A 55,516-nucleotide genomic window follows, 5' to 3' on the forward strand; every position below is an offset into this window, starting at 1 on the left:
GCGTCGGCCGCACGCTTCGAGGCATCGGCGGTCGCGGACGCTGCACGCTTGGTGGCGTCGGCGGTGGCGTCCGCGGTGCGCTTGGTCACGTCGGCGGTCGCCGCGGCAGCGCGCTTCGTCGCGTCCGCCGTGGTCTCGGCGGCCTGCTTGACCGCGTCGCCGGTGGTCTCGGCCGCCTGCTTGACGGCGTCGGTCGCGGCCTCGGTCGCGCGGCCCAGCGGTGACTGCTCGTCGTCGAAGGGACCGTGCACGTCGAGGACGCGGACGTCCACGCTCGTCGGGAGCTCGGAAACCTGCCGCGTCGCGGCTGTCACCTGCTTCCGCACCTCGTCGGCGACGTGGAGCACGGGCTCCGGGTAGCTGACGACGATGGAGACCTGCACGCCGAGCGCGCCGTCGTCCTCGTCGACCTGCACGCCGGCGGTGCCGGCGCTCCGGCCGAGCTGCTTGCGGAACTGGTCGGCTGCACGGGCGGCGATCCCGCCGAGGTGGTGCACACCGGGCACGCCGAGTGCGGTCTCCGCTGCCGTCCGGGCGACGATCGTGACGGTGCTCGCGTCGTCGGGCAACGGCTCCGTGAGCTCCGCGGGCAGTGCCACCTCGGTGACCTGCGTGTGCGCGTTCGGGTCGTGCTGCATGGTTCTCTCCTCGTTCGGGTTCCGCCGGAACGCATCGGGGCACTCGACTGCGCGAGTGCCCCGACACGGTTCGTGCGACCTACTTCTTGAAGACGTCCTTGACGTCCTCGCCGGTCTGCTTGGCGCTCGCGGCGGCCTGGTCCTTCTTGCCCTCGGCGACCTTGGAGTCGTCGTTGGTGGCGTTGCCGAGCGCTTCCTTCGCCTTGCCGGCGAGGTCCTGTGCAGCGTTCTTGATCTTGTCGTCGAGTCCCATGACGGGTCCTTTCTTCGGCGGGCGTGCGCCCGGTGGGTGTGCTGGATGGGCCGGGAGGCCCGTGGTGCGTCGTGCCGACGGGTGTCAGCGGACGCGGGTCGGCTTCGCGAGCGCGGAGCGGGTGCCGCCGGTGAGGTGCACGAGCACCGGTACCTGGCGGCCGAGCGTGCGGTCCAGGACCGCGACCGCCCGGTCGACGGCGTCGAGCACGGTGACCGCGTCGCCGCCGCGGCGGACGGCGACCCGGATCCGAGCAGCACGCTGCCGGCGGACGAGGTAGGTGTCGACCCGCGAGCCGACGACGTCACGGACGCCGGAGAGCTCGTGGTCGAGGACGTCGCGGACGAGCGCCACGTTGACGGTCACCGCGTCGTCGCCGGAGCGTTCCCGGACGGCGACCGAGGTACCGCCACCGCCACGCGTGAACACCCACACGAGGGCGAGCACGATGACGAGGGCGCATGCACCGGCGATGATCCACAGCGAGGACGCGGGTACGTCGAGGCTGCGGGGGAGGTCGACGTAGGGGGCGGTCGCGTCGCGGACGGCGGGCAGGACGCCCGCGCCGATGACGAGTCCGACGACGACGGCGACCAGGCCGAGCACGAGGAGGATGATCCGGTTGAGGGTCCGGTTGCTCTTGGTCATGCGAGGGTTCCCTTCTCCTCGACCCGGACGCGGACGCTCCGGCCGAATCGTTCGTCGAGACCGCTGAGCCGGTCGCGGACGGCGTCGCGGACGACGCCCTCGTCGACGGGCATCCCGGTGACGGGGACCACGCGGACCTCGGTCCGGCGACCACGTGCGGTCGCCGAGGCGTTGCCCTCGGGCACGCCCGCGGCGGTGCCGGCCGCGTTCGCCGCGGTCGAGGCCAGGATGCGGCTATCGATGATGACGGCACCGCGCTCGTGTTCGACGACGGAGCGGTGCTGCCGGCCGGGCTTGAGCGCGAGGACGATCAGCACGACCCCGAGGACGATCAGCACGACGGCGACGACCTCGGCGATCGTCAGGAACGCCGCGTCGGGCCGGAGTGCCGCGTCGACCGCGGACTGCGGGTCGGCGAGGAGCGGAGGTCGGCCGATCGCCCGGAGGACGGACTCAGTGCCGATCCACGCCGCGACGAGGACGAGCACGACGAGGGCGACGGCCACGGCGGTCGAGCGGGAGCGGTGGACGCTCCGGCGACGGATGCGCCGTTCCACGGAACCGTTGCTCATGATGGCCTCCTAGACGGTCCGGGTCTCGCGCTCGCGCACGATCCCGGTGAGTTCGATGTGGGCACTGCCGACGCGACGGCCGGTGAGGTCACCCACGCGGCCCTTGACCTCCTCGGCGACCCGGGCGGAGCGGCCGACGATGTCGTCGCCCGCCGAGATCGGGCCGGTGATGTCGAGGGAGAGTGCGCCGGACGCGTCGCCGAGTCCGACCCGCACCCGCTTGGCGGGGGCGCCGAGCCGTTCGGCTGCGACGGCCCGCGCCAGCGAGGTCAGTGCGCGAGCGGTGATCTCGACGCGGCCCGCGACAGCAGTAGACGAGACGCCGTCCGGGCCGGGGGTCATCGTGAGCTCCGGCGCCCGGTCAGCACGTCGGCGAGGGCACCGCGGTCGATGCGGCCGGTCACGAGCGCGGCCACGAGGGCCCCGACCGCTCCGAACACGACCACGAGCACGAAGCCCCAGAAGCCGAACTGCAGTGCCACGACGGCGAGGACGGCGCCGATGAGGGCGCCCATCAGTGTGTTGCTCATGCGACTCGCGCTTCCTTCTTCTCGTCGTCCTTGTCGTCGTCGTCACCCGGGATGAAGACGTCCTGCACGGTCACGTTGACCTCGGCGACCTCCATGCCCACGATCTGCTCGAGCGCACGGGCGACGCCGGCACGGACGCCGTCGGCGACCTGCTGGAGCGCGACCGGGTACTCGGCGACGATCACGATGTCCGCGGCGACCTGCTTCTCGCCGACCTCGACCTTGACGCCCTGGCCGAAGTCGCGCTGGCCGATGGCGTCGCGGAGGGCGCCGATCGCACGGGCGGCGCCGTTGCCGAGGGAGTGGACGCCGTTGACCTCGCGGGCGGCGATGCCGGCGACCTTCGACACGACGGTGTCGTCGATGACGGTCTTGCCCGTGACGCCGTTCGCGCCGGAGTGGGTGCCGGTGTTGCGCGTGGCGGCCGTGCTGGTGGTCGTGGGGGTGAGGGTGGTGTCAGCCATTGTCGTTCCTTCCGATCGTCCCGCCGGGCGTTCCCAGCGGTTGCTGTTCACGGATGAGACGGGGCTCACCAGAGGTTCGTCACACCCGGGTCATCGGTTTCAGCCGATTTCCAGAGAATCGGCCAGATCCCAGTGGTGGCGTACCCCGAGGGGTGGTCGGGTCAGTCGGCCGCGCGGATTCCGGCCGCGCCGCTGCGTTCCGTCGCACCGCGGATCGAACGGACAGCCGCCATCGGGGACTCGCCCCGTTCCTCCTGGAAGAGCTGCTGGAGCCGTCGCGGACGCACCCCGGCCGCATCGGCGATGTCCTGCACCGTCAGGTCCTCGTCGAGGTGCTGCTCGATGAAGGCGAGTGCGCGCCGGAGGCGCCACGACGCCCGTCCGGCGTCGGGGCGGGCGGCCAGTGAGGCGCGCATCGTCGTGCCCGGGTCCTCGCCGAAGCGCTCGCGGTACGCGGCGGCGAAGCGGCCCGCGTTCGTGAACCCCCAGCGCCCACCGACGGACGCCACGCCCTCGGAGCCGTCGCCGCGCAGGAGCTCCTGCCGGACGCGGTCGAGGCGGTGGTCGCGGAGGAACCGGTGCGGGGTCGAGTCGAGCGTGCGGGCGAAGACGTCCTGCAGGCCGCGCTGACTGAGGCCGCACGCTGCGGCGATGTCGGGCACCGACGGCCGATCGGACGCGTTCGCCTCGATGAACCGGATCGCGTCCCGCAGCCGGTTCGCCACCGGTACGTCGGTCCCGCGGTTCCGGATCGGGAACGTGTCGAGGACCACGACGGCGAGACGGCGGTTCAACTCGGTCCGCATCGCGCCGAGCACCCGGTCGTCGACGAGCATCGGACCGATCTCGTGGATGAGGTGGCGGAGTGGTTCGCGCCGTGCGACCACCTCGTCCTGCTGGTCGAAGAGCAGCGGACCGGCCGGCAGCCGGAACCCGAGGTCCTTCCCGACCTCGCGGAGGAACCGGTCGGCGACGTGGACCCCGTTGTAGACGGTTCCGGAGGACTCGAACCGGTAGGCCTCGGGGGCCGACGCGATGTAGGGGCTGCCCGGTTCGACGACCCGGGAACGGTCGGCGAAGTGCATCTCCAGCCGGCCCTTCGTCAGCCAGAACACCACGTGGTCGTCCCGCGCGCCGATCACGCCTCCGCGCTTGCCGCCCTCGGCGCGCATCGTCCGGAGGGTCAGGTCGTCGTCGCCCACGACGGTGTACTCGTACCGGGCGTCCTCGGTCGCGAAGGTGCCCGACGCGAAGTCCGAGCCGTGGTACTCGGCCTCGAAGATGGCGGAGTAGTCGGAGCCGTCGCCGTCGGTGAACCGCAGTCTGCGGAAGCCGTTCGGCGACGAGGCGGTCATGCGCGCATCTTGCCACGGTTGCGCCGACACGTCGAAGGAATACCCTAGGGGGGTACCGTATTGAGTCGGGTGGAGGACACGATGTACGAACACGTCGGGTACATCGGCGACAAGGACGACCTGCTGAAGCGGCTCCGTCGCGCCGAGGGTCAGGTGCGCGGGATCGCCCGCATGGTCGAGGACGAGACCTACTGCATCGACGTCCTCACCCAGATCTCCGCGGCGAACCGGGCGCTCGAACGCGTCGCCCTGTCGCTGCTCGAGGACCACCTGTCCCACTGCGTCGCCGAGGCGGTCGCTGAGGGCGGGGACGCCGCGAACGCCAAGGTGCGCGAGGCGAGCGAGGCCATCGCCCGACTCGTCCGCTCCTGAACACCGGAAGGAACACCGTGAACGACACCGTGAACACCGAACTCCTGCTCGTCGAGGGCATGACCTGCGAGCACTGCGTGATGAGCGTGACCGAGGAACTCACCGAACTCGACGGGGTGTCGGACGTCGCCGTCCAGCTCGTGCCGGGCGGTCGGTCCGAGGTCACCGTCACGTCGGACGGTCCGGTCACGACGGAGGCGCTGCGCGACGCGGTCGCCGAGGCGGGGTACGAGGTCGTGCGCTCGTGACGGACGGCGTCGTCGACCGTGTGGTCGAACTCGACATCACCGGGATGACGTGCGCCTCGTGCGCCAGCCGCATCGAGCGGAAGCTCGGCAAGCTCCCCGGCGTCACCGCGACCGTGAACTACGCGACCGAGAAGGCGCAGGTGCAGGTCGACGGCCCGGACTCCGCCGATCCAACAGTGCTGATCGCCGCGGTCGAGGCCGCCGGGTACGGCGCCTCGGTCCCGGCGCCGCCCGTCTCCCCGGACGACGACACCGCCGACACCGCCGGGTCCGATCCCTCCGCGCCCCTCCGGCAGCGGCTCGTGGTCTCGGCGGTCCTCGCGCTGCCCGTGGTCGTGCTGTCGATGGTCCCCCTGCTGCAGTTCCCGAACTGGCAGTGGCTGGCACTGGCCCTCGCCGCGCCCGTCGCGGTCTGGGGAGCGCTGCCGTTCCACCGCGCCGCGTGGGTGAACGCCCGGCACGGCGCCGCGACGATGGACACCCTCGTCAGCGTCGGGGTCCTCGCCGCGTTCGGCTGGTCGCTCTACGCGCTGTTCCTCGGTGACGCCGGCACGACCGGCATGCACATGACCTTCTCGTGGTTCGCGACCGACCCCGAGGCGAGCGACCTCTACCTCGAGGTCGCCACCGCCGTCACGGTCTTCATCCTGGCCGGGCGGTACATGGAGGCACGGGCGAAGCAGCAGTCCGGCGCAGCGCTCCGCGCCCTGCTCGAGCTCGGCGCGAAGGACGCGACAGTGCTGCGGGCGGCGACCGAGACCCGTGTGCCGGCTGCCTCGCTCGTCGTCGGTGACGTGGTCGTCGTCCGCCCGGGGGAGCGGATCCCGAGTGACGGCACCGTGCGCGAGGGCTCCTCCGCCGTCGACCTCAGCATGCTCACCGGCGAGTCCGTGCCGGTCGAGGTCCGCCCCGGCGACGCCGTCACGGGTGCCACGATCAACGTCGGCGGACGACTCGTCGTCACGATCACCCGCGTCGGCGCCGACACCGAACTCGCCCGGATGGGTCGACTCATCGAGGACGCCCAGACCGGCAAGGCCGAGGTGCAGCGCCTCGCCGACCGCGTCTCCGGTGTCTTCGTGCCGATCGTCATCGGACTCGCGCTGGTGGCGTTCGTCGGCTGGCTCGTGCTCGGCGGATCCCTGACGGCGGCGTTCACCGCGGCCGTCGCCACCCTCATCATCGCCTGCCCGTGCGCGCTCGGTCTCGCCACCCCCACCGCCCTCTTGGTCGGCACGGGGCGCGGCTCACAGCTCGGCATCCTCATCGGCGGACCCCAGGTGCTCGAACGCACCCGTGCCGTCGACACCATCGTGCTCGACAAGACCGGCACCGTGACGACCGGGGCCATGGCGCTCCGCTCGGTCGCGGCCGCCCCCGACGCCGACGTCGACCCCGACGCGGTGCTGCGACTGGCCGCGGCGGTCGAGGACGGCTCGGAGCACCCGGTCGGCCGCGCGGTGATCGCCGGCGCGCGTGACCGGGGCATCGGCACGGCGGAGGCATCGCAGTTCACCGCGACGCCGGGCGCCGGCGTGCAGGCTGTGGTCGACGGCGACGTGGTGCTGGTCGGCACCGCCCGGTGGCTCGCCGAGTCGTGGTCGATCAGCCTGCCGGAGACGCTCGCCACCGCACTCGCCGAGGCCGAGTCCGACGGCGGGACCGCGGTCGTGGTCGCTCGGAACGGCGCCGCGCTCGGCGTGGTCGTCGTCGGCGACACCGTGAAGCCCGACGCAGCCGACGCCGTCCGTCGGTTCGTCGAGCTCGGACTCCGTCCGGTGCTGCTCACGGGCGACAACGAGGGGGCGGCACACGCCGTCGCCGCGTCCGTGGGGATCGACGAGGTCCACGCGCGCGCCACACCAGCCTCGAAGCTCGAGACCGTCCGCCGGCTGCAGGCCGAGGGGCGGAGCGTGGCGATGGTCGGGGACGGCGTGAACGACGCAGCAGCCCTCGCCGCGGCCGACCTCGGCATAGCGATGGGCGCCGGCACCGACGCGGCGATCGCGGCCAGCGACATCACCGTCGTCAGTGGCCGGCTCACCGTGGTGGCCGATGCGGTCCGGCTCTCCCGTGCCACCCTCCGCACGATCAGGGGGAACCTGTTCTGGGCGTTCGCGTACAACGTGGCGGCGATCCCGCTCGCGATGGCGGGGCTGCTCAACCCCGTGCTGGCGGGTGCGGCCATGGCGTTCTCGTCCGTCTTCGTCGTGACGAACAGCCTGCGCCTCCGTCGCTTCACCCCGCTCGACCGCCCCTGACCCGGCGGCCCGACTGTGCGCACCACCCGCCGGAGCGCACTACGCTCGAACTCGGTCCGCGACGCAGTGCTGCGGTGACCCGCGGGCTTGTACGTCTTGAAGGTGATCCAGGAGGACCCCGTGACCGAATCCGCGCCCGTCGACCCCACATCGACCGAAGGCTGGAAGAAGCTGGACGGCATCGCCGCCGGCTTCACCCCGGACCTGCGAGGGTGGTTCGACAGCGACCCAGGCCGCGCCGAGCGGTACACGTTCCAGGCGGCGGACCTCACCGTCGACCTGTCGAAGGGCCTCGTCGACGACGAGATCCTCGGCGCACTGCTGCAGGTCGCGAAGGACACCGGCGTCGCCGAGCGCTTCCAGGCGATGCTCGCCGGTGAGCACATCAACGCCACCGAGGACCGTGCCGTGCTGCACACCGCGCTCCGCCGGCCGAAGGCGACCGAGGGCCTCGTCCCCGCCGCCCCGCTGACCGTCGACGGCCAGGACGTCGACGCCGACGTGCACGCCACGCTCGACAAGGTCTACGCCTTCGCGACGCAGGTGCGCGACGGCTCGTGGACCGGTGTCACCGGCAAGCGCATCGAGACCGTCGTCAACATCGGCATCGGCGGCTCGGACCTCGGCCCGGTCATGGTCTACGAGGCACTGAAGCCGTACGTGCAGCCCGGCCTCGAGGCCCGCTTCGTCTCGAACATCGACCCGTCGGACATCTACGAGAAGACCGTCGACCTCGACCCGGAGACCACGCTCTTCATCGTCGCGTCGAAGACCTTCGGCACGCTCGAGACCCTGACGAACGCCCGCCTCGCCCGCCAGTGGCTGTGGGAGAAGCTGGGCCTCACGGACGCCTCGGACGACGAGAAGTCGAACGCCGTCGCGAAGCACTTCGTCGCCGTCTCGACCGCGCTCGACAAGGTCGCCGCGTTCGGCATCGACCCGGAGAACGCCTTCGGCTTCTGGGACTGGGTGGGCGGCCGCTACTCGGTCGACTCGGCCATCGGCACGAGCGTCGTCATCGCGATCGGCCCGGAGAACTGGGAGGAGTTCCTCGCCGGCTTCCACGCCATCGACGAGCACGTCCGCACCACGCCGCTCGAGCAGAACGTCCCCGTCCTGATGGGGCTGCTCAACGTCTGGTACTCGAACTTCCTCGGTGCGCAGAGCCACGCGGTCCTGCCGTACACGCAGTACCTGCACCGCTTCGCCGCGTACCTGCAGCAGCTCACGATGGAGTCGAACGGCAAGCGCGTCCGCTGGGACGGTTCGCCCGTCACCACCGAGACCGGCGAGGTCTTCTGGGGCGAGCCGGGCACGAACGGCCAGCACGCGTTCTACCAGCTCATCCACCAGGGCACCCGCCTCATCCCGACGGACTTCATCACCGTCGCGAAGCCGGCCCGTCCGCTGAAGGACGAGTCCGGCGACGGCAAGGCCGTGCAGCCGGGGCAGGACGTCCACGCGCTGTTCCTGGCGAACTTCTTCGCGCAGACGAAGGCGCTCGCGTTCGGCAAGACGGCGGACGAGGTTCGCGCGGAGGGCACCACCGACGAGGCGATCGTCGCAGCGCGCACCTTCACGGGCAACAAGCCGTCGACGTCGATCCTCGCGCCGGAGCTCACCCCGAGCGTGCTCGGCCAGCTCATCGCGCTCTACGAGCACATCGTGTTCACCGAGGGCACCATCTGGGGCATCGACTCGTTCGACCAGTGGGGCGTGGAGCTCGGCAAGCAGCTGGCGCTGCAGATCGCCCCGGCGGTCGACGGCGACCAGGCCGCGCTGGACGCGCAGGACTCCTCGACGAAGGCGCTCATCGCCAAGTACCTGGAGCTGCGCGGCGAGTGACGCGCGCACCTGACGGACGGGAGGCGCGGTGCCAGCTGGCACCGCGCCTCCCGTCCGTCCGCCGCTCACGCTGGCCGCGGGGCGGACCCGAGGCGCTTTTCGCGCTGAGCGACAGTTCACGCGCGGCGCGGCCCGTGAGGTGTCGCTCACCGCGAAACGTCGCCGGCGCCGTGGCCGCCGGGGTCAGCGGCCGAGCGGGTCGAGGTTGAGCGATGTGCCCTCGTAGAGGTGCTGGTCCTCGCCGAACACCTGCACGCCCTCGTTCAGCCACACCAGGTCGCGCACCGTGATGCCGAAGCGCGCGGCGACGTCGCCGATGAGGTCGTCCGGCGCGACCGTGTAGGTCTTCGGCGCACCGGAGGCCGTGGTCGCCGTGACCGGCCCGTTCGCGTTCGCGCGGGTGCCGGCGTCCTTCGGGTGCACGTTCGTCTGCCGTGCGGGGACCGACCAGCGGACGGTCGTGACGGCGAGGACCTTGTCGGCGGCGATCTCGACGGGGACGTCCTGCCCGGGCGCCGCCGCGGAGTACGTCACGAGCGTCCCGAGGTGCGACGGGTCGACCCCGGACCCGCTGAGCGGCACGTTCGCCGCGATCGCACCGCTGGTCGGGCCGCCGAGGGTGTGGTCGCCGACGCCGTGGTACGTGAGCCCGTCGCCGACCTTCCGCGGCAGGTCGAACAGCCCGACGCCGATCGGCACCGGCAGGGTCGAGGTGATCCCGGAGTACTGCGCGGTGAAGGAGTCGTCACCGTTGGCGACCATCCGGAAGTGGAAGTGGATGCTGCCCTTGGGGGAGGCGACGTCGCCCTGCGCCAGGACGGTGCCGGCCGGGATGGGCGTGAGCGTCGGGGCCGGGGCGGCGGCCTCCGTCGGTTCCGGGGTGGGCGTGCGGGGGTTCGCCGATGCCTCGAGCAGGTCCGACGCGGACTCGCCGTCGGGGGTCGGCGTCGGGGTGGCGCTCGGCGGCGCGGACGTCGCCGGCGGGCTGGACGGCGCGGGCAGCGCTCCGTCGGATCCGCGCAGCAACGAGCACCCGGACAGCGCGACGGTCGCCAGGACGACGGCACCGATCGTCACGAAACGCTTCATGGTTCCCCCCTCGCGACGATGCTAGCGCGGCGTCGCGCCCGGACCGAGGGGCGGTCGCGGGCTGTGTCCTGCGGCACACCGGACCGGTCCGGGGGTGGTGGGACGGTGTCGGTCGGAGCGGCTACCGTCGTGGGTATGGAGCGTTCGGAGATCCTCGCCGCTGCAGCCGCCGCGCACGCCGCCCGCATCGCCGAGGAAGGCGGTGACGACGCTGCCGCGCGGGAACGTGCCGAGAGCGTCCGTCGTCGTGCCGACGGCCTGACCGACCGGTTCGACACCGTCGAGGGGACGAGCGCCGAGTCCGACGCGCGTGACGCCGACCGCCGTCGCGCGGGTGAGGCGGACCGTGCAGCCTCCCGGACCGAGGGGTCCCTGTCGGACTGGCACCGCATGGGCACCCGACGCGGTGTCACTCCGGACGACCAGGTCCGCACGGCCTGGACCGTCACCGGGGTCCCCGAACCGGGCGAGGCGCGGGCGCTCGCGAACGTCCTGCTCTCGACCGCCGGGCACGCCGGTCGGGTCGCCGACGCCGCACGCCGGAACCCCCGGCTCGCCGGAGCCGCCAGCGCTGCCGCGCGCCGGACGGTCCGGCGCTACACCGACCACGGTGCGGACATGTCCTCGCTGGGGGACGTGCTCGCCGAACCGCCCCGCGACGAGGGGTGAGGCACCCTCGCCCCTGATCAGGACTTTCGTGGAGCGATCCAATCCGTCTGATGTCCATATGTGTGATTGACAGGACATGGAAACGGGTTACGATCCTTCCAAGCGATGAAGCGTGATCACTGACGAAGGAGTCACCCGCATGGTCGACATCAAACCGACAGCCCCGAAGACGGCGCTCCCGCCGGTCGGGAAGGGCCCGCACGTCCGCCGCCTCGGCGTCCTCGCCCTCGTCGCCACCTTCGGCGGCCTCCTGTTCGGCTACGACACCGGTGTGATCAACGGCGCGCTGCTGCCGATGAAGCAGGAGCTCGGCCTCACGAACTTCACCGAGGGCGTGGTCACGAGCTCGCTCCTCTTCGGTGCCGCCATCGGTGCCATGCTCGGCGGTCGCATCGCCGACGGCTGGGGTCGTCGGAAGACGATCATCCTGCTCGCCGTGACGTTCTTCGTCGGCACGCTCGTCTGCGTCTTCGCGCCGGCCTTCGGCGTGATGGTCGTCGGTCGCGTGCTGCTCGGGCTGGCGGTCGGTGGTGCCTCCACGGTCGTGCCGGTGTTCCTCGCCGAACTCGCGCCGTACGAGATCCGCGGATCGCTCTCCGGTCGCAACGAGCTGATGATCGTCATCGGACAGCTCGCCGCGTTCGTGGTGAACGCGATCATCGGCAACCTCTGGGGTGAGGGCAACGGGGTCTGGCGCGTCATGCTCGCCGTCTGCGCCCTGCCCGCGATCGCGCTCTTCATCGGGATGCTCCGCGTGCCGGAGTCGCCGCGGTGGCTGGCGTCGAAGGGCCGCAACGACGAGGCGCTCGAGGTCCTCGGGCAGATCCGCTCGAAGGAGCGTGCGTCGGCCGAACTCGAGGACATCAAGCGGACGAACGCCTTCGAGGAGAAGGTCCAGCGCGAGAGCGGCTGGCGCGTCCTGCTCGGAAACAAGTGGCTCATCCGGATCGTGCTCATCGGTGCGGGCATCGGCGTCGCGCAGCAGCTGACCGGCATCAACTCGATCATGTACTACGGCCAGACCGTCCTGATCGAGTCGGGCTTCCAGCAGTCGGCGGCGCTCATCGCGAACATCGCGCCGGGCATCATCGCCGTGGTCGGTGGCTTCATCGCCATCTACAACATGGAGAAGATCAACCGTCGGACGACGCTGATCCTCGGGTACTCGCTGACGACGGTCTGCCACTTCCTGATCGGCATCGCCTCGATGACGCTCGTCGAGGGCAACCCCGCTCGACCCTGGGTCATCCTGTTCCTCGTCGTCGCCTTCGTCGGTTCGATGCAGACCTTCCTCAACATCGCGACCTGGGTGATCCTGTCCGAGATCTTCCCGACGCAGATCCGTGCGCTCGGCATGGGGATCGCGGTCTTCTGCCTCTGGATCGCGAACGCGTTCCTCGGGCTGTACTTCCCGACGATCGTCGCCGCCACGGGCATCACGGGCACGTTCTTCGGCTTCGCGATCGTCGGCGTCCTCGCCCTGCTCTTCATCTGGAAGTTCGTGCCGGAGAGCCGCGGCCGCACCCTGGAAGAGGTCGAAGAGGGCGTCACCACCGGCAACATCTTCACGGTCCCGCCGAAGAAGGCGCGTCGGTGACGGTGGGGCGTCGCTGACGCAGTCCATCGAGGGAGCAGAAGACGTCGGGTCAGCCCATGGCACCCGACGTCTTCTGCTCCCTCGACGGGCGACCGAGTGACGGACGGGAGGCGCGGTGCCAGCTGGCACCGCGCCTCCCGTCCGTCTGCTGGTCGCGCTACGGGCGCAGGAGCACCTTGCCGACGCGGCCGGCGGTGTCGCTCGCGCGCACCGCGTCGCGGACGTCCTCGAAGGCGAACGTCTCGGCGACGGGGAGCGTCAGCGAGCCGTCGAGCACACGGGTGATGAGCTCACCGAAGAGCTGCTGCTTCGTCTCGCCCGGCATGGTGCGGCTGACGACACTGCCCCAGAAGCCCTTGATCGTGACCTGCTTGAAGATCACGGCCCCGGACGGGATCGTCATCGTCGGCGACGCCATGGCGCCGAACACGACGAGGGTCCCGTTCTCGGCGAGCGTCGACACGATGTCCGCGGCGGCCTGTCCACCCACCGACTCGACGCCGGCGATGATCGGCGCACCGCCGGTGATCGCCGTGACCTGGTCCTGCCAGTCGTCGCCGTCGGTCGCGACGATCCGCTCGATGCCCTGCTCGCGGAGTTCGTCGACACCGGCCGCACGCCGGACGAGACCGACGACGTTGATGCCCCGGGCGGCGGCGAGCTGCGCGACCATGCGGCCGACGGCGCCGTTCGCGGCGTTCTGGATCATCCAGTCGCCCTCGTGCAGGTCGAGCGAGTGCAGCAGGCTGATCGCGCTGAACGGCATCGACACGAGCTGGGCGGCGGCCTCGTCGGACATCGCGTCGGGCACCGGGATGAGCCCGGCCGCGTCGGCGACGTAGTACTCGGCCCAGACGCCGAAGGTGCCGCCGGCGACGCGCTGGCCGACCTGCAGGTTCGTGACGCCCTCGCCGAGCGACTCGACGACACCGAGCGCCTCGGTGCCGGACTGGGCGGGCAGCTCGGGCTTGAAGCCGTAGGTGCCGCGCACGGTCCACAGGTCGTGGTTGTGGATGGGGGAGAGCACGGTGCGGACGAGGACCTGCCCGGCGCCGGGCTGGGGGACCGGACGCTCGGCGACGGTCAGGACGTCGGCGGGCTCGGCGAAGGTCTCGTGCACGACGGCGCGCATCGTGGTGGGGGTGGTGGTGTCGGTCATGGACTAGTCCTCCGAGACGGTGATCGTGACGTCGATGTTGCCGCGCGTCGCGTTCGAGTAGGGGCAGACCTGGTGGGCAGCGTCCGCGAGGGCCTGGGCCTGGTCGTGCTCCACGCCGGGGATGACGACCTCGAGCATGACGGCCAGCTGGTAGCCGCCCTGGCCGTTCGGGCCGATCTGCACGCGGCCGCCGACGGACGAGTCGGCGATCTTCACCTTCTGGCTGCGGGCGACGCCCTGCAGTGCGGAGTGGAAGCACGCGGCGTAGCCGGCGGCGAAGAGCTGCTCGGGGTTGGTGCCGGCGCCGGAGCCGCCCATCTCCTTCGGGATGGCGAGGTCGAGCGCGAACGAGCCGTCGCTGGTGGCGACGCGGCCGTCACGGCCGGCGCCGGTGGAGAGGGCCTCGGCGGTGTAGAGGGCTTCCATGTGGTGTTCCTTCCTTCGTGGGGTCAGTGTGGTCTTCGTCGTGGTGCGAGCCGTTCCTTCGCGCTGAGCGACAGTTCACGGACTCGGAGACGCGTGAGGTGTCGGTCAGACCGTGACGTCACGCGGGGCGTCGGTGGCGGCCGCGTGCATGGTCGCGGTGAGCCGGTGCAGCGTAGCGATGAGCTCCGTCGCGGCCTGCTCGTCGGACAGTCCCATCCCGGCGGCGATCCGGGCCGGGATGTGCGCGAGCTCCGGACGGAGGGCCGTGCCGCGCTCGCCGATGGTCACCGTGACGACGCGCTCGTCGGCGCTGCGGCGCTCGCGGCGGACGAGTCCGGACTGCTCCATGCGGCGGAGCAGTGGGGAGAGCGTGCCGGAGTCGAGCTGCAGGTGGTCGCCGAGGCCGGAGACGGTCTGGTCGCCCTCGATCCACAGGGTCACGAGCACGAGGTACTGCGGGTAGGTGAGCCCCCACGGTTCGAGCAGCGTCCGGTACGCCTGGGTCGTCGCACGGGAGGCCGCGTAGAGGGAGAAGCACACCATCTCGTCGGTCACGGGCATGGCACAAGCATTGCACGCAACCGAGTTGTGCACAACCGACCACCGGTTCGGTCGGCGAGTCCCCAGCGGACCGGAGGCGCGGGGCGGGCCGGACCCGCGCCTCCCGTCCGTCGGATCCGGGACCGGCGGGCGCTGCGGGTGTGAGCCGGTTAGGCTGACGTGACCCACGATGACCAGCAACGACCTCGACAACCCAGCGACCACTGGAGCCGGCGACACCCGCCGCACCGGTAGGGCGTCGTCCCACGGCAAGACGATCCTGATCGGGGAGCACGCCGTGGTCTACGGCGCCCCCGCTCTCGTGCTGCCGGTCCTCGACGCCCGGGTCGTCGCCACCGTGACACCCATCGAGCCAGCAGCGGCGAGCACCGGCACCGGCACGACCGCCCTCGGCCACCACCTCGAGTCCGCCGTGCACACCGGCCCGCTCGACCTCGCCCCCGCCGCCGTGATGCCGACCGTCACCGCCGTCACCGCGACCCTCCGCCACTTCGGCAGCACCGACCAGCAGTTCCACGTCCGCGTCGACAGCGAGGTCCCGACCGCACGCGGCATGGGGTCCAGCGCCGCGGTCGCCGCCGCCGTGACCGCCGCCGTCGCCGACGCCCTGGGCGAGACGCTCGACGTGGAGACCCACCACGAGCTCATCCAGCAGTGCGAACGGGTCGCCCACGGTCGTCCCTCCGGACTCGACGCCCGCGGGGTCGTCGCCGACGCCCCCGTCTGGTTCGAGGGCGGCCGCATCGAGCCGGTCGAACTCGGGGCCCGCTTCACCTTCGTCGTCGCCGACACCGGGGTCCCCGGGCACACCCGCGAAGCCGTCGCGGCCGTCCGCGCTCGCCACGACGCCGACCCGGCCGCCGTCGACGAGGTGGTCGACCGCATCGGCGAACTCGCCCGTCGCGCACGGGGGACACTCGTGGACGGCGACGCACAGGCGCTCGGTGCCACGATGGACGCCGCGCACGGACTCCTCACCGCACTCGACGTGTCGAGCGACGACCTGGACCGGCTCGTCGACGCCGCACGTTCCGCGGACGCCCTCGGCGCGAAGCTCACCGGCGGTGGGCGCGGCGGATGCGTCCTCGCCCTCGCCTCGGACGGCGAACACGCGGAGCGCATCGCCGCCGCACTGCGCGGCGCAGGTGCCGCAGCCACCTGGACCACCACGATCGGAGACCGCGCTTGATGACCGCCACCGCCGTCGCGCACCCCAACATCGCCCTCGTCAAGTACTGGGGCAAGGCGGACGCGACGCTCGCGCTGCCCGCCACGGGCAGCGTCTCGATGGGGCTCGACGTGTTCCCGACGACGACGACCGTCACCGTGGACGGTGGGTCGCGGGTCGGCCTGGAGGCACGTGACGCGTTCACCCTGAACGGTCGCGTCGTCGAGGACGGCGCCCTGGTACGGGTGCAGCAGTTCCTCGACCTCGTGCGCGAGCTCGCCGGCAGCGACGCGCGCGCCAGCGTCGTCTCCGAGAACACCGTGCCGACCGGCGCCGGTCTGGCCTCGAGCGCCTCCGGCTTCGCCGCCCTGGCCACCGCTGCGTCGGCGGCCTACGGGCTGGACCTCTCCCCCCGCGACCTGTCCCGGCTCGCTCGGCGCGGATCGGGCTCGGCGACCCGGTCGATCCCCGGTGGCGTGGCGGTCTGGCACGCCGGTGACGACCGGGGCTCCTACGCCGAGCCGATCCCCGCGCCGCCGATGGCCATGGTCGTCGTGACGATCGACGCGGGTCCGAAGCCGATCGGCTCGCGCGAGGCCATGCGCCGCACCATCGCGACCTCGCCGTTCTACCCGGCCTGGGTGACCTCGACGACCGAGACGGTGGGGGACATGCTCACCGCGTGTGCCGCCGGCGACTTCACCCGGATCGGCGAGCTCACCGAGAGCAACGCGCTCCGCATGCACGCCACCATCGAGGGTGCGTTCCCCCCGATCCGCTACCTCAACGCCCGCAGCGTCGCCGTGTTCGACGCGGTCGCTGAACTGCGCGCATCCGGGGTCGAGGCGTACGCCACGGCCGACGCCGGACCCAACGTCGTCGTCCTGACGAAGCCCGAGGACCGGTCCGCCGTCGCGTCCGCGCTGTCCGGCTTCGGCGACGTCATCGAGTCCGGCACCGGACCCGCCGCGTGCGTGGTCCGCTCCGAAGGAACGGGGACGCCCGGAGCGGGCGCCGCCCCCGACCAGGAGGAGCGCACCGAGTGATCGAGTTCCGTGCCCACGGCAAGCTGTTCGTCGCGGGCGAGTACGCCGTCGTCGAGCCGGGCCAGCCGTCCGTGCTCATCGCGCTCGACCGCGCCATCACGGCACGGGTGACCGAGGGCCACGGCGCCGGCAGCGTGCACTCCGAGGAGTACGGGCACCTGCCGCTCACCTGGACCCGCGCCGAGGACGGCATCGCGCTCGACACCGAGCACCACCCCTACGACTACGTGATGGCGACGATCGACCTGGTCGAGAAGCTCCGCGGCGAGCAGGCCATCGCGCCTCGTTTCCACGACCTGCGGATCCACAGCCAGCTCGACGACGCCAGCGGCCGGAAGTTCGGCCTCGGGTCGTCCGCGGCGGTCACCGTCGCGACGGTCGGTGCCCTCGACCGCTTCTACGGCCTCGGGCTCTCGCAGCGGAAGCGGTTCCAGGTCGCCCTGCTCGCGACGATCCGGGTGAACCCGCGCGCATCCGGCGGGGACCTCGCGGCGAGCACCTTCGGCGGCTGGCTCCGCTACAGCGCGCCGGACCGGGAGCGCCTGGCCGCGCAGCTCGACCGTCGCAGCGTGACCGAGATCCTCGGCGACGCCGAGGCCTGGGAGGGGTTCGACGTCCAGCGCCTCCCGGCGCCGGAGAACCTCGAGCTCCTCGTCGGGTGGACCGGTTCGCCGGCGTCCACCACGAAGCTCGTCGGCGTCGTCCGCCGGCACCGCAACGGCGGGTACCAGGCGTTCCTCGACGAGAGCCGGGCCTGCGTCGACGACCTGACCACGGGCCTCCAGACCGGCGACGCGGACCGCACGCTCGGCGCGCTCCGCCGGGCACGCGGCCTGCTGCAGCGCCTCGGCGCGTCCGTCGGGTCGCAGATCGAGACCGAACGCCTCGCCACCCTGTGCGACGTCGTCGAGGCCGCGGGCGGGGCGGCGAAGCCGTCCGGTGCCGGCGGCGGCGACTGCGGCATCGCGCTCGTCCCGGCGGAGACCGACCTCGCCGGCATCCACCGCGCCTGGGAGGCGCACGACATCAGACACCTCAGCGTCGCGGTGCAAGCGCCCGAAGGGAGCGTCGATGACTGACCTGCTGACCCCGATCCCCACGAAGTGGGTGGGGCCGATCCGCATCAGCGGCAACGCCGTGGAGGGCGAGCACGAGGTGCCGCTCGCCACGTACGAGTCGCCGCTCTGGCCGTCGGTCGGCCGTGGCGCCCGCGTCTCGCGCATGGTCGAGGGCGGCATCGTCTCGACCGTCGTCGACGAGCGCATGACCCGCTCGGTCGTGGTCCGTGCCGACAGCGCGGCCGCCGCGCACCTGGCGACCGGACGCATCCTCGCCCGGCAGGACGAGCTCGAGCAGATCGTCGCCGGGCAGAGCCGGTTCGCGAAGCTCATCGAGGTGCACCCGGAGATCGTCGGGGACCTGCTGTTCCTGCGCTTCGCGTTCACGACGGGCGACGCGTCCGGGCACAACATGGTGACCCAGGCGGCGGACAAGCTGCTGCCAGCGATCCTCGCGTGGGAGCCGGGCCTGCGGTACGTCTCCGTCTCCGGGAACTTCTGCACCGACAAGAAGGCCACCGCCGTGAACGGCATCCGTGGCCGCGGCCGGAACACGATCGCCGAGATCGTCATCCCCGGTGAGATCGTCGAGAAGCGCCTGCGGTCGTCGGCCGCGCGGATCGCCGAGCTCAACGTCGCGAAGAACCTCGTCGGGTCGACCATCGCCGGGGCCATCCGCTCCGCGAACGCGCACTACGCGAACATGCTGCTCGGGTTCTACCTGGCCACCGGGCAGGACGCGGCGAACATCGTCGAGGGCTCCCAGGGCATCACGAGCGCCGAGGACCGCGACGGCGACCTGTACTTCGCCACCTCGCTCCCGCACCTCATCGTCGGCACGGTCGGCAACGGCAAGGGCGGCGACCTGCCCGTGGTGGAGGACGCCCTCGTGCGCCTCGGCTGCCGCGAGGACCGGGAGCCCGGTGCGAACGCCCGCCGCCTCGCCGCCCTGTGCGCTGCCACCGTCCTCTGCGGGGAGCTCTCGCTGCTCGCCGCGCAGACCAACCCGGGCGAACTGATGGCCGCGCACGTCGCGATGGAACGCCGGGGCGCGAAGCCGGCCGGGGGTGCAGCATGACCACGCCGCAGCCGCTCTCCGTCGGCATCCACGACATCGCGATCGCGACCGGACACCACGTCCTCGAACTCGACGACCTGGCCGAGCGCCTCGGCGTCGACCCGGCGAAGTACCACGTCGGCATCGGGCAGGACGCGTTCAGCGTGCCGGCCGCCGACGAGGACATCGTCACGATGGGTGCGGCAGCCGCCAAGGAGATCATCGACCGGCACGGCGTCGAGGGCATCCGCACGGTGCTCTTCGCGACCGAGTCCGGCGTCGACCAGTCGAAGGCCGCCGGGGTGTTCGTGCACGGGCTGCTCGGTCTGCCGCAGAACGTCCGTGTCGTCGAGCTGAAGCAGGCCTGCTACGGCGGGACCGCAGCCGTGCAGCTCGCCCTCGGCATCGTCGCGCGCGCGCCGCACGAGCGGGTGCTCGTCATCGCCGCGGACGTCGCCCGGTACGACGTCGACACCGCCGCCGAGCCCACGCAGGGTGCCGGCGCCGCCGCGATCCTCATCGCTGCCGACCCGGACCTCATCGAGCTCGAACCCGCCGCCGGGGTCTTCACCGCGGACGTCGACGACTTCTGGCGCCCGAACGACCGCTCGACCGCCCTGGTCGACGGCCGCCTGTCGGTGAGCGCGTACGTGAACGCCTTCGTTGGCGCGTGGGACGACCTCGCGGCGCAGGGCGGGCCGGCGTACGAGGACATCGTGCGGTTCGTCCACCACCAGCCGTTCACGAAGATGGCGATCAAGGCGCACCGGAAGCTGACGCAGCACGTCGGGGTGCCGTTCGACGAGTCCGAGCTCGCGATCGGCTTCACCTACAACCGGCAGACCGGCAACACCTACACGGCGTCGCTCTGGATCGGGCTGGCGGCGCTGCTCGACCTCGACGACGACCTCGGCGGGGAGCGCGTCGCGCTGTTCAGCTACGGCTCGGGCAGCGTCGGCGAGCTCATCACCGGCATCGTCCGGCCCGACTACCGCGACCACCGCCGCGTGGACCGCGTGCGCGAGCTGCTCGGCGCCCGGGTCCCGCTGACGGTCGACGCCTACCGCGAGCTGCACGCCGGCGGTGCCGCGACGAGCGAGGACGTCGAGCGTCCGCGCGTGACCACCGCCCCGTACCGCTTCGCGGGCGTGCGCGGCGGTGCCCGCCACTACGAGGCGACCGCGCAGGACTGACCGGGCGCCGGGCCGGGCCGTCGGCCGGGCCGGCCCCGACGGTTCGCGAAAGCGACAGATCGCCGCGGAAGTTCCGCGGCGACCTGTCGCCCTCGCGACGTGGACGGTGGTGCGCGGCCGCGATCTGTCGCTTCCGCGCACGAGACGCAACCGGCTGACGGCCTGGAGGCGCGGTGCCAGCTGGCACCGCGCCTCCCGGCCGTCACCACCCACGTCGCGGGCGTGAGATCGCAGTCTGGTCGGTCCTCGCGGCACGGCCGCGTCCCGAAGTGCGATCTCGACCGACCGACCGACCGACCGACCGACCGGCCGACCGGCCGGCGGTCACGCGGCGGCGGTCAGCACCTCGCGCTCGAGCCGCTGGTAGCTCGTCTCCATCCCGTCCGTCATGCCGGTCGCGAGGATCATGTCCCGCTGGGCCTGGTCGGGGTAGCTGATGAGCAGCGTCATGAGGGTGACGCCGTCGGCCTCGGCGAACTGCAGGTCGTTGACGTTGGCGGGGAACGGTGCACCGGTCATGCGTTCGGTGGTGACCATGCGGCGCTCGGGCTCGATGACGAGGTTCTCGCCCTCGAAGCCGAACGCCTCGCCCGCGGTGTCCCCGACCGGTGCCCACGCCTGCCGGAACGATCCACCGACGACCAGGTCGTTCTCGCACGCGGTCATCTCCCACCCGTCCGGGCCGAGCAACCAGCGCCGCATCAGCTCCGGCTCGGTGTGGGCGCGCCAGAGCAGGTGCTGCGGCGCCTCGAACGCGCGGGTGATCCGCACGTGCGTGTCGTCGACGAGCTCGGTGACGGTGCCCTTGCCGAGCGCGTACTCCCGCAGGTCGGCGAGCACCGCGTCGAGCTGGCCGAACGCCTGCGTGTAGCCCTCCTGCATGCCCATCTCGACGAGCTGGTCGAGGTCGGCGGACGACGCGAACGCGGTGACGACGGTGACCCGCGAACCGGTGTCGATCGACTCGAACGACAGGACGGTCTCGCTGCCCGGCATCGACTCGTCGACGTCGCCGTCCTCGGTCGCGAAGAGGTCGCGGAAGACGATCCGCCGGGGTGCGTCCACCTCGCTGATCTGCCACAGCGACAGGAAGCGCTCGTTCTGCGGTGAGGTCATCCGGTAGTGGGCGAGGCCCCCGGGGCGCAGGTCGAACGACGTGAAGGTGGCGGGGAACCCGGGCGGGCCCCAGAAGCGCTCGAGCTGCCGCGGGTCGGCGAAGGCGCCCCAGAGTCGCTCGACGGGCACCGGGAACTCGGCGACGAGCGTCAGGGTGAGTTCCTCGGGATCGGTGTGGACGGACGTGGTCGGCATCATCGGCTCCTGGTGTCTGTGTGGGTGTCTCGATCGGCGTCGGGGTCGTCCCCGAGCAGTGCGTCGAGCCGGTCGATCCGGCCGCGCCACAGGTCCGCGTAGGTGTCGAGCAGACCGCGGACCCGGTCGATCTGGCTCGGTTCGGCCCGCACGATCCGCGTGCGGCCGCGGGGGTGCTTCGTCACGAGTCCCGCTCCTTCGAGGACGGCCACGTGCTTCTGGACGGCGGCGAACGACATGGCGTACGCGTCCGCGAGCTCGCTCACGGACGCCCCGCCGACGAGGGTGCGACGGACGATGTCCCGCCGGGTCGCGTCGGCCAGGGCGTGGAAGACCCGGTCGACCTCGGTGTCGCTCAGTTCGATTCGTACAACCATTTGGTTGCACGTTACGCGCGTCCCGTCGACTGCACAACCCCTCCGGTGTAGAAGGACGCATGGGTCAGCTCATCTACGACGGCGAGGCGCTCGACCTCCGGATCGACGACCGCGCGCTCACGCACCTGCAGATCGTCATCGTGAACATGCTCAGGCGGGAGCACCGGTTCGTGTTCTCGTGGAAGGACGACGTCGTCCACGGCAACGGCCGGAGCAGTATCTGGCTGCACCCGAACGTCAGCCTCCACTTCAAGTTCGGCGGCAGCCGCGTCCCGTCGATCAACCGCAGCTGGCTCGAGGAGCTCTACGCTGCGGCGACCTCGGGTGCCGGTCTCGTCCTGACGCCGGAGCCGGCGGACACCAGCACGGCGGACGACTCGGCGTGGTCGCGCGCCGTGGTGCCGGGCGACGCCGACGACGCGTCCGAGGACCACCAGCGCCCAGGCGGGGACCCGGCCTGATCCCTACCACAGGGGTACACGACGGTCAACGGGTTCCGCCGGGGCGTGCATCGACGTACGGTGCTCCTACCGCGATTGCGGTCCTCGCCGGAACAGGGAACCGGGGTGGACACGTCCGCGGTCGAGGGGGAACCACGTGGTGGGAGTCCTGGATCAGGGGCCTCCCGGGCCACGAACGCTCCCTCGCCGCCGCCCCGGCGTGGATTCGGGTTCTGCACCGGGGCGGCGGACAGCGCGCTCCGTCGCGCGCCGCGGGGTCAGTACACGTCGCGGACGTACCGCTTCCCGCGCCGCATGTCGGCGAGGTACGCCTGCGCGTCGTCCTCGCCACGGCCGCGCTGCGAGCCGATGACGGACAGCAGAGCCGACTCGACGTCCTTCGCCATCCGCGAGGCGTCGCCGCACACGTACACGTGCCCGCCGTCCTCGAGCCACCGGTACAGCTCCGCGCCCTGCTCGAGCATCCGGGTCTGCACGTAGACCTTCTCGGCCTGGTCGCGCGAGAACGCCAGGTCGAGGCGGTGCAGCACTCCCTGCTCCTGCAGTGACGTGAGCTCGTCCTGGTAGACGAAGTCGGTGTCGCGGTGCTGGTCACCGAAGAACAGCCAGTTCCTGCCGGTCGCCCCGGAGACCGCCCGCTCGTGCAGGAAGCCGCGGAACGGCGCGATGCCGGTCCCCGGCCCGATCATGATCATCGGCGCGCTGTCGTCCGCCGGCACCCCGAACGCGGCGTTCGGCTGCAGGTACACGTCGACGGTGCCGTCGGGGGAGACCCGGTCGGCGAGGAACGTCGACGCCACGCCGGCGTACATCCGGTGCGGGTCGCCGTACCGGACCGAGGCGATGGTCAGGTGGATGCGGTCCGGGTGCGCCAGCGGGCTCGACGAGATCGAGTACTGCCGCGCCTGCAGCGGCCGCAGGTTCGGCAGCAGCTCGTCGAGTCCGGGCGCGGCCGGGCCGGCGTCGCGGAGCAGGTCGAGGACGTCCCGGCCCCAGAGCCACCGGTCGAGCTCGTGCTTGTCGCCGTGCGAGACGACGGCGGCGAGTTCGCTCGACGGCGCCCGCTGCACGAGGTCCGCGATGAGGTCCTTCGACGGCGTCCGGACCTCGCGGTCGGTCCGGAGGACCTCGGCGATCGGCCGACCGTCGAACGCCTCGTCGCCGGTCGCGCCGACCTGCTCGAGCAGCTGCTCGACGAAGACCTCGTCGTTGACGGGCACCACCGCGAGCGCGTCACCGGCCGCGTACTCGATGCCGGAGTCGCCCAGGTCGAACTCGTAGTGCCGGATCTCCTTCGCGCTGCGCGGCGAGGAGAGCAGCCGGTTCTCGACCAGGCGCGACGGGTACGGGTTGCGCTTGTTCCATTGGGCACCCGGCCTGGAGGCGCGGCTCGCCCCCGGCGCGCCGGCTGCGGTGGTCGACGTGGCCGGTGCGGCGCCCGCCGTCGGCGCGGCTCCGGCCTCCGCAGCGAGTCGGTCGAGGACCGCGGCGGTCCAGAGCGCAGCCTGGTCCTCGAAGTCCACGTCGCAGTCCACGCGGTCGTGGACCCGCGTCGCGCCGAGCTGCTCGAAGCGGGTGTCGAGGAGCTTGCCCGCCTGGCAGAACTCGTCGTAGCTGGTGTCGCCGAGGCCGAGCACCGCGTACTGGAGCCCCTCGAGCCGTGGCACGGTCGTCGCCTGGATCGCGTCCCAGAACAGTCCGGCGTTGTCGGGCATCTCGCCCTCGCCGTAGGTCGAGGTGACCACGAGCACGTGCGACATCCCGGCGAGCTGCTCCGGTGTGACGGCGTCGAGCGCGCTCGCCCGGCCGCCGAGTCCGCGGGCCGTCGCACCCGCGACGAGCTCGTCGGCCAGGAACTCGGCGTTGCCGGTCTGCGTGCCGTAGAGCACGTCGATCGTCGTCGTCGGCGCGGGGGCGGCCGTCTTCTTGCCGGCCGCCGCGATGCCCGCGATGAACCCGGCGAGCCAGGACTCCTGCGCGGCGGAGAACGGGGCGTCGACCGGGATCAGCGAACCGGTGGGGGGCAGGGTGCTCACGCGGTCACCGCCTCGGTCGGGGCCTGCGGTGCACGGCGGGCGATGTCCTCGAGCGCCGCGGTCGCGAGGAGCTCGTCGAAGCGGGCCTCGCGGACGCGGCCGTCGTTCTTGGCGTTCTGGTGCATGATCCACCCGGTGGTGCCGGGCGCGTCCATGCTGCGGTTGTTCCGCTGCGTGAGCGCGCGCTTGTAGTCGTCGAGGCGCTTGATCGCGATGAGGGTCGCGAGCTCGTCGTCCGCGAACCGGTCGAGCGTGCCGCGGAGGTACTTCACGACGCGCTGCTTCACGAAGAAGTCCTCGGTGAGGATGAGGTTCTTGACCGCCTCGGTCACCCGCGGGTCGTTCGGCCCCGCGGCGCCCGGGACGCGCTCGAGCGCCAGGTCCTGCGCAACGCCGAGCACCGTGTACGACGACAGCAGCGAGAACATGTCGTCGCCCTGGTCGCCGAGCGACGGAGCACGGCCACCGAGCACGGCGCGCTGGTCGCGGTAGTCGACCTTGAACGCGCGGAGCTTGTCGGTCGCGATCGAGGTCGCGAGCTCGTCGAGCAGTTCGTTCCGGGTCGCCGCCGCGAGGATCTCGCCGGCGTCCTGGGTGAGCAGGAGCGCGCGGGGCATGCCGACGTAGACGTGCGCGCGGGTGGTCTCCCACTCGGCGAGCAGCCGCTCGGCCAGCGCGGAGCCGGTCGCCTCGAGGTGCCACTCGAGGAGCAGCCGTGCGGCGTCCTCGTGGAAGGCGCCCCTCGCGGTGTCGGTGACGGGGAACACGAGGAGCGAGTCCGTGCTGGCGCGCTCGGCGACCTGACCGGACGGGTCGTACTGGTACAGGAACCCGCCGGACATGCCGTTGCCGAGGCCCTTGCCGAACGACCCGAGGTTGAACACGGCGCCGCCGGTCATGTACTCGCAGCCGAAGTCGCCGACACCCTCGACGACGGCGGTCGCCCCGGAGTTGCGGACGGCGAACCGGTCGCCCGCCTCGCCCTCGACGAAGGTGCGGCCACCGGTGGCGCCGAACAGCGCGAAGTTGCCGACGAGGACGTTGCCGCCCCGCTCGGCGCTGCCGCCGCCCGGCGCACGGACGATGATCCGGCCGCCGCTCTGGCTCTTGCCGACGCCGTCGTTCGCGGTACCGGTGTGGTCGAGCACGACGCCGTCGTTGTTGAACACGCCGTAGGACTGCCCGGCCGACCCCTGCGTGCGGATCGTCACCGCGCCGTCCACCAGGCGACGACGACCACGGTCGTCGGTGGTCACGGCGGGGAGCCCGGCGACGTCGTCCGCGCCGAGCTCGTGGTTCAGCAGGCGCTCCAGGTCGATGCCGAGCTGGCCGCCGACCGACTTGTCCGCGTTGCCGAGCAGCACACCGTGCACGAGCACGTGCTCCTGGGCGTGGTCGACCAGGGCAGTGCGGACCCGCTCGAGCAGCGCGTCGTCGGTGTGGAAGTCCTTCTCGAGGTACTCCGGGTCGACGACGACCTTCTCGGGCACCTGCGCGAGGAGGGCGCGGACGTCGAGCCGTCCGACGCTCGCCGGGTGGTCGAGGAGCTGCAGCAGGTCGGTGCGGCCCCGGGCCTCGCGCAGGGAGCGCAGGCCGAGGCGGGCGAGGATCTGCCGGACGTCGTGGGCGATGTTGAGCAGGTACTGCGCGAGCGCGCGCGGGTCGCCCTCGAACGCCTCGGCGTTCGTGGTGAGGCCCGCCGGGCACTTCACGTTGCAGTTCTTCGCCATCACGCAGCCGAGCATCATCAGCGCGGTGGTGCCGAACTCGAAGCTGTCGCCGCCGAGCAGCGCGCTCGTGACGACGTCGCTGCCGGTCTGGTGCGCGCCGGAGCAGCGGAGCGTGACCTTCTGACGGAGGCCGTTCGCGACGAGGGCCTGGTGGACCTCGGCCACGCCGATCTCCGCCGAACGCCCGGCGTACTTCAGGCTCGTGACCGCAGCGGCCCCGGTCCCGCCGGTGTTGCCCGCGACGTTGATGACGTCCGCGCCGGCCTTCGCGACGCCGACCGCGATGGTGCCGATGCCCTCGGAGGACACCAGCTTCACGATCACCCGGACGCGGGCGGCCTTGCAGTCGTGGATGAGCTGCGCGAGGTCCTCGATCGAGTACGTGTCGTGGTGCGGCGGCGGCGAGATGAGCTCGACGCCGGGCGTGCCACCACGGGCCGCGGCGATGTCCACCGTGACCTTCGGCGCGGGCAGCTGACCGCCCTCGCCGGGCTTCGCGCCCTGGCCGATCTTGATCTCGAGCTCCTCGAGCATCGGGTCGGCGAGGTAGCCGGCCCAGATGCCGAACCGGCCCGAGGCGAACTGCTTGATGCGCGAGCCGCGGATGGTGCCGTAGCGCGAGTGGTGCTCGCCGCCCTCGCCGCTGTTCGACATGCCGCCGACCATGTTCGTGCCGTGCGCCACCGCTTCGTGCGCGGTCGCGACGAGGGCACCGTGGCTCATCGCGCCGGACGCCAGGGTGCGGGTGATCTCGTGGGCCGGCTGGACCTCGTCGAGCACGACGCTCGCCGGGGCGCTCTCGAGCAGGGCGAGCAGGTCGACCGCCGGACCGGTGGCGCGGAGCGTCACCTGGGTCTCGTCGACGGCGTCGACGTCGACCAGGCCCGGGTGCAGCAGCGCGAGCCCGTCTGCCAGGGCCGCGTGGCGCAGTGCACCCGTGGCCCCCGTGGAGGAGAGCTCCAGGCGGAAGCGAGCCGTGCCTCCCGGCAGGTCCTGGTCGTCCGACGGACGCGAGCCGGACAGGCCGCGCACCGTGATGCTGGCGTTGCCGGTGGTGGCGAAGCGACCGAGCTCGCGGGCGAAGTCCTCGGCCTCGTCGATGCCCGTGACGTCCGCGGGCAGCGCGAGCACGTCGCGGAGTGCCGCGGGACGGCGTGAACGCTCGTCGTGCGTGGTCTGCAGGAACGTGACGTAGCCCGGCGTGATCCGGTGCGCGTCGATCTCGGCGTCGCTCAGCCGGTCGTACCCGGTGTTGCGGTACGCGGCGTCGGTGATGCCGAACGAGTCGTCGAGCTGGCCGAGCGTGAGCAGTCGCAGTGCGTCCGAGTCGCCGGAGCGCTCGAAGGCCGGACGCTCCTCGGTCATGCCGCCGAAGCCGCGCACGCTGGCGACGCCGAACGAGTGCCCGGCGCCGTCCGAGCGTTCCTTGAACAGGCCGAGCAGGGGCACCTGGCCCTCGGACTCGACGGTGCGGGCGCGCTCGTGCCAGTCCGTCGCCGCCTGCGCGATGCGGGCGAAACCGACACCGCCGACGGGCGCCTGCATGTGCGGGAAGACCCGAGCGAACAGGTCGTCGCGGGTGTCGAGGTAGTTCGGCTCGAAGAACTCGCCGCCGATGTAGCTCTCCGCCGTGCACAGGCCGACGCGTCCCATCGTCTTCGCGAGGGCCTTCTCGGCCGCCTTCCGGAACTGCTTGAGCGCCAGGTCCGTCGCGGTCAGCTCGCCGGCGGGTGCCGGCGCAGCGGGGTACTTCTCCTCCGCACGCAGACGCGCGGACAGGCTGTACACCGCAGCGGCGCCGAAGCCGAGCGCCGTCGCGACGTGGTGCGACGACGGCAGCTGGCCGGACTCGGCGACGACGGACACGCGCAGGCGCAGGCCGGTCTCGATGAGCCGCTGGTTCACGGCGGCCACGGCGAGGATCACCGGGAGCGGGGCACGGGTGGACGAGACCTCGCGGTCGGTGACCACGGCGATGCCGCCGGTGGCCTTCGCGAACTGCTCGACGGCGTCGCAGAGCGCGTCGACGGCGGCGCGCATCGCGTCCGCGTTGGCCCGTTCGTCGCCGAGCACCGGGGTGTAGAGCATGTCGAAGCGTTCCAGCGGGACGATGTCCTGGTCGCGCAGGCGCACCATGTCGAGGTGCCCGAGGATCGGGGACTGCACGACGAGCTGCCGGGTCGGCGTGCCGGTGCCGCTGCCCGTACCGTCCGGCTTGCTGCCGAGTGTCACGCGCATGCTCATGCCGTCGGCTTCGCGGATCGAGTCGAGCGGCGGGTTCGTCACCTGGGCGAAGCGCTGCGAGAAGTACTTCGCCATGCCGCCCTCGGTGTCGCTGAGGGCGTTGATCGCGTTGCCGTAGCCCATCGCCGAGATCCGCTCCGACCCGTTCTGCAGCATCGGGTCGAGCATGAACCGGAAGCTCTCCTGGTTCAGCGAGTACGCCACGTACCGGCCCTGCAGCGACAGATCGCCGTCGTAGCCGAGCGTGCTCGTCGTGCGGTGGTACTCCGGCGCCGGCAGGTCGTCGAGGTTCACCCGGGCGGCGTCGAGCAGGGTCTTGTAGTCGCGACGGTCGGCGAGCATGCGCAGGACGTCGTCGGTGCGCATGAGCGTGCCTGTGCGGTGGTCGACGACGAGCATGCCGCCGGCCTCGATGCGCCCGCGGTGCACCACCTCGTCGGCGTCGAACTCGACCTGACCGGCCTCGGACGACACCATCAGGTACTCGGCGGTCTGCACCGAGCGCAGCGGTCGGAGGCCCAGGCGGTCGAGTCGGGCACCGACGACGTCGCCGTCGCTGAAGATCACCGCGGCCGGGCCGTCGTTCTTCTCCTCGTACAGCGAGAAGTACTCGAGCATGTCGCGCACGTCGGGCGTCAGCGTGCGGTCGTTCTCCCACGCCGGCGGCATGAGCGAGACCACGGCTTCGACGATCTCGAGGCCGTCGTCGAACACCCGGCTCTGCAGGGTCTGGTCGAGGCGGCTCGAGTCGGACTGCCCGGGCGGACGGACGATGCTCCGGGTGCGGGCACGGGCCAGGGCTTCGTCGGACAGGCGGTTCTTGCGGTCCGTGTTGAGCTCGCCGTTGTGCGCCATCAGGCGGAACGGCTGCGCCATCGTCGGGTGCGGCTCGGTGTTCGTCGAGAAGCGCGTGTGGAAGTACAGCGTCCGCACCGAGTGGCGCGGGTCGCGCAGGTCGGTGAAGTACCCGATGACCTCGCCCGAGTTCAGGCGGCCCTTGAGGATCTGGGTCCGGGCGCTGAGCGACAGCGGGTACAGGGCTGCGTGCTCGGCGCGGTCGGCGGCGGCCTGCCCGTAGGAGACGGCCTCGATCGCGAGCAGGGCGCGGTTCGCGGCGGCGTCGACCTCCGCACGGGCCCATTCGTCGGGCGCGCGGAAGACCCACTGGACGATCGGCAGTTGGTACTGCTCGGCCTCGGGGCGGGCGACGGAGTGGTCCACCGGGACGTCGCGGACGAGGAGGAGCTCGAAGCCCTGCTGCTCGATGGCGTCGGTGACGGTGCGCACGGCTGCGGCCCGTTCGTCCGTGCCGTCCGGGGCTGCGCCGGTCGGCGCTGCGCCGGTGGGCACGAAGCAGTTCGCGACGCCGAAGTGGCCCGCCCGCAGGTGCTCGCCGGTGATCGCGCTGAAGAACTCCACCGACAGGTCGATGCTGACGCCCGCGCCGTCCCCGACACCCTCGGCGGACTTGCCGCCGCGGTGGGGGATCGCGCAGAGCGCTTCGTCGCCCTTGCGGATGACGTCGTGGCTCGGCGTGCCGTCGAGTCGGGTGATGAAACCGACGCCGCAGTCGCTCGATTCGCGGGCAGGGTCGTAGAGACCGAAGGAGGAGGGGTTCACGTGTGCGGGTCCAGTGGGGCGTTGCCGGCAGCGGACGGCCAGGCTGCATCGATGGAGCGCTCGCCGCGGGCAGACCGGTGGTGACAGTCGGGCCCTGTGGGGTGGTGGTGCGGTAGGGCGATGCTACGGCCTGGTATACCGAGCACGCAACACCACAGCGCGCGGGCCGTTCGGCGGGATCGGCAGGCCGCCCGGTGGGGTCAGCGCGGGAGCAGGATCTGGACGACGGCGATGACCGCGAGCACGGCGATCGGGACGCCCGCGATCCAGGCTCCGGCGCGCATCTGGGTCCGGCGGATGGTCGGCGCCGCGTGCGAGCTGCGTGCGAACTCGGTCGCCGCGACGAGCTCCGGCGCGGCAGCGGGCGGTGCGGGCTCCGGCTGGGGGCGGTCGTCCTCGAACGCGGGGACCTCGACGACCAGGTCCTCGGGGCGCGGTCGGCCGGGCAGTCGTGCGAAGTCGTTCGGCATGCGGGCCTCCTCGTCCGGTGTGCTCAGTATGCGCCGTGCGCCGTCGGAAGGGCTGGCCCCGAGTCGCGCCCGCTCCGGTCTTCGCAAGACGCAACCTCGGCGACTCCTCGCAGCGGTGTTCCGCTGCGGGCAACCGCCCGGGTTGCGTTTTGCGGGCGGCCGGGCGGCCGGGCGGCCGGGCGGCCGGGGCGGCGGGCCGGCCGGCGGGGGCCCGGCCAGCGCCCGCGTCAGGTGTAGCGGCGGGCGGCCCGGACGGCGGCGCCGCGGTAGGACCCGCCGAACAGGAACACGTGCAGCAGCAGCGGGGCCAGCTGGTGCAGCTCCACGCGCTCCTGCCAGCCGTCGGCCAACCGGGACTCGGCGTCGTACGCGTCGAGCACGGTCTCGAGCCGGGGGAGCCCGAACAGTGCCAGCAGTGCCAGATCGGTCTCGGCGTGGCCGCCGTGCGGGTTCGCGTCGATGAGCACGGCGCCCGTCGGCTCGGAGTGATCACCGGGCCAGAGGACGTTCCCCGCCCAGAGGTCGCCGTGCAGCCGCGCCGGCCGATCCCCGACGAGCGCGGGCTGCGGCGACCCGAGCGTCCCGTCCTGCACCCGGTCCGCAACCCGGTCGAAGAGCGCGACCTCGTCGGGATCGAAACCGGGGCCGAAGCCGCGGCCCGCCCCGCCGCGGTCGACGATCCGGCGTACGTAGTCGCGGATGCGGTACTCGGCGAAGAACTCGCCCCACGTCGCGGGGGCGTGCGCCGCGGTGACGAACGCCGTCCCCGAGCGACCCATCCGGAGCGGCCCGTCATCGGGGAAGCCCGGGGCCGGCGTTCCCCAGCCGTCCGCGCCCGCAGCGTGGGTGTGCGCCAGCGACCGGCCGAACCGCTCCGCCTGCTGCGCCGTGGGGGAGCCGTCGTCGATCAGCTCGAGGTCGAGGACGGTCGGGCTCGGACGATCGAGGACGCGGGCGATCCGCGTGCCGCCGGCCGCTTCGGCTTCGGCCAGCCAGGCCAGCCCGGCGGCCTCGGCAGTGGCTTCGTGCGGGGTGGTGAAGGTCTTCACGTGCGTCTCGGCCATGTGCCCATCCTGCCGACCGCGTCCGACCGGCGACTCAGTACCCCCGACCTCAGCGCCGGGCGGCGTGCACCACCAGGGCGAGCTGCACCCGGTTCTCGACCCCGAACTTCTCGTAGACGTGCCCGATGTGCGTCTTCACCGTCGCCAGCCCCACGAACAGGTCGGCGGCGATCTGCGCGTTCGACGCTCCGTCCGCCACGGCGAGGGCGACCTCGGTCTCGCGCTCGGTCAGGAGTGCGAGCAGTCGACGCTCCTCGGCACCGTCGGCCTCGCGCGTCGGCCGTGGCTGCGCCGCGAACGCGATGACCCGGTCGAGGACGGACGGCGACAGGATCGAGCGGCCCGCTGCGACCGTCCGGACCGCCTCGACGAGTTCGTGCGGCGGGGTGTCCTTGAGCAGGAACCCCCGTGCACCGGCCTGCAGCGCCCCGAGGACCATGTCGTCGCCCTCGAACGTCGTCAGGACCAGCACCGCGAGGTCCGGGCGGCGACGCAGTTCACGCTCGGTCGCGACCAGCCCGTCGCACCGCGGCATGCGGATGTCCATGAGCACGACGTCGGGTTCCGTCGTCGCGATGACGTGCGCGGCCTCGAGCCCGTCGCCCGCCTCGCCGACCACCTCGACGTCGTCGTCGCCGGTGAGCAGGAGCCGGAGGCCGGCACGCACCAGGTGGTCGTCGTCGACGAGGACGACGCGGATCCGACCCGTCACGCGGTCCACGGCAGCACCACCTCGACGACGTGCACCCGGTCGGTCCCGACCCCGGCGCGGAAGGTGCCGCCCACGAGCCGGGCGCGCTCGGCGAGCCCGCGCAGGCCGTGGCCGGCGGTGTCCGGCGGCGCGGGGCCGTCCGCCACGGTGTTCGACACGACCACCCGGAGCGCGGGGCCGTCGAGGACCTCGACCACCACGTCGACGACACGCCCCGGGGCGTGCCGACGGGCGTTGGTCAGTCCCTCCTGCACGATCCGGTACGCATGACGCCCCACCCCCGTCGGAGCCGACGAGGCGCCTGCGTCGATGTTCGCCCGGACGACCGCACCGCCGGCGCGTGCCTCGTCGAGCAACTCGGGCAGGTCGACCAGGGTCGGCTGTGGCGGCGCGGTAGCGGTGACCTCGTCGCGACCGGTCGAGGTGGGGTCGCGCAGGACTCCGAGCACGTCGCGCAGGTCGGTGAGCGCCGAGTGCGCCTCGGCCCGGACCACGCCGGCCGCCGCAGCGGTCTCGTCGGGGGTGAGTCCGGGGCCGCGGTACTCGAGCGCGCCGGCGTGCAGCGCGACGAGGGAGAGGCGATGGCCGAGCACGTCGTGCATCTCGCGTGCGATGTGGGCGCGTTCCTGTTCGCGGGCGCGGTCCTCGCGCAGCTGCTGCTCCCGTTCGACCAGCGCCGCCCGCTCGCGGAGCGACAGCAGGAGCGCCCGGCGCTGCCCGATCCCGATGCCGATCGCCACGAGCAGCGCGATGCCGCCGGCCCCCACGGCGACGATCTGCCACACCGGCGTGTCCTGGTCCGGCGCGAGGACGACGTCGTAGAGCACGGTGGCGCCGAGCATGACCGCCCCGGCGATCGCGAGCTCGACGGCTCGGCGCCGGGTGGCGAGCGACACGAGGGCGAGCGCAGCGGCGCCCACGGCCAGCGTCGACACCGAGCTGAGGGCGGCGATGACGACGGTGACCAGCAGCGGCGCGCGGTGCCGGAACGGCAGCAGGACGGCGGCGACCAGGCCGGCGGCGAAGTCCCCGAGGACCAGGCCCCCGACGTGCGCGTCGCTCCAGCCCCGGGTGTCCATGGTCGGCCAGACCAGCGCGGCGGTGACGAGGCCGGTCAGGACGGCGACGGCCAGCCGCCACGACTCCGCCCACACCCGGCGCCCCCGGGAGACGTCGGGCAGTGCGGTCGTGGTCATGTGCCGAGCCTAGGGAGCGGGGGACCCCGGCGGATCAACCGAAGGTCGGACACGTCACACCGCGTCGACCAGTGCCCGAGCGAGCGGGTGCCACGCCCGCGAGGACGGTCCGCTCAGCACCAGCGTCCGCTCGAGCCGCCGCGCCATCGGCACCATCACGAGGTCCGGCGGCAGCATCACCCGCCCGAGCGTCGGCACGATGGAGACCCCCTCGCCCCGTTCGATCATGCCGAACATGGTGCTCATCTCACGCACCCGGTGGGCGTAGCGGAAGGGCTGCCCGTCGAGCTCGTGCAGCTTCTGGATCTGGTACTCACACCCACCGCCACCGGCGACCAGGCCGTCCTCGTGCAGGTCGTCGAGCGTCGGGGCGGGCAGGTCCGCGAGCGGGTGGTCGCGGCGGACGACGGCGGCCATCTCGTCCTGCGCGACGACCACGCCCCCGTCGGGCACCGGCGTCGGGTCGACCAGGACGGCGGCGTCGACCGTGCCGGCCTCGAGCCACTCCGGCATCTCGTCGTCGTCGCCCTCGTAGACCTGCACGTCGACGTCGGGCAACGTCACCGCCCACAGTTCGCGGAGCCGCGGCAGCAGGCCCTGGCAGACGGTGGGGACGGCGGCGAGGCGCACGGTGCCGCGGGCCGTGGCGGGCCGGACCACTGCCTCCAGGGCGTCGACGGAGGCGAGCACGCTGCGGGCGTGGGCGAGCAGTCGGTCGCCGAGCGGGGTCGTGGCGGCGGCGCCGCCACGGCGGACGACGGGGCCACCGACCTCGCGCTCGAGACCGGCGACGGCGTGCGAGACCGCGGACTGGCCGACGCCGAGCGCGGTGGCGGCGCCCGTGAACGACCCGGCGTCGACCGTCGCGACGAAGGCGCGGAGCTGGGGGACCGAGACGGTCATGCGTCGTCCTCATGTCGGCATGAACCGCATGTGTTTGCCGCATGCGCTGGAGGTGTCGACACTAGGCGACATGAACGCGGTCCTCTACCTCCTCGTCGCACTCACCTGGGGCTCGAGCTTCCTGTTCGCGAAGATCGGGCTCGACGGCCTCGCGCCGCAGCAGGTCGCGACCGTCCGGACCGTCCTCGGTGCCGTCACGCTCGTGCTGGTCCTGCTCGCGACGCGGCGTCGCTGGCCCCGGGAGCCGAAGGTGTGGGCGCACCTGCTCGTCGTGTCCGTGTTCCTGAACGCCGTGCCGTCGTCGCTCATGGCGTGGGCCGAGCAGACAGTACCGTCCGGACTCGCGAGCATCTACAACGCGACGACGCCGATCATGACGATGGCGGCGCTCGCCGTGCTCGTGCCCTCCGAGAAGCTCCGCGGGCGTCAGGTGGTCGGGATCGTGCTCGGCATCGTCGGCGTGCTCGTCCTGGTCGGCCCGTGGGACGTCATCGGCGACCCGGCGGTGCTGGCGAGCATCCCGGGGCAGGTCGCGCTCCTCGGGATGACGGCGTGCTACGGCATCGGGCTGGCGTACCTGCGTCGCGTCGCCGTGACGAGTTCGTACGACCCGGTGACGCTCGCGACGGTGCAGCTCACACTCGCCTCCGGGCTGCTCCTGCTGGTCGCGCCCGCGATCGCCACCGGTCCGGTGCAGCTGGACTGGAGGATCGTGGCCGCGATGGTCGCACTCGGTTGCGTCGGCACGGGGCTGGCCTACGCGTGGAACACCAGGCTCGTGCAGGCCTGGGGCGCGGGCCGCGCCTCGACCGTGACCTACCTGACACCGGTCGTCGGCGTGGCGCTCGGGGTGCTGGTGCTCGGCGAGCGGGTTCGCTGGAACGAACCGGTCGGGGGACTCGTCGTGCTGGTCGGCATCGCGCTGGCGTCCGGCGTGCTCACCCGTCGTCGTCTGCGACCCGTCGGAGAGGGCGCCCGTACGCTGGCCCGGTGACCCCTCGTCCGCGACGCTCCCTGCCGAGTCTCCTGGTGGCGTCGTCGCACCCGGGACCCACCCTGACCGTGACGGTGCTCGCCGCCGTGATCGCCGCGGCGGTCGGACACCCGGTGTGGTTGGTCGTCCTCGTGGCGCTGACGGTGGTCGCCGGACAGCTGTCCATCGGGCTCGCGAACGACTGGATCGACGCCGACCGCGACCGAGCCGTCGGGCGGTCGGACAAGCCGGTCGCACAGGGCCTCGTCGCCGTCGGCACCGTGCGCACTGCGGCGTTCGTCACGGCCGGCGTCGCGGTCGTCCTGTCGCTCTTCCTCGGACCGGTGGCGGCGCTCGCGCACCTCGTGCTCGTCGCCGCCGGGTGGGCCTACGACGCCGGGCTCAAGCGGACGGTGTGGTCCGTCGTGCCGTTCGTCGTCGCGTTCGGACTGCTGCCCGTGGTGGCGGTGTCGGCCGGCCCCGACGCGCCCTGGCCGGCGTGGTGGGCGCTGGCGACGGGCGCGGTGTTCGGGGTGGCGATCCACTGCACGAACGTGCTGCCCGACCTGGTGGACGACGCGGCGACGGGCGTCCGCGGGTTCCCGCACCGGCTCGGCCTGCGGGGTGCCGGCATCACGGCCTTCGGCTCGCTCGTGGTCGCGGCGCTGCTGGTGCTCGGCGGGCAGGTCCTCGGCGACGACCCGGTGCGCGGCGTCGGGGTCGTGCTGGCCGTGGTCGGCACCGTCGTGGTGGTCGTGCTCGCGGCGGTCGGGATCCGGCTGGTGGTCGTGGGGCGCGCCTCGAGGACCCTGTTCCGGTTGGTGATCGCGTCGTCGCTCGTGCTGGTCGTCGAGCTCGGGCTGGCCGGCGCACGACTCGTGGCCTGAACGCAGCGCCTCGTGACCGGACCCGTCAGGACCAGCGCATGGCGTAGAGCCGGGCCAGGCCGTGCGCGGTCGGCAGGGACAGGGCGGTCCGGAGCAGCGCCTCCCGGCCGACGGCACCCAGCGCACCCAGCGGGCGGCCGAGCGCCATGTTGACCTCGGCCTGTCGTGCCGCGCGACCGGCGGAGGCCTGCCGGCGTCGCGCGTAGCCGGGCCACGGCCCGGGTGATCCGGAGGCGACCGCGTGGGCGAGGAGCGGGGCGAGCTCGGCGGCGTCGAGCCAGCCGAGGTTCATGCCCTGCCCGCCGATGGGGCTGATCTCGTGCGCGGCGTCCCCGGCGAGGACGACCCGTCCGACGCCCACGCGGTCGGCCGCTCGGCGGCGCACGCGGAACCCGCTCGTCATCGAGCAGCTCGCGGGGTCGGGCGCGACGCCGGTCCGTTCGGCGACGAGCGCGGCGAGGCGGACGGCGACCTCGGGTTCCGGTTCGCCGTAGCTCGTGCCGGCGGCGGCGAAGGCCTCGTCGTCGGGGACCAGCACGACGTAGCGGCGTCGGCCGTGGGGGAGCGGGAAGGACTCGACCACCCCGTCCGGCCCGACGTCGACGAGCGCGGCTGACCGGGCGGACGGTTCCTCCGGGTCGGCGAAGTCGCCCATCACGTAGCGGTCCGGGTAGTCCCGACCGGTGGTGCCGATGCCGAGGAGGTCGCGCACGACGCTGCGGGCGCCGTCCGCACCGACGACGAACGCGGCCCGGACGGTCACCGCGGCGTCGTCGGGTCCGGTGCCGGTCACGTCGACGTGGTCGCGGTGGCGCCGGAGCCCGGACAGGGCCGTGCCGGTGCGGAGCGACGTCGGGGCGAGCTCCTCGAGGCGGTCGCGCAGCAGCGTCTCGGTGCGGTGCTGGTCGAGCGTGGCGACGTACGGGTGCGTTGCCGAGGCGCGGTCGAAGGTGAGGGTGCCGAGCGCTCGGCCGCGGCTGCGGGCCACCCCGGTGCGCACCTTGGTGGCCTCGGCGAGCACCGGCCCGTCGAGGCCGATCGTCGCGAAGGCGTCGAGCGACGGCGGGTGGATCCCGATCGCGCGGGAGCCGACCGGGGGCGCCGCACGACGCTCCCACACGGCGACCCGCACGCCGCGGGCGGCGAGGAGCGCAGCCGTGAAGAGGCCGACGGGGCCACCGCCGACGACGAGGACGTCGACGCGCTCCGTGGTCACGGTGCGAGCCTACGGGGCTGGGTGACGTGTCCACCCAGCCCCGCGGGTGGCTCTGGGTTCGCGTGCTGCGCGGGGTCTCGTCGGGGGAGCAGGAATCGTCGGGTCGCCCGGGTGCACCCGACGGTTCGTGCTCCCTCGACCGTCGGACGGTTCGTGCTCCCTCGACCGTCGGACTGGAGGCACAGTGCGGGGCCGCCACGCGCCTCCTGTCGGTCAGGTGGTCGCGTCCGCCGTCTCGCGGCCGGTCCGGTCGGCTGCGACGAGGCGGCGCGCCTCGCGCAGCCGCTTCCGTGCGCGCTCCACCGGCACCTCGACGGCGTACGCGGCGCCGACGGCCACCAGCAGGGCGACCGCGACGAGCCAGACGTCCCCCCACGGCCCGATCGCGAAGGTGCCGAGCAGGGCGATCACGAGCGGGTGCCACAGGTACGCCGAGTAGGAGACGCGTCGCCCGAACCACGACACCGGCGTCCACGCGAGCGCGACGGACACGGGCGAGCGGACGGACACGAGCCCGCCGATCAGGAGCGCCGAGATGAGCCCGGTGACGGGCAGCACGACACCGAACGACCAGGCGTGCTGCGTCCAGTCGTCGTCGATCCAGAACTGCACGCCGACGAGGAGTGCGAGGCCGACCCAGGTGCCGACGTGTCCGGCGATACCGGCTGCCCAGGTGCGGACCCGCTCGTCGTCGAGGAGCAGCGCGAGCAGGCACCCGGTCGCCAGCGGCACGACGCCGAGCACGGGGGAGAAGTACACGTCCGGGGTGGCGCCGCCGTTCGGCGTGCGGTAGCTCGCCCACGACGCCGCCGCCGCCGCGACGATGACGACGCCGAGGCCGGCCATCAGCCAGTGTCGGCGCGACCGAACCGCGAGCAGCAGCACGAGGACGGGCGGCCAGACGAGGTAGAACTGCTCCTCCATCGACAGGCTCCACGTGTGCGCGAAGACGCCCTGCGTGGTGTCCCAGTACGACCGGAACAGGTTGCCGGTGTAGCTCAGGGCGATGAACGCGGCCTCACCCGGGGAGAACGACGCGCCCTTGTAGTCGCCCACCCAGTTCCAGAGCGCGAGCCCGACGACCACGAGTGCGAGCAGCGCCGGGTAGAGGCGGAGGAGCCGCTTCGTCCAGAACGACCCGAGCCGGATGCGTCCGGTGCGGCGACGCTCGCCGAGCAGCAGCGTCGAGATGAGGAAGCCGGAGAGCACGAAGAACACGGTGACGCCGATGAAGCCGCCCTCGAACTGCGGTACGTGCAGGTGGTAGAGGATCACGATCATGATCGCCACCGTGCGGAGGCCGTCGAGTGCCGGGGCGCGGTGCGTCAGCGGCGGCGGCGGGGTCGGCCGTGCCGGGGTGTCGCCGCGCGCGGGTCTGGTCCGCGAGCGCTCCGCCGCGAGTGTGCTCGTCTCCACGTCCCCTCCCTGCGGGGTCGGCCTGCCTGGTCTCCACCAGGGTCCTCTCCGCAGGTAAGAGCGGCCTCAACGACCGGGGTGCACCAGACGGGTCAGGGCGTCGAGCCGCTCGTCGGCGATGGCGGCGAACGGCCGGTCCTCGTCGGCGGCGATCCACTGCGCGAACGACAGGTGGAACACCGTGACGGCCGTCTCGGCTGCCATCGTCGCGGCCGGCTCCGGGACACCGCGCGCGCGGAGGACCTCGCCCAGCCGTGTCTTCAGGGTCGCCAGCTTGCCGAGTTCCCGTTCGCCGAGGGCCGGGTTCGCGTCGATGATCACCTGCCGTTGCCTCGACCAGGGTCGGCGGTCGTCGGGGAAGAACGCGCCGCTGGCGACGAGCGCGAGCCGCACGAGGTCGAACGGCGCGGTGTCGGCTGGGGCGGCCTCGATCGGACCGGTGAACATCGCCAGGAAGTCGTCCTGCCCGGCGAAGAGGACCTCGCGCTTGTCGGCGAAGTGCCGGAAGAACGTGCGCTCGGTGACCTCGGCGGCAGCGGCGATCTCGGCCACCGTCGTCTGGTCGTAGCCGTGAGACGCGAAGAGCTGCAGTGCCGTCGCCTGCAGGCGTTCTCGCGTTCCGGGTTGCCATCGGGCCATGGCCGAAGTCTACTGATGACAGTCGCTGACATCGAGTGCTACGGTGATGTCAGTTCATGACATCACGTTGTGGACACCCGTGAAAGGACTCACCATGCACGTGTTCGTCACCGGGGCCTCCGGATGGATCGGCTCCCACACCGTCGACGACCTCCTCGCAGCCGGCCACACCGTCACCGGCCTCGCACGGTCCGACGCCTCCGCCGCAGGGCTCGAGGCGAAGGGAGTCACCGTCCTCCGCGGCGACCTCGACGACCTCGACGCGATCCGCCGCGGCGCGACCGAGGCCGAGGGCGTCCTGCACCTCGCGAACAAGCACGACTGGGCGAACCCGGCCGCCACGAACGCCAGCGAGCGTGCCGCCGTCGAGACCATCGCCGGGGCCCTCGTCGGCACCGACCGTCCGTTCGTCGTCGCCTCCGGGGTCGCCGGACTCGCACAGGGCCGACCTGCGAACGAGCAGGACCCCAACCCCTTCGTCGGCCCGGACAGCATGCGCGGCGGCAGCGAGAACCGTGCCCTCGACTTCGTCGCCCAGGGCGTCCGGAGCATCGCCGCCCGCTTCAGCCCGACCACGCACGGCACCGGCGACCACGGCTTCATCGCCGCGATCGTCGGCGCCGCGCAGCGCACCGGCGTGTCCGGCTACGTCGGCGAGGGGACGAACACCTGGGCCGCCGTGCACGTCACCGACGCCGCGCGACTCGTCCGGCTCGGACTCGAGCGGGCACCCGCTGGCACGAAGCTGCACGCCGTCGCCGAGACCGCGATCCCGACGCGGGCGATCGCCGAAGCCATCGGCGAGGGACTCGGGCTGCCCGTGACCTCGGTCGACCCGGCCGACGCGGTGTCCCACTTCGGGTTCATCGGGCAGTTCTTCGGCATGGAGATGTCCGCGACGTCCGGCGCCACGCGCGACCTCCTCGGGTGGGAGCCGACCGGACCGGGGCTGCTCGAGGACATCGCCGCAGGCGCCTACTCCGCCGTGCGGGTGGCGTAGCGAGCACGCGCTGGGCTGCGTGGTCCGTCGAGGGAACAGAAATCGTCGGGTGCCATCGAGGGACCCGACGATTGCTGCTCCCCCGACGCCCCGGCGGACGCCCGCGCCCCCCGTGCCGCGCGCGCCCCGAGACCCGCGCCTACTCGGCCTTCTGCATCTGCCAGGGCTCCGGCTCGCGGTCCCCGTTCGGGCGCACCGGCCGGACGTCGCCCACGATCGGGATCGAGCGCTTCCGCATGAACCACAGGTAGCGGACGAAGAAGTGCGACAGGGTCGACAGCCGGTTGCCGTTGCCGAGCAGCGACGCGATGTGCACCGCCACCCAGGCCGCCCACGCGATCGGCCCGACGAGCGTGATGCCACCTCGGAGCTGCGCGACCGCGGCGTTCGTGCCGATCGTCGCCATCGTGCCCTTGTCGAAGTACTTGAAGTGCTCGCTCGGCTTGCCCTCGACGCGCCGCACGATCTGCCGTGCGCAGTGCCGGCCACCCTGCAGCGCGGGCTGTGCGAGCTGGGCGAGGGCGTCGTCCTGTGCGGCGATGTCGCCGGCGGAGAAGATCCGCTCGACGCCCTTCACGCTGAGGTCGTCGTTCACCTGGATGCGTCCGCCGTGGGTCTGCGGCATCCCCCACCCGGCGACCTCCTTGTGGGCGGCGACACCGGTCGCCCAGATGACCTGCGACGCGGGGATGAACTCGCCCTCGGCCGTCATCACGCCGTCGGGCTTGACCTCGGAGACACCCGTGTTCAGCCGCAGCACGACGCCGCGCTTCCGCAGGATCTTCGCCGCGTACCGCCGGAGCCGCGGGGCGAACGGCTTGAGGAGCTCCCCGCTGCGGTGCACGAGGGTGATCGAGATGTTGCCCCGCTCGATCTCGGGGTACGCGCCGACGAGGGCCTGGTCGCGGAGCTCGGCGAGCGCACCGGCCATCTCCACCCCCGTCGCACCGCCGCCGACGATGACGACCTTGATCTCGTCGGGGCCCTGGTTCGCCGCGGCTTCCTCGAGCCGGGTGAACAGCTCGTCGCGGATCCGGAGGGCCTGCGAGCGGGAGTACATCGAGTACGCGTACTCGTAGGCGCCGGGGGTGCCGAAGTAGCTGGTGTTCACCCCGTTCGCCAGGATGAGCCAGTCGTAGTGCAGGTGCTCGCCGTCGGACATCTCGGCGATGCGCTCGTCCGTGCGGATGCCGGTGAGCAGGCCGTGTCGGAACTCGGCGTTGCTCTGCTTCGCCCGGAGGCTGCGGAGGAAGTACGTCACGTCCCCGGCGTTCAGGCCGCCGGTCGCCACCTGGTACATGAGCGGCTGGAACATGTTGTAGACGTGGCGGTCGACCAGGGTCACCCGGACCGGAGCGTCGGCGAGCTCGCGCATCGCGGCGACACCGGCGAATCCACCGCCGACGATGACGACGTGCGGGCGGGTGTCCTGGGGCATGCTGATTCCGGCTTCCTCGGTTGGTGAGATGGTCACCTCAGAGGGTACGCGCGGTTCGCCAACGCCCCGTTCACAGGGCCGGCCTGGAGGCGCGGCTCGGTTCCGTCACGCCTCCAGCGGTGCGTAGGTGCTCAGGACGTTCCCCTTGCTCGTCACGGTGCTGTCGACCAGCCGCAGGCGCGTGGGCGGGTCGGTCGGCTCGAAGAGCTTGCGGCCGGCGCCGGCGATCGCGGGGTGCACCATGAGCTGGAGTTCGTCGAGGAGGCCGGCGAAGAGCAGGTGCCGGACCACGGTCACGCTGCCGCAGACCGCGATGTCCGCGCCGTCGCGCTGCTTGAGGTCGCGCACGAAGTCGTCGAGGTCGCCCGTGATCCGCGTGCTGTTCTGCCACGCCAGGTCGTCGCCGAGGGTGGTCGACGCGACGTACTTCTCGATCGGGTTGATCCACTGGCCGAAGCCGTCCTCGGGGTGGGCGGGCCACCACTCGGCCCACTCGAGGTAGCTGTTCTTCCCGAGCAGCACGGTGTCGGTGCGGGCCATGAACGCGCCCATCCCGGCCCCGAGCTCGTCGTCGAAGGAGTCGTACTGGAACGTGTACGGGTCCTGCACGACGTTGTCGACGGAGGCGAACAGTCCTGCGGTGACCTTGCGCATGACCGGAGCGTAGCCCTCAGCTGTTCCCAGCGGAACCGCTCGTGTCGGATCCGGTCCCCGTGCCGCCCCGGGGGCCGTCGCCGGGGAACTGCCCGGTGCCGCCGCCGTTCGCGCCGGGGACCTGCGTCGTCCCGTGGCCGGCGCCCCCGATGGCGTGCCCGACGGCGAAGCCGACGCCTCCGCCGACGAGCAGCGCGGCGAGGCCGACGGCCACGGCGACGATCGGCCAGAACCACGGCGGCTTGGGTCCCGTCCGCGGCGCCGCGGCAGCCGTGCCGTACCAGGGCGTCGGACCGGACGGGCCGAACGTCGGGGGCGGCGGGGTCGTGGAGGTCGCGGTGGAGGTCGGGGCCGGTGCGGCTGCCCACCCGCTGGGCGTGGCGTCGGTCGGGCGGTCGGCGGGCGTCGTGGGGGAGTCCTCGGTCATGCGGACGAGTGCACACCGGTTCCCTATCAACGGGTGATGACGAGGCTGACGCGTGACTGTGGAGCGGACGCGGGCGTGCAGGACCTGCCGCGTACCCTCGGCTCGTGGGCGCGAAGGTGGAGACGGTGTCGGTCGACGGACTGGCCGTGCGCCTGCACACCCTGGCCCCGGCCGGACGGCTCCACGACGACCTCGCACCGACGGTGGTCCTGGTGCACGGCATCGGGATGTCCCACCGGTCCTTCCGCCGGACGCAGCGCGCGCTCGCGGTCACCCACCGCACCGTCGGCGTCGACCTGCCCGGGTTCGGCGGGGTGCCCGGCGCCGGACGCCGGCTGCAGATCGAGGAGCTCGCCGACCTCGTCGTCCGAGCGGTCCGGTCGCGCGGTGCCGGTCCGCTCGTGCTCGTCGGGCAGTCGATGGGGACCCAGGTCGTCGCCGAGGCTGCTCGTCGGCACGCCGAGGCCGTCGAGTCCGTGGTGCTGATCGGGCCCGTCGTCGTGCCGGGTCGGCGGTCGGCCGTGCTGCAGGCGCTCGACCTCGCGCGGGACTGCACGGTCGAGGGCGTCCGGATGAACACCGTCGTGCTCACCGACTACTTCCGCAGCGTGCCGCAGTACCTCCGCGAACTCGGACCCATGCTCCGGCACCGCCTCGAGGACACCCTGCCGCACGTCGGGCAGCCCGTCCTCGTGGTCCGCGGCACCCGGGACCCGATCGCGCGGCGCGACTGGGCAGCACGACTCGCGGCGGCGGCACCCGACGGCAGGGTGGTCGAGCTCCCCGGGCCGCACCACGTGCAGGAGCACCAGCCGGTGGCCGTCGCCCGCCTCCTGGACGGTCTGCGGGCCGTCCCCGTGCCCGACGGCCGTACGCCGGACGACCAGACCCTGGAAGGACTTCGATGACGGACGCGACCACGTCCGGAGCCGGACCGACGCGCACGGACCGCACCGCGCCTCCCGTCCGGATCTCGCTGGTGCGCCGCGGATGGTGGGCCGCACTCGACTGGTGGTACGCGGCCAGGTGGCAGCTGCGGAGCCTCGGACCCACGACCGCCGACGACTACCGGACCGGGGACGGCCAGCCCGTCGTCGTGGTCCCGGGCGTCTACGAGACCTGGCACTTCATGCGCCCGTTGATGGACGCCCTGCACGACCGCGGACATCCGGTGCACGTGCTGCCGGTGCTGCGGCACAACCTGCGGCCGGTGCCCGAGTCGGCGCACGAGGTGCTGGCGTACCTCGAGGAACACGGCCTGCAGAACGTGCTCCTCGTGGCGCACAGCAAGGGCGGGCTGATCGGCAAGTACGCGATGGCACGCCTCGACGACCACGGGCGGATCGACCGGATGGTGGCGGTGTCCACGCCGTTCGCGGGCTCCGGGTACGCGCGACTCGCGCCGGTGCGGCACCTGCGGGCGTTCCGCGCGGCGGACCCGGTGCTGTCCGGGCTGGCGCGGGAGCTCGACGCGAACGCGCGGATCACCTCGGTGTTCGGGGTGTTCGACACGCTCATCCCGGAGGGCAGTGCGCTCGCCGGGGCGACGAACGTGCGGGTGCCGGTCGGCGGGCACTTCCGGATCCTCGGCGACGCCCGGACCCGCGAGGCCGTGCTGGCCGCCGCGGACGCGCCGCCCGCCGGCGGCGTCCCGGGGGCCGGCGGCGCCCCGGGTGCCCGAGATTCGGCCTGAGCGACACTTCTCGCGCCGAACAGCCCGAGAACTGTCGCGCAGCGCGAAACTCTGGGCGGCGCCGGCGGCGGCGCCAGCGAGACTCGGGGTGCCCTGCGGGTCAGGCGCCGGGCAGGAACAGGCAGAACGGGTGGCCGTCGGGGTCGAGCAGCACGCGCACGTCCTCCTGCGGCTGGTGCTCCGCCTGCCGGGCACCGAGCCCCTCGGCCCGGGCGACCGCGGCGGGCAGGTCCTCCACCTGGAAGTCGAGGTGCAGCTGCATGCCCGGAGCCTCCGTGGTGCCCGGCCAGGTCGGCGCCACGTACGCCGGTTCGTACTGCACGGAGAGCCCGGGGCCGTCCTCGGGGCGGACGCGCGCCCAGGTCGGGTCGTCCTCGTGCACGGTCCAGCCGGTGAGCGCGCCGTAGAAGCGGGCGAGGGCGATGGCGTCCGGGGACTGCAGCACGGTGGCGGAGAGCGTCGGCATCGACGGGTCAGCGGCGGTCATGCGGCGGAGCGTACGCCGCATGGCGTCCACGGCCTCGAACGAAGCGGGGCGCGGGCGGACCTCAGCGCGGCGCGACGCTCTGGCGCTCGACGATCCGGTGCGGGATCACGACGGTCTCGGGCGGGGCGTCGCGGTCCTCGATCCGACGCGTGAGCAGGTCGAGGGCAGCGGTCGCGAAGGCCCGACGGTCGAACGACACCGTGCTGAGCGCGGGGATCGCGTACGCGGCACCGTCGACGTCGTCGAACCCGATGACGCTCACCTGCTCCGGCACCCGGACGCCCCGGGCGGCGAGGACGTGCAGCACGCCGAACGCGATCGAGTCGGTGAACGCGAAGACGGCGTCGGGCAGCGGGTGCTCGTCGAGCCAGGTCGCGAACGCCGAGGCGGCCTCGCTCGTCGTCCAGCCGGCCAGCGGAACGCGGAGCGCCGGGTCGGGGTCGATGCCGGCGGCGGCGAGCCCGGCGAGGTACCCGCGCTCCCGCAGCTCGCTCGTGGCCGTGGGGGCGGTGGCGCGCGCGGCGCCGACGATCGCGATCCGACGGTGGCCCCGTCCCGTCAGGTACGCGGTGACCTGCTCGGACGCCGCCAGACTGTCGACGTGCACCTGGTCGACGTGCTCGGGCTCGACCTCGCCGATGACGACGGTCGGCGGCAGGCCCTCGGTCGAGGCGAGGACGCTCGCGCTGAGCGACACCGGGTTGAGGATCAGCCCGTCGACGAGGTGTGCGCGCGCACGGGAGACGAGGTCCCGCTCACGGGCCGGGTCGTTGCCGGTCTGGTCGAGCTGCACGGTCCAGCCGCGTTCGCGGGCGAGTTCCACGAACCACTGCGCCAGCTCGGCGGAGTACGCGCTCGCCATCTCGGGCAGCGTCAGCGCTATCGCGCCCGACCGCCCGTTCCGCAGGCCGCGCGCCGACAGGTTCGGCACGTAGTCGAGTTCGGCGAGCGCCTGCTCCACGCGCTCGCGGGTCTCCGGGCGCACCACGACGCCGCCGTTGATGACGTTGGAGACGGTCTTCGGCGACACCCCGGCGAGGGCGGCCACGTCCCGCACGGTTGCGCGCATCGGGACGAGCGTAGCGCGGGCGGGCGGGGACGGTGCACCCGGGCGTCAGGGCCGGACGTACCGGTGCACGTGCGTCGTGTACTCCACGGGGACGGTGTCGCGACCGGCGGTGTCCGGGTCCTGGTCGAGCAGCCGTTGCACGGCGGCGAGCAGTGCGGCCCGTTCGTCGTCCGGTCGCACGATGACGTAGCTGCGCGAGGCCACCATGTCGAGGAACGCCGAGCGCTCCTGCTCGTGCACCCACCGGAACCGCTCGTACCCGCCGTCGGCGAACGGGGCGCCGACGACGGGAGCACCGTGGTCCATCACCCGTGACTCCGGCTGCTGGACGAGCGCGCTGAGCCGGGCGGACCACGGCCGGGTCTCGTCGCGCACGTTCCACACCAGGCCGAGCACACCGCCGGGTCGGAGGACGCGTGCGACCTCGGCGGTACCGCGTGCCGGGTCGACCCAGTGCCAGGCCTGCGCGAAGGTCACGGCGTCGGCGGACCCGTCGTCGAGGGGGATCGCCTCGCCCGAGCCGTCGACCACCCGCACGTCGGGCACGGCGGCGGTGAAGCGCGCGCGCATCTCGGCGTCCGGCTCGACCGCGGTCACGGAACGCGCGTGTCCGACGAGGGTCCGGGTGAACTTCCCGGTACCCGCTCCGACGTCGACCACGAGTCCGGCGTCGTCCGGCAGGAGCCATTCGACCGCCGCCGACGGGTACCCGGGCCGTCCTCGCTCGTAGGCGTCGGCCGCCGCCCCGAACGACCGCGCGTGCTGCTCGAAGGTCATGCCCCCAGCCTGCCCGAGAACCCGAGCCCGAACCCGAGAACCCGAGCCCGAACCCGAGAACCCGAACCCGAGCCCGAGAACCCGGACCCGGGTCCCTGAGAACCCGTGCCGGTCAGCGCGCGCGGGCCGCCTCGACCGCCGCGGTCACCTCGGGCTCGAGGAACGGCGCCATCGACCGCGCGTACGTCTGCGTGACGTGCTGCACCTGCCGGTAGACGACGACGCCGCCGATGACGGCCGGGCAGGTGCCGTCCGCGCAGAACATCGCGGTCGAGTCGATGAGCGTGACCCCGGGTGTCGTGCGGGCGGCCTGGGCCACCGGGTCGTCGAGCAGGGCGTCGGCCTCGCTGACGTCGCACGCCGACCCGTCACCGTGCTGCTCGACGCAGCTCGGCACGTCCGACACCCCACCGATGCCCGGGTCGGGGTTGTCCCGCAGTGCGACGACGCTCGACCCGGCCTGCTGCAGCCGCACCCAGGTCGTCGCGTAGGCGGCCGCGGCGTCGTCGCGGATCGCCGGGGTGAGCTCGTCGGCGTGCCGGACGAGGCCGTGCGGCCACGGCGTGCGGGACAAGGCCGCGACGAAGACGACGTCGTAGCGCTCCTGCTTGAGCCGATCGAGGGTGTCGGCCTTCCAGGTGTCGCACGACGCGGTGATGAGCGCTCGGGTCATCGGGCAGCCGGAGTGCAGGTAGGTCGTCAGGCTCCAGTGCTTCGCCTTCGCGATCAGCTCGAGCGCGGGCACGTAGTTGGCCGCGTGCGAGTCGCCGACGATCGCGACCCGGACGGTGCCGTCGGGGTCGCCGACCTCGCACGCCTTGACGGTGGTGTCGTCGCCGGCGATCTGGCAGCCGCTGCCGGCGTGGTCGGCGAAGTCGTCGGTCGCCGCCTGCACCGGGCTCGGGGCGATGTCGTCCGGCGACACCTGCGGGCAGTCTGCGCCGGGTTGCATCGCTGCGGCGCCGTAGCAGGCGGGGCTGCTGAGCGTGCCGTCGGACGCCGTGGTGACCCCGGTGACGGCGCTCGCCGACTGCTCCCGCACGACGCTGCCGTACATGCCGGCCGCGGGCAGCGCCACGACGAGCATGCCGGCGATCGCCAGCACGAGGATGCCGCGGTGCCGCGGCCGTGGCGCGCGCATCCGTTCGGTCGAGAACGCGATCACCGGCTGTTCGATGAGCCGGCGCGAGGCGTGCGCGAGCGCGAGGGCGACGACGAGGACGATGCCCTTCGCCCAGAGCGGCGTCGCCTCGCCCGCGGTCAACCCGATCACGAACGGCATGACGATGAGCAGCGGCCAGTGCCAGAGGTACAGCGAGTAGGACACGTCGCCGAGCCACTGCACGCTCCGCAGCCGGTACAGGAACGCCGGACCCCACCGTGGCTCGGGCATCCCGCCGGCGATGACGAGGGCGACGCCGGTGATCGGGACGATCGCCGTCCAGCTCGGGAACGGCGTCGACGCGTCGAACCGGAGCGCGGTGGTCAGCATCAGCGCGAGGCCGGCCCAGCTCATCGTCGCCGCGAGCGGCGGGGGGATGCGCACGCGCTGCAGGCCGAGCCAGAGCAGCCCGCCGGCGGCGAACTCCCACGCGCGGGTCGTGGTGAGGAAGTAGGACGCCGGCGAGTGCGCGGTCTCCCAGATCGACGACGCCAGCGACAGCACGAAGACCGCACCGAGGGCGATGGCGATCGCCGGTGCGAGGGACACGCCGCTCCGGCGGCGGCGCCGGTAGCGCAGGAACGCGCAGAGCCAGAGGACGAGGGGCCAGACGGCGTAGAACTGCTCCTCCGTCGACAGCGACCAGAAGTGCTGGACGATGCTCGAGTCCGATGCGAGCGCCGAGTAGTCCACGGAGTTGCCGGCGAGGGCCCAGTTCTCGACGTAGAGCGCGCTCGCGATGATCTGCTCGGTGAAGTCCTTCCAGAGCGTCCGGGGCACGAACACCGCCGTCAGGATCACCGTGACGAACAGCGTGGCCATCGACGCCGGCAGCAGCCGCCAGGCGCGTCGGGCGTAGAAGACCCGGAAGCTGAAGCGGCCGGTGGCGAGCGGCTTCGCGATGTGGGCCGTGATGAGGAACCCCGAGATGACGAAGAAGACGTCGACGCCGACGTAGCCGCCGGGCAGCACCTGGGGGAACAGGTGGTACAGCACCACGGCGGCGATGGCCACGGCACGGACGGCCTGGATCTCGAGTCGCAGGCTCCGGGTGGACGCCGCGGCACCCCGATGGCTCGTGACCCGTCGTGAACGGTGGCGGGCGTCGGGTGCATGGCGCGCTGCGCGCGGCGGCGCGACGGTCACGAGACCCCCCTTGCTTCACGGTCCGCGGTCGGGCCCGCGCCCTGTGAACCTACCGCTCGGGACGGTGCCGACACGAATCCGGGAGGCGCGGGGCGGCGCCGCCACGCGCCTCCAGACCGACCTGCTGGACGGTGCGCGGCGGGGCCGCCCCCGCGGGTCACGCCGACGGGACGGCGACCGTCCGACCGGACCGCTCCGACTCCTGTGCCGCGAGCACGATCGACAGCGTGCGGAGCCCGACGGCGACGTCCGGCTGGGGCTGCACGCCGGACCGCACCGCGTCGAGGAACACGCGGAGCATCGCCACGTCCGGGTCGGCGCCGTACCGCAGCTCGATCGGTCGCCCGTGCGCCGCGTCGAGCCCCCGTGCCGCAGCGCCGAAGAAGTCCACCGACACGGTGCCGCCCGTGCCCGCGACGTCGAGGGTCAGCCCGCCCCACACCGGCGATGTGTCCGGTCGGCTCCACGAGCAGTCGATCGCGGCGACCATCCCGGAGTCGTACGTCACGGTCACGAGCCCGGCGGTCTCCGCGCGGGCCCGGTCGGCGTGCAGGACCCGGTTCGCCACCGCGGTGACGGACACCGGGGCGGCACCGGTCAGGCCCTCGAGCAGGTCGGCGATGTGCACGACGTGGTCGACGAGTGCGCCGCCACCGCTCATCGCCGGGTCGGTGAACCAGTCGCGGGTGCGCGGGAGCATGCCGGTGTTCGCACCCCGCACCGAGAAGACGGTGCCGAGGGCTCCCGAGTCGTGGGTGGCGCGCAACCGGTCGAACGCCGAGGTGAACCGCACCGGGAACGCCATCATCAGCAGGACGCCGGCGCGCTCGACGGCGTCGCGCATCGCCAGCCCGTCCTGCCACGTGGTCGCGAGCGGCTTCTCGCAGAGCACGTGCGCGCCGGCCGCGGCGGCGAGCTCGACGAGTTCCCGGTGCCGGGCGTTCTCGCTCGTGACGACCACGGCGTCCGGCGCCCACGCGAGCAGCTCGTCGTACGAGTCCGCGTACCCGACGCCGAGGGCGGCGGCGAGGTCGGCGCCCCGCAGTTCGCCGACGGTCGTGCCGGTGGAGACGCCGTCCGGATCGGCGCCGCGCACCTCGACGTCGGGCATCGCGGCGAGCGCGGCCAGGTACCCGATCGCGTGCGTGTGGGCGAAGGACAGCACGCCGACCCGGAGCGTCACAGGGCCACCTCCACGGGCTGCCCGGACTCGATCGACTCGAGGGCGGCGGTGGCGACCCGGACCGCGACGGCGCCGTCCTGCGCGGTGACGCGGGGGAGCGGGCCGCCGTCGAACGCGGCGAGGAAGTCCGCGAGCTCGAGGGCGTACGGGTCCTCCGCCGGGTCGACCGCGGGCAGGAACCCGTCCACCGCGGTCGGTGCGGCGAGGTCGCTGCGGGTGGACTCCTCGGCGAGGGACGAGTGCGACAGGCTGCCGAGCGTCCCGGTCACCGAGTACTCGGTGGTGAAGGCGAGGTGCTGCGGTCCCCAGAGCCCGGCGACGTGGCTGATCGCACCGGACGCGTGGGTGAGGAGCACGTGCGCGGCCTCGACCGGGTGCTCGTCGTCCCCGGTGCGCACGGACACGGCGGACACGCGGACGACCTCCCCGGCGACCCAGCGCGCGGCGTCCAGGTCGTGGATCATCTGGTCCATCACGATACCGCCGGACTGCGCGCGGTCGCCGAACCAGGCGACGCGGGTCGGGAACGCTCCCGATCGCGAGAACCGGAGGACGGCGAGCTCGCCCAGCACGCCCGAGGCGGCGGCCTCGTGCAGTCGTGCGTACGCGGGGAACCACCGGACGACGTGCGCCGGGTAGAGCTGCAGCCCGGCGTCGGCGGCGCGGGCGACGAGGTCGTCGGCGTCCGCGACGGTGCGGGCGAGGGGCTTCTCCGACACGACGTGCTTGCCGGCGGCGAGCGCTGCCCGGACCACCGCCGCGTGCGCCGGGGTGGGGACGACCACGTCCACCACGTCGACGGCGGCGAGCAGTTCGTCGAGGGAGTCGGCGACCGTGACCGTGCTGCCGACCGATGCCGCCTCGTCGGCGAAGGCGTCGGCGAGGGCGAGCGCGCCCTCCTGCGAGTGCACCACGACGTCGCCGAGGCGGAGCAGCCCGGGGACGTGGGCGACGGCGATGCCGCCCGCTCCGACGAGACCGATCCGCCTGCGTGGGCGGGGTGTCGACTGCAGCGTCATGGGGCCAGCGTAGGAGATGGACCGTTACAACGATGGAAAGGTTTGGCAACGGGTTGCCGCACGGTTGCCATGAACGCGAGGGTCGCTCCAGGAATCCAACGGAGGGGGCCAACGAGTGACGAAGCTCGACGACCGCGCGACGAACCGCACGCGGACCGCTGCACACCACGATCCAGGGGCCGCGCCGCCGCCCGATCCGGGCCTGCGTCGCCGGACCCGGTGGCAGCGGATCCGGCGCGACAAGGTGCTGCTGTTCATGGGGCTGCCGGGGCTGGCGCTGCTGCTGGCGTTCCAGTACCTGCCGCTCCTCGGGAACCTCATCGCGTTCCAGGAGTACCTGCCGTTCGTCCCGCTCGGACGGAGCCCCTGGGTCGGCGTCGAGAACTTCTCGGTGATCTTCGACGGCAACCCCGAGTTCCTCCGCGCGCTCGGCAACACGCTGCTCATCACCCTCGTGCAGGTCGTGTTCGTGTTCCCCGCGCCGATCATCCTCGCGATCATGCTCAACTCGCTGCTGTCCGAGCGGATCAAGGGCGTCGTGCAGTCGATCCTGTACCTGCCGCACTTCCTGTCGTGGGTGATCGTCGTCGCGGTGTTCCAGCAGATCCTCGGTGGCTCCGGGCTCGTCAACAACGCGATCCGGGCCGCGGGCGGCGACGCGATCGACTTCCTCGGCAACCCGAACGGGTTCATCGCGCTGCTCACCAGCCAGGTGATCTGGAAGGACACCGGGTGGGCGACGATCCTGTTCCTCGCGGTGCTCAGCTCGATCGACGCCAGCCTGTACGAGGCGGCGAAGATGGACGGCGCCTCCCGCTGGCGGCAGCTGTGGCACGTCACCCTGCCCGGCATGCGGGGCATCATCATCCTGCTGCTCATCCTGCGGCTCGGGGACTCGCTGACCGTCGGGTTCGAGCAGATCCTCCTGCAGCAGCAGGCCGTCGGCCGTGCCGCGAGCGAGGTCCTCGACACCTACGTCTACAACAACGGCGTGCTCGGCGGGCAGTGGGGCGTCGCCGCGGCCGTCGGCCTCGTGAAGGGCGTCGTCGGCGTCCTGCTCGTCCTCGGCGCCAACAAGCTCGCGCACGTCTTCGGCGAAGCGGGCGTCTACCAGAAGGAGTCGCGATGACCGCCACGCAGACCGTGACCGTCCCCGGACGGAAGAAGCCGCGCCGCCGCCCGGTCCTCGACGCGCCACCGCTGCCCGGGCGGCTGCTCACCGGGTTCGTCCTGCTCGTGATCTGCCTCGTCGTGATCCTGCCGTTCGTCGGCATCGTGTCGACGAGCCTCGCGCCGGTCGCGCAGGTGAACGACGCCGGCGGTTTCGTGATGTGGCCGAAGGGCCTGGACTTCGGCGCGTACGAGAGCATCTTCGCGGGCGGCGTCGTCACCCGGGCGATGGTCGTCAGCATCGGGATCACCGTCGTCGGCACGCTCATCAGCCTGTTCGTGACCGCGATGCTCGCCTACGCGCTGAGCCGCCCGGGATCGTACGGGTCGGGCTTCGTGCTGAGCCTCGTCCTCGTCAGCCTGCTGTTCGCCCCCGGGCTCATCCCGAACTACCTCGTCGTGAAGCAGTTCGGTCTGCTCGACTCGTACTGGGCGCTCATCCTGCCGACGGCCCTCAGCGCGTTCAACGTCATCGTGATGCGGTCCTTCTTCATGGCGATCCCGAAGGAGCTCATCGAGTCCGCCCGCATCGACGGGGCCGGCGACTTCGCCGTGTTCTGGCGGATCGTGCTCCCGCTGTCGAAGGCCGTCCTCGCCGTGATCGGCCTGTTCTACGCGGTCGGGTACTGGAACGCGTTCTTCAACGCGCTGCTCTACATCAACGACACCGCGAAGTGGCCGCTGCAGCTCGTGCTCCGCACGTACGTGATCAACAACGCGCAGCTCGGCGGTGCCGACCTCGGCACGTCCTCCGACGCGCTGCCCCCGCAGGCCTCGATCCAGATGGCGATCCTCGTCGTCTCGATCGTGCCGATCCTCATCGTCTACCCGTTCCTGCAGCGGCACTTCGCCAAGGGTGTCCTGACCGGCGCGGTGAAGGGCTGAACCCATGCACCGCAACACGACCACCCAGGGCCTGGCGACGCCCTTCAGCCGCCGCGCGCTCATCGCGGGCGGACTCGGGGCCGCGGCCACGGGCCTCCTGGCCAGCTGCTCCACCGTGACCCGGTCGACGGACGTCAAGGCGATCAACAAGGCCGTGCGGTTGCCGGACTACGTGCCGTGGACCGGCGGACCGGAACCGGTCCTGCCGAAGACGAGCGCGCTCATGCCGAGTGCCTTCCGCAGGATCCCGGACCGCCTGGTGCCCACCCGCGGCAAACCCGGTGACGGCTCCACCGTGCACGGGAGCGTCCCGACGAACTCGCCCATCCCGCCGGCGAAGGGCAGCAACCCGTACTGGCAGGGCCTCGACGAACGGATGGGGATCGACCTCGACCTGACGATCACCCCGAACGCGGACTTCGCCAACAAGTTCGCCACCCAGGTCGCGGGCGACACCCTCGGTGACGTGTTCACCATCAACGGGTCCTTCTCGTACCTGCCGCAGTTCCTCGAGGCGAAGGCCGCCGACCTCAGCCCGTACCTGTCCGGCAGCGGGGTCCGGGACTACCCCTACCTGGCGAACCTGCCGACCGCGTCCTGGCGGGGCACGGTGTTCTCCGGCGGCATCTACGGCGTGCCGGTGCCGCGCGGGCCGCTCGCCTCGCAGGCCCTGCACCGCCGGCAGGACGTCTTCGAGCGGCTCGGGGTCGACCCGGGGTTCTCGAGCGTCGACGAGTTCGTGCAGCTGTGCCGACAGGTGTCGGACCCGCACGCCAACCGGTGGGCACTGGCGTCCGTGCCGACGAACATCCTCGCGCCGATGCTCGGGCTGCCGAACCAGTGGCAGCAGCAGGGCGGACGGCTCACCCACATGTACGAGCTCGAGGAGTACCAGGAGCTCCTCGACGTGTCCCGCCGGCTCATCGCCGAGGACCTCGTCCACCCGGACAGCATCACGGCCTACAACGGGAAGGTCTGGTTCGTGCAGGGCTCCGCCCTCATGCTGGCCGACACGTACACCGCGATCCCCGGACTGCTGCAGCAAGCGACGCCCGGGAGCGGGTTCGAGCTGACGGTCGCACCCTTCGTCGGCCCCTCCGGTGCGTCCGCGAAGCCGTGGCTCGGTGACCCGAACAACACGATCGCGTCGATCGCTGCCGGGTCCGAGGAGCGCGTGCGGATGCTCCTCGAGGTCCTCAACTGGTGCGCGTCCCCGTTCGGCACTGAGGCCTGGACGTACCGCAAGTTCGGCATCGAGGGACGCGACTTCGAGTACCGCGACGGCGCCCCGGTGCTCACGAAGACCGGGAACAGCGAGACCGCCCTCGGTGAGTTCCCGTTGCAGTACTTCACCGAGTGCCCGCTGCCGCTCTACTACGCCGGAAACGCGGCGATGACGGACACCGTGCACGAGTCGCTCTCGTCGTGGCTCGACGACGGGCTGCCCAACCCGGTCTACGGCCTGTACTCGCCGACCAACTCGACGAAGGGACCGACACTCGGCACGTTCGCGACGAACGCGATCAACGACGTGCTGCTCGGCCGCGCGAAGGTGTCGTCGTGGAAGGCGACGGTCCGCGACTGGCGTCGCCGCGGCGGCGACGCCATCCGGCGGGAGTACGAGCAGGCGCTCGAGGCGCGCGGCGACTGAGCGTCGGGTCCGCGGACTGGAGGCGCGGTGCGGGCTGGCACCGCGCCCCCAGTCCGTCAGCACGCGCGGTCCCGACCCACAAGCTGGCGGCGTCGCGTTCGGCGAGCGGCGGTTCCTCGCGCCTTCTGACCGTTCCGGTTCGATCAACCCGGCATTCGCGAACCGGAACGGTCGAAGGACCGAGGGGCGCGCGTACTGACGGCGTGTGCCCCGGCAGGAAGCCGGCGGCCGGCGGCGCCGTTCACGCCTGGCCGGCCACCCCGACCAGGTTGCCGGCAGGATCGCGGAAGT

General features: G+C 72.5%; 54 protein-coding genes (1 of these 54 running past the window's edge). 20 read left to right on the forward strand and 34 right to left on the reverse strand.

Features of this window, described 5'->3' with window-relative positions; genetic code table 11:
• The 8 genes from BIU96_RS19680 to BIU96_RS02995 all read right to left on the reverse strand — a co-directional run.
• The coding region (locus tag BIU96_RS19680; RefSeq protein ID WP_175477441.1) for an Asp23/Gls24 family envelope stress response protein at positions 1-638 on the reverse strand (638 nt) is incomplete at its 3' end.
• Positions 639-717: 79 nt separating this feature from the next.
• Positions 718-891: a CsbD family protein gene (locus BIU96_RS02965; protein WP_071291125.1), complete on the reverse strand. Its 174-nt coding sequence runs from the start codon at positions 889-891 to the stop codon at positions 718-720.
• A gap of 84 nt (positions 892-975) precedes the next feature.
• Entirely contained in the window at positions 976-1,539 is a 564-nt protein-coding gene (locus tag BIU96_RS02970) for a hypothetical protein (protein ID WP_071291126.1), read from the reverse strand.
• Positions 1,536-2,111: a DUF6286 domain-containing protein gene (locus BIU96_RS02975; RefSeq protein ID WP_071291127.1), complete on the reverse strand. Its 576-nt coding sequence runs from the start codon at positions 2,109-2,111 to the stop codon at positions 1,536-1,538. Before BIU96_RS02975 ends, BIU96_RS02970 begins: the two co-directional genes overlap by 4 nt.
• A 9-nt stretch (positions 2,112-2,120) precedes the next feature.
• Complete coding sequence (locus BIU96_RS02980; RefSeq protein WP_071291128.1) at positions 2,121-2,453, reverse strand: hypothetical protein; 333 nt, start codon at positions 2,451-2,453, stop codon at positions 2,121-2,123.
• Positions 2,450-2,641 (reverse strand): DUF2273 domain-containing protein, encoded by a 192-nt coding sequence (locus BIU96_RS02985; protein ID WP_071291129.1) that lies wholly within the window; start codon positions 2,639-2,641, stop codon positions 2,450-2,452. Before BIU96_RS02985 ends, BIU96_RS02980 begins: the two co-directional genes overlap by 4 nt.
• On the reverse strand, positions 2,638-3,105 hold the full coding sequence (locus tag BIU96_RS02990) for an Asp23/Gls24 family envelope stress response protein (protein ID WP_071291130.1): 468 nt from the start codon (positions 3,103-3,105) through the stop codon (positions 2,638-2,640). The genes BIU96_RS02985 and BIU96_RS02990 overlap by 4 nt, the downstream gene beginning before the upstream one ends.
• A gap of 161 nt (positions 3,106-3,266) precedes the next feature.
• Positions 3,267-4,460 carry an AraC family transcriptional regulator gene (locus BIU96_RS02995; protein ID WP_071291131.1) on the reverse strand — a complete coding sequence of 398 codons (1,194 nt, stop codon included), beginning with the start codon at positions 4,458-4,460 and terminating at the stop codon, positions 3,267-3,269.
• An 81-nt stretch (positions 4,461-4,541) separates the two neighbouring features.
• Here BIU96_RS02995 and BIU96_RS03000 point away from each other — a divergent pair, with 81 nt between their 5' ends.
• The 4 genes from BIU96_RS03000 (at position 4,542) to pgi (ending at position 9,186) form a co-directional block, all read left to right on the forward strand.
• Complete coding sequence (locus BIU96_RS03000; RefSeq protein WP_071291180.1) at positions 4,542-4,832, forward strand: metal-sensitive transcriptional regulator; 291 nt, start codon at positions 4,542-4,544, stop codon at positions 4,830-4,832.
• Between the two features lie 59 nt (positions 4,833-4,891).
• Entirely contained in the window at positions 4,892-5,080 is a 189-nt protein-coding gene (locus BIU96_RS03005; RefSeq protein ID WP_071291181.1) for a heavy-metal-associated domain-containing protein, read from the forward strand.
• Entirely contained in the window at positions 5,077-7,341 is a 2,265-nt protein-coding gene (locus BIU96_RS03010) for a cation-translocating P-type ATPase (protein WP_302847710.1), read from the forward strand. The genes BIU96_RS03005 and BIU96_RS03010 overlap by 4 nt, the downstream gene beginning before the upstream one ends.
• Positions 7,342-7,461: 120 nt before the next feature.
• A complete protein-coding gene (pgi, locus tag BIU96_RS03015) occupies positions 7,462-9,186 on the forward strand; it encodes a glucose-6-phosphate isomerase (RefSeq protein ID WP_071291183.1) in 1,725 nt (574 codons plus the stop codon).
• Positions 9,187-9,369: 183 nt separating this feature from the next.
• On the opposite strand, the gene BIU96_RS03020 is transcribed toward pgi, so the two are convergent.
• Positions 9,370-10,275: a LysM domain-containing protein gene (locus tag BIU96_RS03020; protein WP_071291132.1), complete on the reverse strand. Its 906-nt coding sequence runs from the start codon at positions 10,273-10,275 to the stop codon at positions 9,370-9,372.
• 135 nt (positions 10,276-10,410) lie between these two features.
• On the opposite strand from BIU96_RS03020, the gene BIU96_RS03025 reads away from it, so the two are divergent.
• Positions 10,411-10,944: a hypothetical protein gene (locus BIU96_RS03025; protein ID WP_071291133.1), complete on the forward strand. Its 534-nt coding sequence runs from the start codon at positions 10,411-10,413 to the stop codon at positions 10,942-10,944.
• Positions 10,945-11,083: 139 nt separating this feature from the next.
• Positions 11,084-12,541, forward strand: a complete 1,458-nt coding sequence (locus BIU96_RS03030; protein WP_071291134.1) for a sugar porter family MFS transporter — start codon at positions 11,084-11,086, stop codon at positions 12,539-12,541.
• A gap of 157 nt (positions 12,542-12,698) precedes the next feature.
• Here the strand turns inward: BIU96_RS03030 and BIU96_RS03035 are convergent, their stop codons facing one another.
• The 3 genes from BIU96_RS03035 to BIU96_RS03045 form a co-directional block, all read right to left on the reverse strand.
• Positions 12,699-13,673: a zinc-binding dehydrogenase gene (locus tag BIU96_RS03035; RefSeq protein ID WP_071291184.1), complete on the reverse strand. Its 975-nt coding sequence runs from the start codon at positions 13,671-13,673 to the stop codon at positions 12,699-12,701.
• 30 nt (positions 13,674-13,703) lie between these two features.
• Positions 13,704-14,126 carry an organic hydroperoxide resistance protein gene (locus tag BIU96_RS03040; RefSeq protein ID WP_071291135.1) on the reverse strand — a complete coding sequence of 141 codons (423 nt, stop codon included), beginning with the start codon at positions 14,124-14,126 and terminating at the stop codon, positions 13,704-13,706.
• A 105-nt stretch (positions 14,127-14,231) separates the two neighbouring features.
• The gene (locus BIU96_RS03045) at positions 14,232-14,687 is read right to left on the reverse strand and encodes a MarR family winged helix-turn-helix transcriptional regulator (RefSeq protein ID WP_175477442.1); all 456 of its coding nucleotides are present in this window, start codon (positions 14,685-14,687) and stop codon (positions 14,232-14,234) included.
• 169 nt (positions 14,688-14,856) lie between these two features.
• Here BIU96_RS03045 and mvk point away from each other — a divergent pair, with 169 nt between their 5' ends.
• Genes mvk through BIU96_RS03070 form a run of 5 tightly spaced genes read left to right on the forward strand, consistent with a single transcriptional unit; the run spans position 14,857 to position 20,209 of the window.
• Positions 14,857-15,876 carry a mevalonate kinase gene (gene mvk, locus BIU96_RS03050; RefSeq protein WP_083402607.1) on the forward strand — a complete coding sequence of 340 codons (1,020 nt, stop codon included), beginning with the start codon at positions 14,857-14,859 and terminating at the stop codon, positions 15,874-15,876.
• Entirely contained in the window at positions 15,876-16,901 is a 1,026-nt protein-coding gene (gene mvaD, locus BIU96_RS03055; protein WP_254785920.1) for a diphosphomevalonate decarboxylase, read from the forward strand. Before mvk ends, mvaD begins: the two co-directional genes overlap by 1 nt.
• Positions 16,898-17,980 (forward strand): phosphomevalonate kinase, encoded by a 1,083-nt coding sequence (locus BIU96_RS03060; RefSeq protein ID WP_071291137.1) that lies wholly within the window; start codon positions 16,898-16,900, stop codon positions 17,978-17,980. Before mvaD ends, BIU96_RS03060 begins: the two co-directional genes overlap by 4 nt.
• Positions 17,973-19,037 (forward strand): hydroxymethylglutaryl-CoA reductase, encoded by a 1,065-nt coding sequence (locus BIU96_RS03065; protein WP_071291138.1) that lies wholly within the window; start codon positions 17,973-17,975, stop codon positions 19,035-19,037. Before BIU96_RS03060 ends, BIU96_RS03065 begins: the two co-directional genes overlap by 8 nt.
• A complete protein-coding gene (locus BIU96_RS03070) occupies positions 19,034-20,209 on the forward strand; it encodes a hydroxymethylglutaryl-CoA synthase (protein ID WP_071291139.1) in 1,176 nt (391 codons plus the stop codon). The genes BIU96_RS03065 and BIU96_RS03070 overlap by 4 nt, the downstream gene beginning before the upstream one ends.
• Positions 20,210-20,533: 324 nt before the next feature.
• Here the strand turns inward: BIU96_RS03070 and BIU96_RS03075 are convergent, their stop codons facing one another.
• Entirely contained in the window at positions 20,534-21,520 is a 987-nt protein-coding gene (locus BIU96_RS03075; RefSeq protein WP_071291140.1) for an SRPBCC family protein, read from the reverse strand.
• On the reverse strand, positions 21,520-21,897 hold the full coding sequence (locus BIU96_RS03080) for a helix-turn-helix transcriptional regulator (protein WP_071291141.1): 378 nt from the start codon (positions 21,895-21,897) through the stop codon (positions 21,520-21,522). Before BIU96_RS03080 ends, BIU96_RS03075 begins: the two co-directional genes overlap by 1 nt.
• Positions 21,898-21,956: 59 nt before the next feature.
• On the opposite strand from BIU96_RS03080, the gene BIU96_RS03085 reads away from it, so the two are divergent.
• Positions 21,957-22,358, forward strand: a complete 402-nt coding sequence (locus BIU96_RS03085) for an ATP-dependent DNA ligase (protein ID WP_071291142.1) — start codon at positions 21,957-21,959, stop codon at positions 22,356-22,358.
• A gap of 257 nt (positions 22,359-22,615) precedes the next feature.
• On the opposite strand, the gene BIU96_RS03090 is transcribed toward BIU96_RS03085, so the two are convergent.
• The 7 genes from BIU96_RS03090 to BIU96_RS03120 all read right to left on the reverse strand — a co-directional run bounded on the left by BIU96_RS03090 (position 22,616) and on the right by BIU96_RS03120 (position 34,333).
• On the reverse strand, positions 22,616-24,394 hold the full coding sequence (locus tag BIU96_RS03090; RefSeq protein WP_083402608.1) for a sulfite reductase subunit alpha: 1,779 nt from the start codon (positions 24,392-24,394) through the stop codon (positions 22,616-22,618).
• Entirely contained in the window at positions 24,391-29,988 is a 5,598-nt protein-coding gene (locus BIU96_RS03095) for a glutamate synthase-related protein (protein ID WP_071291143.1), read from the reverse strand. The genes BIU96_RS03090 and BIU96_RS03095 overlap by 4 nt, the downstream gene beginning before the upstream one ends.
• A gap of 200 nt (positions 29,989-30,188) precedes the next feature.
• On the reverse strand, positions 30,189-30,458 hold the full coding sequence (locus tag BIU96_RS03100; RefSeq protein ID WP_071291144.1) for a hypothetical protein: 270 nt from the start codon (positions 30,456-30,458) through the stop codon (positions 30,189-30,191).
• Positions 30,459-30,685: 227 nt separating this feature from the next.
• The gene (locus BIU96_RS03105; protein ID WP_071291145.1) at positions 30,686-31,522 is read right to left on the reverse strand and encodes a fructosamine kinase family protein; all 837 of its coding nucleotides are present in this window, start codon (positions 31,520-31,522) and stop codon (positions 30,686-30,688) included.
• A gap of 49 nt (positions 31,523-31,571) precedes the next feature.
• A complete protein-coding gene (locus BIU96_RS03110) occupies positions 31,572-32,243 on the reverse strand; it encodes a response regulator transcription factor (protein WP_071291146.1) in 672 nt (223 codons plus the stop codon).
• Positions 32,231-33,430 carry a sensor histidine kinase gene (locus BIU96_RS03115; protein ID WP_071291147.1) on the reverse strand — a complete coding sequence of 400 codons (1,200 nt, stop codon included), beginning with the start codon at positions 33,428-33,430 and terminating at the stop codon, positions 32,231-32,233. Before BIU96_RS03115 ends, BIU96_RS03110 begins: the two co-directional genes overlap by 13 nt.
• A gap of 54 nt (positions 33,431-33,484) precedes the next feature.
• Positions 33,485-34,333 (reverse strand): LysR family transcriptional regulator, encoded by an 849-nt coding sequence (locus BIU96_RS03120; RefSeq protein WP_071291148.1) that lies wholly within the window; start codon positions 34,331-34,333, stop codon positions 33,485-33,487.
• Positions 34,334-34,403: 70 nt separating this feature from the next.
• Between BIU96_RS03120 and BIU96_RS03125 the strand changes: the two genes are divergently transcribed.
• A complete protein-coding gene (locus BIU96_RS03125) occupies positions 34,404-35,327 on the forward strand; it encodes a DMT family transporter (protein ID WP_071291149.1) in 924 nt (307 codons plus the stop codon).
• Complete coding sequence (locus BIU96_RS03130; protein ID WP_071291150.1) at positions 35,324-36,193, forward strand: UbiA family prenyltransferase; 870 nt, start codon at positions 35,324-35,326, stop codon at positions 36,191-36,193. The genes BIU96_RS03125 and BIU96_RS03130 overlap by 4 nt, the downstream gene beginning before the upstream one ends.
• Positions 36,194-36,218: 25 nt before the next feature.
• On the opposite strand, the gene BIU96_RS03135 is transcribed toward BIU96_RS03130, so the two are convergent.
• The 3 genes from BIU96_RS03135 to BIU96_RS03145 form a co-directional block, all read right to left on the reverse strand.
• Complete coding sequence (locus BIU96_RS03135; RefSeq protein WP_071291151.1) at positions 36,219-37,409, reverse strand: NAD(P)/FAD-dependent oxidoreductase; 1,191 nt, start codon at positions 37,407-37,409, stop codon at positions 36,219-36,221.
• Positions 37,410-37,622: 213 nt separating this feature from the next.
• On the reverse strand, positions 37,623-38,825 hold the full coding sequence (locus BIU96_RS03140; RefSeq protein WP_071291152.1) for an acyltransferase: 1,203 nt from the start codon (positions 38,823-38,825) through the stop codon (positions 37,623-37,625).
• A gap of 66 nt (positions 38,826-38,891) precedes the next feature.
• Complete coding sequence (locus BIU96_RS03145; RefSeq protein ID WP_071291153.1) at positions 38,892-39,464, reverse strand: TetR/AcrR family transcriptional regulator; 573 nt, start codon at positions 39,462-39,464, stop codon at positions 38,892-38,894.
• Positions 39,465-39,558: 94 nt separating this feature from the next.
• Here BIU96_RS03145 and BIU96_RS03150 point away from each other — a divergent pair, with 94 nt between their 5' ends.
• Positions 39,559-40,464: an SDR family oxidoreductase gene (locus tag BIU96_RS03150; RefSeq protein WP_071291154.1), complete on the forward strand. Its 906-nt coding sequence runs from the start codon at positions 39,559-39,561 to the stop codon at positions 40,462-40,464.
• 139 nt (positions 40,465-40,603) lie between these two features.
• Here the strand turns inward: BIU96_RS03150 and BIU96_RS03155 are convergent, their stop codons facing one another.
• The 3 genes from BIU96_RS03155 to BIU96_RS03165 all read right to left on the reverse strand — a co-directional run bounded on the left by BIU96_RS03155 (position 40,604) and on the right by BIU96_RS03165 (position 42,983).
• Positions 40,604-41,938, reverse strand: coding sequence for an NAD(P)/FAD-dependent oxidoreductase (locus BIU96_RS03155; protein WP_254785922.1), 1,335 nt, complete (start codon positions 41,936-41,938; stop codon positions 40,604-40,606).
• Positions 41,939-42,007: 69 nt separating this feature from the next.
• Complete coding sequence (locus tag BIU96_RS03160; RefSeq protein ID WP_071291156.1) at positions 42,008-42,556, reverse strand: dihydrofolate reductase family protein; 549 nt, start codon at positions 42,554-42,556, stop codon at positions 42,008-42,010.
• A gap of 16 nt (positions 42,557-42,572) precedes the next feature.
• Positions 42,573-42,983: a hypothetical protein gene (locus tag BIU96_RS03165; protein WP_071291157.1), complete on the reverse strand. Its 411-nt coding sequence runs from the start codon at positions 42,981-42,983 to the stop codon at positions 42,573-42,575.
• Positions 42,984-43,087: 104 nt separating this feature from the next.
• Here BIU96_RS03165 and BIU96_RS03170 point away from each other — a divergent pair, with 104 nt between their 5' ends.
• Both BIU96_RS03170 and BIU96_RS03175 read left to right on the forward strand, forming a co-directional pair.
• Positions 43,088-43,891, forward strand: coding sequence for an alpha/beta fold hydrolase (locus BIU96_RS03170; RefSeq protein WP_071291158.1), 804 nt, complete (start codon positions 43,088-43,090; stop codon positions 43,889-43,891).
• A complete protein-coding gene (locus BIU96_RS03175; protein WP_368072963.1) occupies positions 43,888-44,676 on the forward strand; it encodes an esterase/lipase family protein in 789 nt (262 codons plus the stop codon). Before BIU96_RS03170 ends, BIU96_RS03175 begins: the two co-directional genes overlap by 4 nt.
• A gap of 100 nt (positions 44,677-44,776) precedes the next feature.
• Here BIU96_RS03175 and BIU96_RS03180 read toward each other — a convergent pair whose 3' ends face one another.
• The 6 genes from BIU96_RS03180 to BIU96_RS03205 all read right to left on the reverse strand — a co-directional run bounded on the left by BIU96_RS03180 (position 44,777) and on the right by BIU96_RS03205 (position 51,519).
• Complete coding sequence (locus tag BIU96_RS03180; RefSeq protein WP_071291159.1) at positions 44,777-45,163, reverse strand: VOC family protein; 387 nt, start codon at positions 45,161-45,163, stop codon at positions 44,777-44,779.
• Between the two features lie 61 nt (positions 45,164-45,224).
• Positions 45,225-46,232: a LacI family DNA-binding transcriptional regulator gene (locus tag BIU96_RS03185; RefSeq protein ID WP_071291160.1), complete on the reverse strand. Its 1,008-nt coding sequence runs from the start codon at positions 46,230-46,232 to the stop codon at positions 45,225-45,227.
• Positions 46,233-46,277: 45 nt separating this feature from the next.
• Positions 46,278-47,009: a class I SAM-dependent methyltransferase gene (locus BIU96_RS03190; protein ID WP_071291161.1), complete on the reverse strand. Its 732-nt coding sequence runs from the start codon at positions 47,007-47,009 to the stop codon at positions 46,278-46,280.
• A 112-nt stretch (positions 47,010-47,121) separates the two neighbouring features.
• On the reverse strand, positions 47,122-49,317 hold the full coding sequence (locus BIU96_RS03195; protein ID WP_083402609.1) for an acyltransferase family protein: 2,196 nt from the start codon (positions 49,315-49,317) through the stop codon (positions 47,122-47,124).
• A 157-nt stretch (positions 49,318-49,474) separates the two neighbouring features.
• The gene (locus BIU96_RS03200) at positions 49,475-50,500 is read right to left on the reverse strand and encodes a Gfo/Idh/MocA family protein (RefSeq protein WP_071291163.1); all 1,026 of its coding nucleotides are present in this window, start codon (positions 50,498-50,500) and stop codon (positions 49,475-49,477) included.
• Positions 50,497-51,519: a Gfo/Idh/MocA family protein gene (locus BIU96_RS03205; RefSeq protein ID WP_071291164.1), complete on the reverse strand. Its 1,023-nt coding sequence runs from the start codon at positions 51,517-51,519 to the stop codon at positions 50,497-50,499. The genes BIU96_RS03200 and BIU96_RS03205 overlap by 4 nt, the downstream gene beginning before the upstream one ends.
• 115 nt (positions 51,520-51,634) lie before the next feature.
• Between BIU96_RS03205 and BIU96_RS03210 the strand changes: the two genes are divergently transcribed.
• Genes BIU96_RS03210 through BIU96_RS03220 form a run of 3 tightly spaced genes read left to right on the forward strand, consistent with a single transcriptional unit; the run spans position 51,635 to position 55,225 of the window.
• On the forward strand, positions 51,635-52,648 hold the full coding sequence (locus BIU96_RS03210; protein WP_254785924.1) for a sugar ABC transporter permease: 1,014 nt from the start codon (positions 51,635-51,637) through the stop codon (positions 52,646-52,648).
• Positions 52,645-53,574 carry a carbohydrate ABC transporter permease gene (locus tag BIU96_RS03215; RefSeq protein ID WP_071291165.1) on the forward strand — a complete coding sequence of 310 codons (930 nt, stop codon included), beginning with the start codon at positions 52,645-52,647 and terminating at the stop codon, positions 53,572-53,574. Before BIU96_RS03210 ends, BIU96_RS03215 begins: the two co-directional genes overlap by 4 nt.
• A gap of 4 nt (positions 53,575-53,578) precedes the next feature.
• The gene (locus BIU96_RS03220) at positions 53,579-55,225 is read left to right on the forward strand and encodes a hypothetical protein (RefSeq protein WP_071291166.1); all 1,647 of its coding nucleotides are present in this window, start codon (positions 53,579-53,581) and stop codon (positions 55,223-55,225) included.
• Positions 55,226-55,466: 241 nt separating this feature from the next.
• On the opposite strand, the gene BIU96_RS03225 is transcribed toward BIU96_RS03220, so the two are convergent.
• Positions 55,467-55,516 carry the end of a VOC family protein gene (locus BIU96_RS03225; protein ID WP_071291167.1) on the reverse strand. Its footprint extends 331 nt past the window's final position, so only the last 50 of its 381 coding nucleotides appear in the window; the start codon falls outside the window, past its right edge; the stop codon is at positions 55,467-55,469.

Origin of the sequence: Curtobacterium sp. MCBA15_008, assembly GCF_001865065.1 — a bacterium.
Classification (GTDB): Bacteria; Actinomycetota; Actinomycetes; order Actinomycetales; family Microbacteriaceae; genus Curtobacterium.

What these genes read in the sequence shown, in the direction of transcription:
- BIU96_RS02965 (WP_071291125.1), bottom strand. Translation starts at nt 891, where the DNA reads ATGGGACTCGACGACAAGATCAAGAACGCTGCACAGGACCTCGCCGGC.
- BIU96_RS02970 (WP_071291126.1), bottom strand. Translation starts at nt 1,539, where the DNA reads ATGACCAAGAGCAACCGGACCCTCAACCGGATCATCCTCCTCGTGCTC.
- BIU96_RS02975 (WP_071291127.1), bottom strand. Translation starts at nt 2,111, where the DNA reads ATGAGCAACGGTTCCGTGGAACGGCGCATCCGTCGCCGGAGCGTCCAC.
- BIU96_RS02980 (WP_071291128.1), bottom strand. Translation starts at nt 2,453, where the DNA reads ATGACCCCCGGCCCGGACGGCGTCTCGTCTACTGCTGTCGCGGGCCGC.
- BIU96_RS02985 (WP_071291129.1), bottom strand. Translation starts at nt 2,641, where the DNA reads ATGAGCAACACACTGATGGGCGCCCTCATCGGCGCCGTCCTCGCCGTC.
- BIU96_RS02990 (WP_071291130.1), bottom strand. Translation starts at nt 3,105, where the DNA reads ATGGCTGACACCACCCTCACCCCCACGACCACCAGCACGGCCGCCACG.
- BIU96_RS02995 (WP_071291131.1), bottom strand. Translation starts at nt 4,460, where the DNA reads ATGACCGCCTCGTCGCCGAACGGCTTCCGCAGACTGCGGTTCACCGAC.
- BIU96_RS03000 (WP_071291180.1), top strand. Translation starts at nt 4,542, where the DNA reads ATGTACGAACACGTCGGGTACATCGGCGACAAGGACGACCTGCTGAAG.
- BIU96_RS03005 (WP_071291181.1), top strand. Translation starts at nt 4,892, where the DNA reads ATGACCTGCGAGCACTGCGTGATGAGCGTGACCGAGGAACTCACCGAA.
- BIU96_RS03020 (WP_071291132.1), bottom strand. Translation starts at nt 10,275, where the DNA reads ATGAAGCGTTTCGTGACGATCGGTGCCGTCGTCCTGGCGACCGTCGCG.
- BIU96_RS03025 (WP_071291133.1), top strand. Translation starts at nt 10,411, where the DNA reads ATGGAGCGTTCGGAGATCCTCGCCGCTGCAGCCGCCGCGCACGCCGCC.
- BIU96_RS03030 (WP_071291134.1), top strand. Translation starts at nt 11,084, where the DNA reads ATGGTCGACATCAAACCGACAGCCCCGAAGACGGCGCTCCCGCCGGTC.
- BIU96_RS03035 (WP_071291184.1), bottom strand. Translation starts at nt 13,673, where the DNA reads ATGCGCGCCGTCGTGCACGAGACCTTCGCCGAGCCCGCCGACGTCCTG.
- BIU96_RS03040 (WP_071291135.1), bottom strand. Translation starts at nt 14,126, where the DNA reads ATGGAAGCCCTCTACACCGCCGAGGCCCTCTCCACCGGCGCCGGCCGT.
- BIU96_RS03045 (WP_175477442.1), bottom strand. Translation starts at nt 14,687, where the DNA reads ATGCCCGTGACCGACGAGATGGTGTGCTTCTCCCTCTACGCGGCCTCC.
- mvk (WP_083402607.1), top strand. Translation starts at nt 14,857, where the DNA reads ATGACCAGCAACGACCTCGACAACCCAGCGACCACTGGAGCCGGCGAC.
- mvaD (WP_254785920.1), top strand. Translation starts at nt 15,876, where the DNA reads ATGACCGCCACCGCCGTCGCGCACCCCAACATCGCCCTCGTCAAGTAC.
- BIU96_RS03065 (WP_071291138.1), top strand. Translation starts at nt 17,973, where the DNA reads ATGACTGACCTGCTGACCCCGATCCCCACGAAGTGGGTGGGGCCGATC.
- BIU96_RS03070 (WP_071291139.1), top strand. Translation starts at nt 19,034, where the DNA reads ATGACCACGCCGCAGCCGCTCTCCGTCGGCATCCACGACATCGCGATC.
- BIU96_RS03075 (WP_071291140.1), bottom strand. Translation starts at nt 21,520, where the DNA reads ATGCCGACCACGTCCGTCCACACCGATCCCGAGGAACTCACCCTGACG.
- BIU96_RS03080 (WP_071291141.1), bottom strand. Translation starts at nt 21,897, where the DNA reads ATGGTTGTACGAATCGAACTGAGCGACACCGAGGTCGACCGGGTCTTC.
- BIU96_RS03085 (WP_071291142.1), top strand. Translation starts at nt 21,957, where the DNA reads ATGGGTCAGCTCATCTACGACGGCGAGGCGCTCGACCTCCGGATCGAC.
- BIU96_RS03100 (WP_071291144.1), bottom strand. Translation starts at nt 30,458, where the DNA reads ATGCCGAACGACTTCGCACGACTGCCCGGCCGACCGCGCCCCGAGGAC.
- BIU96_RS03105 (WP_071291145.1), bottom strand. Translation starts at nt 31,522, where the DNA reads ATGGCCGAGACGCACGTGAAGACCTTCACCACCCCGCACGAAGCCACT.
- BIU96_RS03115 (WP_071291147.1), bottom strand. Translation starts at nt 33,430, where the DNA reads ATGACCACGACCGCACTGCCCGACGTCTCCCGGGGGCGCCGGGTGTGG.
- BIU96_RS03120 (WP_071291148.1), bottom strand. Translation starts at nt 34,333, where the DNA reads ATGACCGTCTCGGTCCCCCAGCTCCGCGCCTTCGTCGCGACGGTCGAC.
- BIU96_RS03125 (WP_071291149.1), top strand. Translation starts at nt 34,404, where the DNA reads ATGAACGCGGTCCTCTACCTCCTCGTCGCACTCACCTGGGGCTCGAGC.
- BIU96_RS03145 (WP_071291153.1), bottom strand. Translation starts at nt 39,464, where the DNA reads ATGGCCCGATGGCAACCCGGAACGCGAGAACGCCTGCAGGCGACGGCA.
- BIU96_RS03150 (WP_071291154.1), top strand. Translation starts at nt 39,559, where the DNA reads ATGCACGTGTTCGTCACCGGGGCCTCCGGATGGATCGGCTCCCACACC.
- BIU96_RS03160 (WP_071291156.1), bottom strand. Translation starts at nt 42,556, where the DNA reads ATGCGCAAGGTCACCGCAGGACTGTTCGCCTCCGTCGACAACGTCGTG.
- BIU96_RS03165 (WP_071291157.1), bottom strand. Translation starts at nt 42,983, where the DNA reads ATGACCGAGGACTCCCCCACGACGCCCGCCGACCGCCCGACCGACGCC.
- BIU96_RS03175 (WP_368072963.1), top strand. Translation starts at nt 43,888, where the DNA reads ATGACGGACGCGACCACGTCCGGAGCCGGACCGACGCGCACGGACCGC.
- BIU96_RS03180 (WP_071291159.1), bottom strand. Translation starts at nt 45,163, where the DNA reads ATGACCGCCGCTGACCCGTCGATGCCGACGCTCTCCGCCACCGTGCTG.
- BIU96_RS03185 (WP_071291160.1), bottom strand. Translation starts at nt 46,232, where the DNA reads ATGCGCGCAACCGTGCGGGACGTGGCCGCCCTCGCCGGGGTGTCGCCG.
- BIU96_RS03190 (WP_071291161.1), bottom strand. Translation starts at nt 47,009, where the DNA reads ATGACCTTCGAGCAGCACGCGCGGTCGTTCGGGGCGGCGGCCGACGCC.
- BIU96_RS03205 (WP_071291164.1), bottom strand. Translation starts at nt 51,519, where the DNA reads ATGACGCTGCAGTCGACACCCCGCCCACGCAGGCGGATCGGTCTCGTC.
- BIU96_RS03215 (WP_071291165.1), top strand. Translation starts at nt 52,645, where the DNA reads ATGACCGCCACGCAGACCGTGACCGTCCCCGGACGGAAGAAGCCGCGC.
- BIU96_RS03220 (WP_071291166.1), top strand. Translation starts at nt 53,579, where the DNA reads ATGCACCGCAACACGACCACCCAGGGCCTGGCGACGCCCTTCAGCCGC.